58 protein-coding genes and 1 pseudogene (1 of these 59 running past the window's edge) are annotated in these 55,464 nt (G+C 73.0%); 29 read left to right on the top strand and 30 right to left on the bottom strand.

Annotation, left to right across the window (positions count from 1 at the left end; genetic code table 11):
• Positions 1-181: 181 nt before the first annotated feature.
• The 6 genes from HCJ94_RS09045 to HCJ94_RS09020 all read right to left on the bottom strand — a co-directional run bounded on the left by HCJ94_RS09045 (position 182) and on the right by HCJ94_RS09020 (position 4,603).
• Complete coding sequence (locus tag HCJ94_RS09045) at positions 182-1,147, bottom strand: PLP-dependent cysteine synthase family protein (RefSeq protein WP_168000509.1); 966 nt, start codon at positions 1,145-1,147, stop codon at positions 182-184.
• An 11-nt stretch (positions 1,148-1,158) separates the two neighbouring features.
• The gene (locus tag HCJ94_RS09040; RefSeq protein WP_168000508.1) at positions 1,159-1,527 is read right to left on the bottom strand and encodes a MoaD family protein; all 369 of its coding nucleotides are present in this window, start codon (positions 1,525-1,527) and stop codon (positions 1,159-1,161) included.
• Between the two features lie 71 nt (positions 1,528-1,598).
• Positions 1,599-2,087: a M67 family metallopeptidase gene (locus HCJ94_RS09035; protein ID WP_168000507.1), complete on the bottom strand. Its 489-nt coding sequence runs from the start codon at positions 2,085-2,087 to the stop codon at positions 1,599-1,601.
• A gap of 55 nt (positions 2,088-2,142) precedes the next feature.
• Positions 2,143-2,637, bottom strand: a complete 495-nt coding sequence (locus HCJ94_RS09030; protein WP_205800949.1) for a DUF2017 domain-containing protein — start codon at positions 2,635-2,637, stop codon at positions 2,143-2,145.
• A gap of 2 nt (positions 2,638-2,639) precedes the next feature.
• On the bottom strand, positions 2,640-2,930 hold the full coding sequence (gene clpS / locus HCJ94_RS09025; RefSeq protein ID WP_155333799.1) for an ATP-dependent Clp protease adapter ClpS: 291 nt from the start codon (positions 2,928-2,930) through the stop codon (positions 2,640-2,642).
• A 113-nt stretch (positions 2,931-3,043) separates the two neighbouring features.
• On the bottom strand, positions 3,044-4,603 hold the full coding sequence (locus HCJ94_RS09020) for a hypothetical protein (protein WP_240944064.1): 1,560 nt from the start codon (positions 4,601-4,603) through the stop codon (positions 3,044-3,046).
• A gap of 199 nt (positions 4,604-4,802) precedes the next feature.
• Between HCJ94_RS09020 and HCJ94_RS09015 the strand changes: the two genes are divergently transcribed.
• From HCJ94_RS09015 to HCJ94_RS09000, 4 genes are read left to right on the top strand one after another with little or no spacing between them, the layout of a single operon-like run.
• Entirely contained in the window at positions 4,803-7,493 is a 2,691-nt protein-coding gene (locus tag HCJ94_RS09015) for a LuxR C-terminal-related transcriptional regulator (RefSeq protein ID WP_168000504.1), read from the top strand.
• A 4-nt stretch (positions 7,494-7,497) separates the two neighbouring features.
• Positions 7,498-8,784 (top strand): nicotinate phosphoribosyltransferase, encoded by a 1,287-nt coding sequence (locus HCJ94_RS09010; RefSeq protein WP_168000503.1) that lies wholly within the window; start codon positions 7,498-7,500, stop codon positions 8,782-8,784.
• Between the two features lie 11 nt (positions 8,785-8,795).
• A complete protein-coding gene (locus HCJ94_RS09005) occupies positions 8,796-9,377 on the top strand; it encodes an isochorismatase family protein (protein ID WP_168000502.1) in 582 nt (193 codons plus the stop codon).
• Positions 9,378-9,417: 40 nt separating this feature from the next.
• Positions 9,418-10,659 (top strand): MFS transporter, encoded by a 1,242-nt coding sequence (locus HCJ94_RS09000; RefSeq protein ID WP_168000501.1) that lies wholly within the window; start codon positions 9,418-9,420, stop codon positions 10,657-10,659.
• A 453-nt stretch (positions 10,660-11,112) separates the two neighbouring features.
• On the opposite strand, the gene ctaD is transcribed toward HCJ94_RS09000, so the two are convergent.
• The gene (gene ctaD / locus HCJ94_RS08995) at positions 11,113-12,873 is read right to left on the bottom strand and encodes an aa3-type cytochrome oxidase subunit I (protein WP_168000500.1); all 1,761 of its coding nucleotides are present in this window, start codon (positions 12,871-12,873) and stop codon (positions 11,113-11,115) included.
• A 175-nt stretch (positions 12,874-13,048) separates the two neighbouring features.
• Positions 13,049-14,155, bottom strand: coding sequence for an FAD-dependent monooxygenase (locus HCJ94_RS08990; protein ID WP_168000499.1), 1,107 nt, complete (start codon positions 14,153-14,155; stop codon positions 13,049-13,051).
• Between the two features lie 312 nt (positions 14,156-14,467).
• On the opposite strand from HCJ94_RS08990, the gene HCJ94_RS08985 reads away from it, so the two are divergent.
• Positions 14,468-15,604, top strand: a complete 1,137-nt coding sequence (locus HCJ94_RS08985) for a glycoside hydrolase family 12 protein (protein ID WP_168000498.1) — start codon at positions 14,468-14,470, stop codon at positions 15,602-15,604.
• 52 nt (positions 15,605-15,656) lie between these two features.
• On the opposite strand, the gene HCJ94_RS08980 is transcribed toward HCJ94_RS08985, so the two are convergent.
• The 4 genes from HCJ94_RS08980 to HCJ94_RS08965 form a co-directional block, all read right to left on the bottom strand.
• Positions 15,657-16,244, bottom strand: coding sequence for a hypothetical protein (locus HCJ94_RS08980; RefSeq protein WP_168000497.1), 588 nt, complete (start codon positions 16,242-16,244; stop codon positions 15,657-15,659).
• Between the two features lie 113 nt (positions 16,245-16,357).
• Positions 16,358-17,320 (bottom strand): golvesin C-terminal-like domain-containing protein, encoded by a 963-nt coding sequence (locus tag HCJ94_RS08975; protein WP_168000496.1) that lies wholly within the window; start codon positions 17,318-17,320, stop codon positions 16,358-16,360.
• Positions 17,320-17,478: a hypothetical protein gene (locus tag HCJ94_RS08970; RefSeq protein ID WP_168000495.1), complete on the bottom strand. Its 159-nt coding sequence runs from the start codon at positions 17,476-17,478 to the stop codon at positions 17,320-17,322. The genes HCJ94_RS08975 and HCJ94_RS08970 overlap by 1 nt, the downstream gene beginning before the upstream one ends.
• Before the next feature lie 154 nt (positions 17,479-17,632).
• Positions 17,633-18,418 carry an aldo/keto reductase gene (locus tag HCJ94_RS08965; RefSeq protein ID WP_168000494.1) on the bottom strand — a complete coding sequence of 262 codons (786 nt, stop codon included), beginning with the start codon at positions 18,416-18,418 and terminating at the stop codon, positions 17,633-17,635.
• A gap of 108 nt (positions 18,419-18,526) precedes the next feature.
• On the opposite strand from HCJ94_RS08965, the gene HCJ94_RS08960 reads away from it, so the two are divergent.
• Together HCJ94_RS08960 and HCJ94_RS08955 are read left to right on the top strand one after the other, a co-directional pair.
• A complete protein-coding gene (locus HCJ94_RS08960; RefSeq protein ID WP_168000493.1) occupies positions 18,527-19,570 on the top strand; it encodes a DNA polymerase ligase N-terminal domain-containing protein in 1,044 nt (347 codons plus the stop codon).
• 27 nt (positions 19,571-19,597) lie between these two features.
• The gene (locus HCJ94_RS08955) at positions 19,598-20,803 is read left to right on the top strand and encodes a threonine synthase (protein ID WP_168000492.1); all 1,206 of its coding nucleotides are present in this window, start codon (positions 19,598-19,600) and stop codon (positions 20,801-20,803) included.
• Here HCJ94_RS08955 and HCJ94_RS08950 read toward each other — a convergent pair.
• Both HCJ94_RS08950 and HCJ94_RS08945 read right to left on the bottom strand, forming a co-directional pair.
• Positions 20,781-22,577 (bottom strand): glycoside hydrolase family 15 protein, encoded by a 1,797-nt coding sequence (locus tag HCJ94_RS08950; protein ID WP_168000491.1) that lies wholly within the window; start codon positions 22,575-22,577, stop codon positions 20,781-20,783. The genes HCJ94_RS08955 and HCJ94_RS08950 overlap by 23 nt on opposite strands.
• Before the next feature lie 63 nt (positions 22,578-22,640).
• Positions 22,641-23,045 carry a cupin domain-containing protein gene (locus HCJ94_RS08945; protein WP_205800915.1) on the bottom strand — a complete coding sequence of 135 codons (405 nt, stop codon included), beginning with the start codon at positions 23,043-23,045 and terminating at the stop codon, positions 22,641-22,643.
• A gap of 363 nt (positions 23,046-23,408) precedes the next feature.
• On the opposite strand from HCJ94_RS08945, the gene HCJ94_RS08940 reads away from it, so the two are divergent.
• On the top strand, positions 23,409-24,506 hold the full coding sequence (locus tag HCJ94_RS08940; protein WP_205800914.1) for a beta family protein: 1,098 nt from the start codon (positions 23,409-23,411) through the stop codon (positions 24,504-24,506).
• Positions 24,507-24,516: 10 nt separating this feature from the next.
• On the opposite strand, the gene HCJ94_RS08935 is transcribed toward HCJ94_RS08940, so the two are convergent.
• The gene (locus tag HCJ94_RS08935; protein ID WP_168000489.1) at positions 24,517-24,795 is read right to left on the bottom strand and encodes an adhesin; all 279 of its coding nucleotides are present in this window, start codon (positions 24,793-24,795) and stop codon (positions 24,517-24,519) included.
• Between the two features lie 278 nt (positions 24,796-25,073).
• Here HCJ94_RS08935 and dacB point away from each other — a divergent pair, with 278 nt between their 5' ends.
• Complete coding sequence (dacB, locus tag HCJ94_RS08930) at positions 25,074-26,645, top strand: D-alanyl-D-alanine carboxypeptidase/D-alanyl-D-alanine endopeptidase (RefSeq protein WP_168000488.1); 1,572 nt, start codon at positions 25,074-25,076, stop codon at positions 26,643-26,645.
• Positions 26,646-26,740: 95 nt separating this feature from the next.
• Here dacB and HCJ94_RS08925 read toward each other — a convergent pair whose 3' ends face one another.
• The 3 genes from HCJ94_RS08925 to HCJ94_RS08915 form a co-directional block, all read right to left on the bottom strand.
• Positions 26,741-27,088 carry a DUF1330 domain-containing protein gene (locus HCJ94_RS08925; protein WP_168000487.1) on the bottom strand — a complete coding sequence of 116 codons (348 nt, stop codon included), beginning with the start codon at positions 27,086-27,088 and terminating at the stop codon, positions 26,741-26,743.
• Between the two features lie 73 nt (positions 27,089-27,161).
• Complete coding sequence (locus tag HCJ94_RS08920) at positions 27,162-28,109, bottom strand: hypothetical protein (RefSeq protein WP_309227201.1); 948 nt, start codon at positions 28,107-28,109, stop codon at positions 27,162-27,164.
• Between the two features lie 207 nt (positions 28,110-28,316).
• Positions 28,317-28,910, bottom strand: coding sequence for a pentapeptide repeat-containing protein (locus HCJ94_RS08915; protein ID WP_168000485.1), 594 nt, complete (start codon positions 28,908-28,910; stop codon positions 28,317-28,319).
• A gap of 81 nt (positions 28,911-28,991) precedes the next feature.
• Between HCJ94_RS08915 and HCJ94_RS08910 the strand changes: the two genes are divergently transcribed.
• A complete protein-coding gene (locus tag HCJ94_RS08910) occupies positions 28,992-30,224 on the top strand; it encodes a serine hydrolase domain-containing protein (RefSeq protein ID WP_168000484.1) in 1,233 nt (410 codons plus the stop codon).
• A 55-nt stretch (positions 30,225-30,279) separates the two neighbouring features.
• A complete protein-coding gene (locus tag HCJ94_RS08905; RefSeq protein WP_168000483.1) occupies positions 30,280-30,921 on the top strand; it encodes an NAD(P)-dependent oxidoreductase in 642 nt (213 codons plus the stop codon).
• On the opposite strand, the gene HCJ94_RS08900 is transcribed toward HCJ94_RS08905, so the two are convergent.
• Positions 30,922-31,383, bottom strand: a complete 462-nt coding sequence (locus tag HCJ94_RS08900) for a PPOX class F420-dependent oxidoreductase (RefSeq protein ID WP_168000482.1) — start codon at positions 31,381-31,383, stop codon at positions 30,922-30,924.
• Between the two features lie 96 nt (positions 31,384-31,479).
• Positions 31,480-32,127, bottom strand: coding sequence for a DUF6642 family protein (locus tag HCJ94_RS08895; protein WP_168000481.1), 648 nt, complete (start codon positions 32,125-32,127; stop codon positions 31,480-31,482).
• A 297-nt stretch (positions 32,128-32,424) separates the two neighbouring features.
• Here HCJ94_RS08895 and HCJ94_RS08890 point away from each other — a divergent pair, with 297 nt between their 5' ends.
• A complete protein-coding gene (locus tag HCJ94_RS08890) occupies positions 32,425-33,201 on the top strand; it encodes a D-Ala-D-Ala carboxypeptidase family metallohydrolase (protein ID WP_168000480.1) in 777 nt (258 codons plus the stop codon).
• Positions 33,202-33,298: 97 nt separating this feature from the next.
• Here the strand turns inward: HCJ94_RS08890 and HCJ94_RS08885 are convergent, their stop codons facing one another.
• The 3 genes and pseudogenes from HCJ94_RS08885 to HCJ94_RS08875 all read right to left on the bottom strand — a co-directional run.
• The gene (locus HCJ94_RS08885; RefSeq protein ID WP_168000479.1) at positions 33,299-33,811 is read right to left on the bottom strand and encodes a hypothetical protein; all 513 of its coding nucleotides are present in this window, start codon (positions 33,809-33,811) and stop codon (positions 33,299-33,301) included.
• A gap of 88 nt (positions 33,812-33,899) precedes the next feature.
• Positions 33,900-35,324, bottom strand: coding sequence for an ATP-binding protein (locus HCJ94_RS08880; RefSeq protein ID WP_309227200.1), 1,425 nt, complete (start codon positions 35,322-35,324; stop codon positions 33,900-33,902).
• A 52-nt stretch (positions 35,325-35,376) separates the two neighbouring features.
• Positions 35,377-35,592 (bottom strand): annotated as a pseudogene (locus HCJ94_RS08875) (response regulator transcription factor); the annotation flags it as partial.
• Between the two features lie 126 nt (positions 35,593-35,718).
• Here HCJ94_RS08875 and HCJ94_RS08870 point away from each other — a divergent pair.
• The 5 genes from HCJ94_RS08870 to HCJ94_RS08850 all read left to right on the top strand — a co-directional run bounded on the left by HCJ94_RS08870 (position 35,719) and on the right by HCJ94_RS08850 (position 40,427).
• Positions 35,719-37,152: an amino acid permease gene (locus tag HCJ94_RS08870; protein WP_168000478.1), complete on the top strand. Its 1,434-nt coding sequence runs from the start codon at positions 35,719-35,721 to the stop codon at positions 37,150-37,152.
• A gap of 110 nt (positions 37,153-37,262) precedes the next feature.
• Positions 37,263-37,799 carry a DUF1697 domain-containing protein gene (locus HCJ94_RS08865; protein WP_168000477.1) on the top strand — a complete coding sequence of 179 codons (537 nt, stop codon included), beginning with the start codon at positions 37,263-37,265 and terminating at the stop codon, positions 37,797-37,799.
• A gap of 83 nt (positions 37,800-37,882) precedes the next feature.
• Complete coding sequence (locus HCJ94_RS08860; protein WP_168000476.1) at positions 37,883-38,719, top strand: DUF1349 domain-containing protein; 837 nt, start codon at positions 37,883-37,885, stop codon at positions 38,717-38,719.
• 64 nt (positions 38,720-38,783) lie between these two features.
• Complete coding sequence (locus HCJ94_RS08855) at positions 38,784-39,635, top strand: aldo/keto reductase (protein ID WP_168000475.1); 852 nt, start codon at positions 38,784-38,786, stop codon at positions 39,633-39,635.
• Between the two features lie 171 nt (positions 39,636-39,806).
• Positions 39,807-40,427, top strand: coding sequence for a hypothetical protein (locus HCJ94_RS08850; RefSeq protein WP_168000474.1), 621 nt, complete (start codon positions 39,807-39,809; stop codon positions 40,425-40,427).
• Here HCJ94_RS08850 and HCJ94_RS08845 read toward each other — a convergent pair.
• Entirely contained in the window at positions 40,424-40,912 is a 489-nt protein-coding gene (locus HCJ94_RS08845; RefSeq protein WP_168000555.1) for a GNAT family N-acetyltransferase, read from the bottom strand. The genes HCJ94_RS08850 and HCJ94_RS08845 overlap by 4 nt on opposite strands.
• Positions 40,913-41,015: 103 nt before the next feature.
• Between HCJ94_RS08845 and HCJ94_RS08840 the strand changes: the two genes are divergently transcribed.
• Genes HCJ94_RS08840 through HCJ94_RS08830 form a run of 3 tightly spaced genes read left to right on the top strand, consistent with a single transcriptional unit; the run spans position 41,016 to position 43,462 of the window.
• Positions 41,016-41,570: an NADPH-dependent FMN reductase gene (locus tag HCJ94_RS08840; RefSeq protein ID WP_168000473.1), complete on the top strand. Its 555-nt coding sequence runs from the start codon at positions 41,016-41,018 to the stop codon at positions 41,568-41,570.
• Between the two features lie 24 nt (positions 41,571-41,594).
• Complete coding sequence (locus HCJ94_RS08835; protein WP_168000472.1) at positions 41,595-42,608, top strand: ATP-binding cassette domain-containing protein; 1,014 nt, start codon at positions 41,595-41,597, stop codon at positions 42,606-42,608.
• Positions 42,605-43,462, top strand: coding sequence for an ABC transporter permease (locus HCJ94_RS08830; protein ID WP_168000471.1), 858 nt, complete (start codon positions 42,605-42,607; stop codon positions 43,460-43,462). The genes HCJ94_RS08835 and HCJ94_RS08830 overlap by 4 nt, the downstream gene beginning before the upstream one ends.
• A 61-nt stretch (positions 43,463-43,523) precedes the next feature.
• On the opposite strand, the gene HCJ94_RS08825 is transcribed toward HCJ94_RS08830, so the two are convergent.
• Positions 43,524-46,988 carry an ATP-binding protein gene (locus tag HCJ94_RS08825; protein WP_168000470.1) on the bottom strand — a complete coding sequence of 1,155 codons (3,465 nt, stop codon included), beginning with the start codon at positions 46,986-46,988 and terminating at the stop codon, positions 43,524-43,526.
• Between the two features lie 235 nt (positions 46,989-47,223).
• On the opposite strand from HCJ94_RS08825, the gene HCJ94_RS08820 reads away from it, so the two are divergent.
• The 7 genes from HCJ94_RS08820 to HCJ94_RS08790 all read left to right on the top strand — a co-directional run bounded on the left by HCJ94_RS08820 (position 47,224) and on the right by HCJ94_RS08790 (position 50,464).
• Positions 47,224-47,613 (top strand): YbaB/EbfC family nucleoid-associated protein, encoded by a 390-nt coding sequence (locus HCJ94_RS08820; protein WP_168000469.1) that lies wholly within the window; start codon positions 47,224-47,226, stop codon positions 47,611-47,613.
• Between the two features lie 6 nt (positions 47,614-47,619).
• The gene (locus HCJ94_RS08815) at positions 47,620-47,937 is read left to right on the top strand and encodes a hypothetical protein (RefSeq protein ID WP_168000468.1); all 318 of its coding nucleotides are present in this window, start codon (positions 47,620-47,622) and stop codon (positions 47,935-47,937) included.
• 4 nt (positions 47,938-47,941) lie between these two features.
• Positions 47,942-48,436 carry a WXG100-like domain-containing protein gene (locus HCJ94_RS08810; protein WP_168000467.1) on the top strand — a complete coding sequence of 165 codons (495 nt, stop codon included), beginning with the start codon at positions 47,942-47,944 and terminating at the stop codon, positions 48,434-48,436.
• Positions 48,429-48,947 (top strand): hypothetical protein, encoded by a 519-nt coding sequence (locus HCJ94_RS08805; RefSeq protein WP_168000466.1) that lies wholly within the window; start codon positions 48,429-48,431, stop codon positions 48,945-48,947. The genes HCJ94_RS08810 and HCJ94_RS08805 overlap by 8 nt, the downstream gene beginning before the upstream one ends.
• Positions 48,947-49,393, top strand: a complete 447-nt coding sequence (locus HCJ94_RS08800) for an SUKH-3 domain-containing protein (protein WP_168000465.1) — start codon at positions 48,947-48,949, stop codon at positions 49,391-49,393. The genes HCJ94_RS08805 and HCJ94_RS08800 overlap by 1 nt, the downstream gene beginning before the upstream one ends.
• 171 nt (positions 49,394-49,564) lie before the next feature.
• Positions 49,565-50,011 (top strand): helix-turn-helix domain-containing protein, encoded by a 447-nt coding sequence (locus tag HCJ94_RS08795; RefSeq protein ID WP_240944062.1) that lies wholly within the window; start codon positions 49,565-49,567, stop codon positions 50,009-50,011.
• Between the two features lie 84 nt (positions 50,012-50,095).
• Positions 50,096-50,464 (top strand): DUF4180 domain-containing protein, encoded by a 369-nt coding sequence (locus HCJ94_RS08790; RefSeq protein WP_168000464.1) that lies wholly within the window; start codon positions 50,096-50,098, stop codon positions 50,462-50,464.
• Positions 50,465-50,561: 97 nt separating this feature from the next.
• On the opposite strand, the gene HCJ94_RS08785 is transcribed toward HCJ94_RS08790, so the two are convergent.
• Positions 50,562-51,143: an 8-oxoguanine DNA glycosylase OGG fold protein gene (locus HCJ94_RS08785; protein ID WP_168000463.1), complete on the bottom strand. Its 582-nt coding sequence runs from the start codon at positions 51,141-51,143 to the stop codon at positions 50,562-50,564.
• A gap of 184 nt (positions 51,144-51,327) precedes the next feature.
• Here HCJ94_RS08785 and HCJ94_RS08780 point away from each other — a divergent pair, with 184 nt between their 5' ends.
• Both HCJ94_RS08780 and HCJ94_RS08775 read left to right on the top strand, forming a co-directional pair.
• Positions 51,328-51,549, top strand: coding sequence for a hypothetical protein (locus HCJ94_RS08780; protein ID WP_168000462.1), 222 nt, complete (start codon positions 51,328-51,330; stop codon positions 51,547-51,549).
• A 34-nt stretch (positions 51,550-51,583) separates the two neighbouring features.
• Positions 51,584-51,904: a GYD domain-containing protein gene (locus HCJ94_RS08775; protein WP_168000461.1), complete on the top strand. Its 321-nt coding sequence runs from the start codon at positions 51,584-51,586 to the stop codon at positions 51,902-51,904.
• Positions 51,905-51,926: 22 nt separating this feature from the next.
• On the opposite strand, the gene HCJ94_RS08770 is transcribed toward HCJ94_RS08775, so the two are convergent.
• The 4 genes from HCJ94_RS08770 to HCJ94_RS08755 all read right to left on the bottom strand — a co-directional run.
• Positions 51,927-52,337 carry a hypothetical protein gene (locus HCJ94_RS08770; RefSeq protein WP_309227199.1) on the bottom strand — a complete coding sequence of 137 codons (411 nt, stop codon included), beginning with the start codon at positions 52,335-52,337 and terminating at the stop codon, positions 51,927-51,929.
• Positions 52,334-52,594, bottom strand: a complete 261-nt coding sequence (locus HCJ94_RS08765) for a hypothetical protein (protein WP_168000460.1) — start codon at positions 52,592-52,594, stop codon at positions 52,334-52,336. The genes HCJ94_RS08770 and HCJ94_RS08765 overlap by 4 nt, the downstream gene beginning before the upstream one ends.
• Positions 52,595-52,612: 18 nt before the next feature.
• Positions 52,613-53,266, bottom strand: coding sequence for a hypothetical protein (locus HCJ94_RS08760; protein WP_168000459.1), 654 nt, complete (start codon positions 53,264-53,266; stop codon positions 52,613-52,615).
• A gap of 805 nt (positions 53,267-54,071) precedes the next feature.
• A protein-coding gene (locus HCJ94_RS08755) for a DHA2 family efflux MFS transporter permease subunit (RefSeq protein ID WP_168000458.1) crosses the window boundary here: on the bottom strand, positions 54,072-55,464 show its 3' portion. 215 nt of this gene lie beyond the right edge of the window; only the last 1,393 of its 1,608 coding nucleotides appear in the window; the start codon falls outside the window, past its right edge — the gene reads right to left on this strand; it ends in the stop codon at positions 54,072-54,074.

Genomic DNA, 55,464 nt, shown 5'->3' with positions numbered 1-55,464 from the left:
GCAGCCTACGCTCGCGTACGCGAACGCATGAATCATCCGCCGGAAGATGTCACGAACGTGACACCCGCTCCCGGTGCGCGCCCCGCCGAACCAACCGGTACGGCCACACCGGGTGCACACACCGCGATGCGACGGGGCGCCGGCACGGTCGTCCGGCGCCCCGTTCGCGGTGCTCGTCCGGTCAGGCCCAGAGCTGGCCCTCCAGGGCGTCCTCGGCGTCGGCGAGAGTGCCGCCGTACGCCCCGGTCGACAGGTACTTCCAGCCGCCGTCGCAGACCACGAAGGCCACGTCGGCGCGACGACCCTCGCGGACCGCCTCGTGCGCCACCGCCAGGGCGGCGTGCAGGATCGCGCCGGTGGAGAAACCGGCGAAAATGCCCTCCACCTCCACGAGCTGGCGCGTACGCAGCACCGCGTCCCGCGTCCCGACGGAGAAGCGCCGGGTCAGCACGGTGGCGTCGTACAGCTCCGGCACGTAGCCCTCGTCGATGTTGCGCAGCCCGTAGACCAGCTCGCCGTAACGCGGCTCGGCCGCGACGACCTGGATGCCCTCGACCTTGTCGCGCAGGTAGCGCCCGGTGCCCATGAGCGTGCCGGTGGTGCCGAGACCGGCCACGAAGTGGGTGATCGTGGGCAGGTCGTGCAGCAGCTCGGGACCGGTGGTCTCGTAGTGGGCGCGGGCGTTGGCCTCGTTGCCGTACTGGTAGAGCATCACCCAGTCGGGGTGCTCGGCGGCGATCTGCTTCGCCGTGGCGACCGCCTGGTTCGAGCCACCCGCCGCCGGCGAGAAGATGATCTCCGCCCCGTACATTCGCAGCAGCTGGACCCGCTCGGTGGAGACGTTCTCCGGCATCACGCAGACCAGTCGGTACCCGCGCAGCTTCGCCACCATGGCCAGCGAGATGCCGGTGTTGCCGCTGGTCGGCTCCAGGATGGTGTCACCCGGCCGGAGCCGGCCGGCCTCCTCGGCCGCCCGGACCATGAACAGGGCCGCCCGGTCCTTGATGCTGCCGGTCGGGTTCCGGTCCTCCAGCTTGGCCCACAGCCGCACCGGCGGCGCCCCGTCGGGCACCGTCGGCGAGAGCCGGGGCAGCCCGACCAGGGGCGTGCCGCCGCAGGCGTCGAGGAGGCTGTCGTACCGCGCCATGACGACCGCCCTCAGCGGGCGGCGACCGACGCGCCACGCGCGGAGCGCGTGGCGCCCGCCGCCGCACTGTGCTGCGCGATCGCGGCTGCCGCCGCGAAGCCGAACGCGCCGCCCGCGACGGCCGGCAGGATCGTCACGCTGTCGCCGTCGTTGAGCTTGGCGTCGAGCGCGCCGAGGAAGCGGACGTCCTCGTCGTTGACGTAGACGTTGACGAAGCGGTGCAGCGCGCCGGTCTCGGTGACCAGCCGGGCCTTCAGGCCGGCGTGCCGGGAGTCCAGGTCGGCGAGCAGGTCGCCCAGCGTGTCGCCGGCGCCCTCGACGACCTTCGCGCCGCCGGTGTAGCTGCGCAGGATGGTGGGGATGCGGACCTCGATGGCCATGATTGTCGTGCTCCTTGAGTCGGGTGTGCCGAAATGGTGACGGGACGTGACAGGGTGTTACGGCGCTGGATTCAGCGGCCGGAACACTCGTAGTCGACCGTCGCCGGGCTCTGCCCGAACATGTAGGACTGCACGGCGTGCGGGTCCACCCCCGGCTCCAGGATGCGGACCGGCTCCTCGGTGACCACGCCGTCGACGATCCGGAAGGAGCGGATCTCCTCGGTCTCGGGCTCGCGCGTGGAGACGAGCAGGTAGTGCGCGTTGGGCTCGCCGGCGAAGGAGATGTCGGTACGCGACGGGTACGCCTCGGTCGCGGTGTGCGAGTGGTAGATGACGACGGGCTCCTCGTCCCGGTCGTCCATCTCCCGCCACACCCGCAGCTGCTCCATCGAGTCGAACTCGTAGAACGTCATGGAGCGGGCGGCGTTGTCCATCGGGATGTGCCGGGCCGGGGTGTCGCTGCCGGCGGGGCCGGCGACCACGCCGCACGCCTCGTCGGGGTGGTCCCGACGCGCGTGGGCGACGATCGCGTCGACGATCGACCGGTCGATGCTCAGCACGCCGACCAGCCTAGCGCCTGCCCGCGCGGCCCTGCGAGGTGGCGGCGGTCACGAATCAGTCGATCAGGGCGTTGAGCAGGGATTCCTGGAGGTAACCCAGGTACGCGTAGACCGACAGCTGGAACACCCGGCTGGACGTCGGATCCTCGGCCACCGCGTCGTCCAGCTCGGCACCGAGGTCCGTGCCGTCCTTGATCTCCAACCGGACGCCCATCGCCAGGCGGGCGTCGTTGATCGCCCGCAGCCACGCCTCGGCCGCCTCGGCGTCGAGGCGCACCTCGCCGCCCGCCTCGTCGGGCAGCGCCGCGAGGATCGCGCCGGCCTGGTCGATCTTCGCCGTCTTCAGGTCGCCCTCGGTGTACCGGCGGAACTCGGCCGTGCCCGCGGCGTCCTCCGGGTAGACCTCCGGGAACAGCCGCCCGACCACCGGGTCGGAGTGGTCGAACCCGTCGGTCAGCAGGCCGACCACCTCGGAGGCCACCTTGCGCAACACCCGGACCTCGTCCACCGCGAAGGTGGCGACGTAGCGGTCGCCCTGGCGCCGGAACATGCTCACGCCCGATCCACCGTCGCCCAGAGACCGTACGCGTGCAGCTGCGACGCGTCGTGCTCCATGCGTTCGCGGGCGCCGCTCGAGACGACCGCCTTGCCCTTGTGGTGCACGTCAAGCATGAGCTGCTCGGCCTTCTCCCGGCTGTATCCGAAGAGCTTCTGGAAGACCCAGGTCACGTACGTCATCAGGTTGACCGGGTCGTCCCACACGATCGTCACCCACGGCCGGTCGGGCGCCGGCACCTCGTCGGTGTCCGGCGTCTCGACCGGTGCAACCTGCGGAGCCGCCATGCCCCCCATCGTGCCACCGGATCCGGGGAACCGAGGAACCGGAACGCCGGCCGGTCCCGGATCGGCGCCCCGACCGGGCGCGGAACCGGGGACGCCAGGCGGCGGCACCGGCATCAGGCGAGCAGGATGCCGTGGTCGACCGCATCGGAGAGCACCGCGTCCAGCGAGAGGCGGATCACCTCGAACCGCCGGGTCACCTCGCGGGTCAGCTCCAGCTCGACCTCCCGCAGCGCGCGCTGGGCCCACGCCCGCGCGGCGTTCGGGTCGTCGTTGCCGGGGCTGCGCCAGTGCTGCCAGCAGCCGCCGGAGAGGGCCACCGCCACCGGAGGAAGCACCTCGTCCCGCAAGCCCCCGGGATAGCCGGTCAGCGCGTCGATCGCGCCGGCGCCGGTCAGGCCGGCCACCCCACCGGTGCTGGTCACAAGGAGAACCCGGTCCAGTTCCTCGCCCGAGCGGTGGTCGGCCACGCCCCACCGCACCGCGTTGGCGATCCGCCGGCGGACACCCGGCGCCAGCGGCGCGCCGAACACCCGCCCGGCCGCCTCGTCGACCATGGTGCGGACGGCCTGGTCGCACTGCGCGGTGGCCAGCAGCGACAGGGCCTCCATCTCGCGGTCGAGCAGGTGCGGGAGGCCGGCGCAGCCGACCCCGAAGACGATCTCCTGCACCACCCGCAGGTGGATGTTCGCCAGCTCCAGGGCCAGATGCTGGCGGATGCGCCGCGCGGCCGAACGGGCCCGCCGGTCGAGCTGGTCGGACCACGGCCCCGGCTCCGGCAGCACCGGCACCCGACCGTGCGCCCCGGGCAGCACCGGCGGCGTGGCGCTAGCCCGCCGCAGCCCCTCGTCGGCGGCCCAGCCCACCAGCCCCCGCCGCAGGTCGTCGGCGTCGCCGGGGCTGACCGGGAACCACCGGGCACGGGCGAGGCCGGGCACCGCGGCGAGCAGTGCGGCCCGGTGCGCCGCCACGGTGACGGCGGCCGGGTCCACCGGGGCGACCGCCGACGGCCCGGTGGACCCGGCGTCGGCCGCACGGACGGACGCCCCCGTGTCCTCCGTCGTCGACCCGCCGTCGGGCGGGCACCAGCCACCCGCGCCCGGCGTCACGGCGAAGAAGACCTCGACCCGCGCGGCGGCGAGATCGGCGAGCAGGTGCAACTCGGCCGCGGTGAACGCCTGGTCGGCGGCGATCACGAAGAGCACCGCGCCGGCGCGGCCCGCCGCCTCCAGCAGCACCCGGCCGCCGGGGACACCGAGGCTGCCGGTGTCCGGGGTGTCCACCAGGGCGAAGTGCCGCAGCAGCGGCTCCGACACGCACAGCTCCACCCGGCGCGGCGGGCGGGCGAGCGCCGGCCCGGCGGCCAGCCGGTCGGCACCGTACGAGTGCGGCTGTCGGTAGCCGGGCACGTACGCGGCCCGGCTCGGTACCCGCGCGTGGCGGACGACCAGCCAACTGCCGGCGGGCACCGCGAGCATGGCGGGATCCAGCCGTAGCAGCGCGGCGAGCACCTCGGCCCGCCCCGCGCCGGCGGGGCCGGCGGCCACCACTGCCAGCGGCTCCTCGGCACCGGGCGCGGGCGCGCCCTGCCGGCTGGGCAGTGGCCGGCCGCGGGGCAGGTCGGCGGCGCCGTAAGGATCGCCCGACATGTCGACCGCGGGGAGCGGACCCGGCATCACAGGCGGCCTCCCAGTGCTGGTGACCGGCGGCGCCGGCCACGTGGAACTGTCCGGTTGTTGACCGGATGCCGGAAGAGTAAGGGCGACCCGGAACGGAGTCGGAACACCCGATCTACTCAGCGGTAACGACCAGGTTACTCAACTTCGCTGCGTGACGGAGTGCACGCATACGGAATTCCGTCGATATGCTGCGCGGATGAGTCGGTGGAGATTCGTCGGTCGTACACACGAGCTCAACCGTCTGTTGTCGGCGGTGAGGAGCGTCGACGGGCGGGGGTTGTTCTTCAGCGGCAGCGCCGGCATCGGCAAGAGCCGGCTGCTCCGCGAAGGCGTGGACGCCCTGCCGCGCGACCGGTACGCGGTCTGGTACGTCGCGGCGAGCGCCACCACCGCCGCGCTGCCGTTCGGCGGGCTGGTCCAGGTCCTCCCCGCCGACCAGCCGCAGGGACTGTCGCCGGCCGGCGTCCTGCGCTGGGCGGTGGACGTGCTGCAACAGCAGGCGGCCGGCCGCCGCATCGTGCTCGCCGTCGACGACGCGCACCTGCTCGACCCGCCGTCCGCCGCACTGGTGCACCTCGTCGCCCGGTCCGATAACGCGACCGTGATCGGCACCCTCCGCAACGGCGAGCAGATCCCGCTGCCGATCCGCGCACTGTGGACCGACGACCTGGTCGACCACGCCGAGCTGAGCCCGATGGAGCCGGCCGACACCGCCGGGCTCCTCGCCGCGATCCTGGACGGGCCGGTCGACGCCGGCTCCGCCGACCGGCTCTGGCGGCTCTCCGCCGGCAACCCGCTGCTGCTGCGCGAACTCGTCCACGCCGCCTCCGGGACCGGGGAGCTGACCAGCACGTACGGGGTGTGGACGTGGACCGGCCGGCTCGAGCTGGCGCCGAGCCTCACCGACCTGATCGACACCCGGATCGGTCAGCTCACCCCGGAGGTCCGGGGGGTGGTCGAGCTGGTCGCGTTCGGCGAACCGCTCGGCCTGCACCTGCTCGGGCAGGCCGTCGAACCGGCCGACGTGGAGACCGCCGAGGAACGGGGTCTCATCACCGTGGTCCGCGACGACCGGCGGCTCGACGTGCGCCTGGCTCACCCGCTGTACGGGGAGGTGATGCGTCGACAGTGCCCGGTCAGCCGCACCCGCCGTTTGCAGGCCCGCCTCGCGCAACTGCTGGAGGAGGTCGGCACGCGCCGCCGTGACGACCTGCTGCGGGTCGCCGTCTGGCGGCTGGAGTCGGGCACCGCACAGGACGAGCGGATGCTGCTCGGCGCCGCGGTGCAGGCGTTCACCCGCTACGACGTGCCGCTGGCGACGCGGCTCGCCCGCGCGGCGCTCGACGCCGGCGGCGGGTTCGACGCCGCGGAGCTGCTGGCCACCATCCTCATGTTCGCCGACCGGCCGGACGAGGCGATCGAGGTGCTCGACGCGGTCGCGGCCGACCTGGCCGACGACCAGCGGCGCAGCCGGTGGCTCACCGTACGCGGCATGGTCAGCTACTGGGGGCTCAGCCGGGAGTCCACGGTGGAGGAGGTCGCCGCCCGGGGCGCCGAGCTGGGGGACTCCGCCGCCCAGGCCCGCGTGCTGGCCTTCGAGGCCATCATGCGGTTGCACCGCATGGACACCGGCGCCGCGCTGCGGTTGGGGCAGACCGTGCTGGACCGGCCCGCCGCCAGCGTGGCCGCGCGGGAGCTGGCCCGGTGCACCATCGCCTACCTGCACACGGTGCAGGGGCAGCTGCGCCGCAGCGCCGTGGCCATCGAGCTGGTCCAGGCGGCGGCCGGCCACTGGCGGGCGGACATGCCGTACCTGCAACTGGCGCTGGAGCTGGCCCGGGGCACCCGGCTCGCGCTCGCCGGGGACCTCCCCGGCATCGACGCCATCGTGGCCGACGAGTTCGCCGACCTGGCCGGCGCGGGGGACTTCCGGCTCGGCACCGGCTACCTGGCGATCCTCCAGGCGTACGCGGCCCGGCTGCGCGGCGAGAGCGACACCGCGCTGCGGACCAGCCTGGGCGCGTGCGCCGTCCTGGCCACCAGCCGGGTCTACGCCGGTCTGGCGCAGGCCGAGCGGGCCCAGGCCGCGGCGCTGCGCGGCGACGCGGAGCAGGCCGCCGAGGCGATGGCCGAGGCCGACCGCACGCACGCGCGCGGCATGGCGGTGCTCTACCCGTGGCTGGAGCAGGCCCGCGGGGCGGTCCTGGCGGCCGGCGGGGACCTGCCCGGCGCGGTCAAGCACCTGGCGGACCTGGCCGAGCGACTGCGCACCGACGGCTTCGCCGGACACGAGGTCCACGTGCTCCACGACCTGGTCCGCCTGGACCAGGCCACCGCACCGCTCGGGCCGACCTGCTCCGACGGGAGCCGGCGGACCGTCGCGCAGCGCCTGGCCGAGCTGTCCGAGCAGGTCGACGGGATGCTGCCGCCGCTGCTGGCCCGGCACGCCCGGGCGGTGGCCGACGGCGCCGCGGAGGATCTGCTCGCGATCGCCGAGGCCTTCGCCGAGCTGGACCTGACCGTCTGGGCCGCCGAGGCCACGGCGACGGCGCTGCACCTCCTGCGGGACCGGCGGGCGCCCGGGGCCACCACCGCCCGGGAGCGGCTGGCCGCCCTGCTCGGGCGCTGCGGCCAGGTCAACACCCCCGCGCTGCGCGCCGGGACGCCGACGCTGAGCCACCGGGAGTGGCAGGTGGCCCGGCTCGCGGCCACCGGCGCCACCAGCCGCGTCATCGCCCAGCAGCTCTACCTCTCCGCGCGCACCGTGGAGAACCACCTCCAGCGCATCTACAGCAAGCTCGGTGTGACCGGGCGGGCCGAGCTGGGGGCGGCGCTGCGGGCGATCCCGGGCCACGACGGCGCTGATCCGGGCCAAACCCTAGGCTGAGGCGGTGACCGCCCTTCGCCCCGCACTGCTGACCGACCACTACGAGCTGACGATGGTCAGCGCCGCCCTCCGCGACGGCACCGCCGACCGCCACTGCGTGTTCGAGGTGTTCAGCCGCCGGTTGCCCACCGGCCGCCGGTACGGCGTGGTCGCCGGGACGGGGCGGCTGGTCGACATGATCCGCGACTTCCGCTTCGACGCCGACGAGGTCGACTTCCTGCGGCGCACCGGGGTCGTGGACGAGGCCGCCGCGGAGTGGCTCACCAACTACCGCTTCACCGGCGACGTCGACGGGTACGCCGAGGGTGAGCTGTTCTTCCCCGGTTCGCCGATCCTCACCGTGTCGGGCACCTTCGCCCAGTGCGTGGTGTTGGAGACGCTGGTGCTGTCGGTGCTCAACCACGACTGCGCCGTCGCCGCGGCGGCCGCGCGGATGGTCACCGCGGCCCGGGGGCGCACCCTCATCGAGATGGGCTCCCGGCGGGCCCACGAGGAGGCGGCGGTCGCGGCGGCGCGGGCGGCGTACCTGGCCGGATTCCGGTTCACCTCCAACCTGGCGGCCGGGCAGCGCTACGGGATCCCCACCGCGGGCACCGCCGCGCACGCGTTCACCCTGCTGCACGACGACGAGCGGGCCGCGTTCGCCTCGCAGGTCGCCACGCTGGGCAAGAACACCACGCTGCTGGTCGACACGTACGACATCAGCCAGGGCATCCGCAACGCCATCGCGGTGGCCGGGCCGGACCTGCGCGCCGTCCGGATCGACTCCGGCGACCTGGCCGTCATGGCCCAGCAGTCCCGCGAGCTGCTCGACTCGCTCGGCGCCACCGAGACGAAGATCATCGTGTCCGGCGACCTCGACGAGTACGCCATCGCCGCGCTCGCCGCGGAACCGGTGGACATGTACGGGGCCGGCACCGCCGTGGTCACCGGCTCCGGCGCCCCCACGGCCGGCCTTGTCTACAAGCTCGTCGAGGTCGACGGCCGCCCGGTCGTCAAGCGCTCCGAGCAGAAGGCCACCATCGGGGGGCGCAAGGTGGCGGTGCGCCGCCACAAGCCGACGGGCACCGCCACCGAGGAGGTGGTCGTGCCGCAGGGCGTGCCGGACCGGCGGCCGCACGACCGGCTGCTCCAGCGGTCGTACGTCGTCGGCGGGGAGCCGATCGCCCAGCCGACGCTGGACGAGTCCCGGGAGCACCTGCGGCAGTGCCTGATCTCGATCCCCTGGGAGGGGCTGAAGCTCTCCGCCGGTGACCCGGCCATCCCGGTCACCGTCTTGCCGGCCGATTGAAGGGACGTCACATGGGCAACGCGTTGATCATCGTGGACGTGCAGAACGACTTCTGCGAGGGCGGCTCGCTGGCCGTCGGAGGCGGGGCCGCCGTCGCGGCCGGCATCAGCCGGCTGCTCGCCACCGAGCCGAACCGCTGGGACCACGTGGTCGCCACGAAGGACTACCACGTCGACCCGGGCTCCCACTTCGGCGATCCACCGGACTTCGTCGACACGTGGCCCCGGCACTGCGTGGTGGGCACCCCCGGTTCGGAGTTCCACCCCGACCTCGCCACCGACCGGATCGAGGCGATCTTCCACAAGGGCGAGCACGCGGCCGCGTACTCCGGCTTCGAGGGGCACACCGACGGCGGCGAGTGCCTCGCCGACTGGCTGCGGCGGCACGACGTCGACCGGGTGGAGATCGTGGGGATCGCCACCGACCACTGCGTCCGCGCCACCGCCGTGGACGCCTTCGAGGAGGGGTTCGACACCACGGTGCTGCTGGACCTGACCGCCGGTGTCGCCCCGGACACGACCGACGTGGCGCTGCGCGCGTTCGAGGGCGCCGGGATCACCACCCGGGGAAAGCCTGTGATCAGGGCCGCATGACCCGGTAAATCTTTGGCGGTTGTCGTACCCCCGGCCGAGGATGTCCGCGGAGGTACGGACCGTCGTGAACATCAAGGCTTACCGGGAGGCGCTCGCCCTGCCCGGTCTCCGGTCGCTGCTGCTGGTGGCGGTCCTCGCCCGGGTCCCGCTCACCGCGACCGGGGTGACGCTGACCTTCTTCGTCGTCGAGGACCTCGGCCGGGGGTACGGCGCCGCCGGGCTGGTCGGCGCCGCGATCACCGTCGGCGCGGCCATCGGCGGCCCGCTGCTCGGGCGTCTGGTGGACCGGCGGGGCCTGCGCCCGGTGCTCGTGCTGACCGGCGTCGCCGAGGCGGTCTTCTGGTCCACCGCGCCGATGCTGTCGTACGCGCTGCTCCTGCCGGCCGCTTTCCTCGCCGGCTCGCTGGCGCTGCCGATCTTCTCGGTGATCCGGCAGTCCATCGCGGCCCTGGTCCCGCCGGACCGGCGCCGTCCCGCGTACGCGCTGGACTCGATGTCGGTGGAGCTGTCGTTCATGGTCGGCCCCGCGCTCGCCACGGTCGCGGTCACCGCCATCTCCGCCCGGACCACCCTCTACCTGGTGGGCGCCGGCATCGTCGCCGCCGGCGCCGGGCTCTGGCTGCTCAATCCCCCGGTACGCGGCGCCGGCGAGGCGGTCGGGCCGCAGCGGAAGGTGGCCCGGCGCGAATGGCTCACGCCGCGGATGCTCGCCGTACTCGCCGCGAGCACCGCCGCCACCCTCGTACTGGGCGGCACCGACGTGGCCGTGATCGCGGTGCTGCGGGACGGCGGCGAGGTCGGCTACACCGGGGTGGTGCTCGCCATGTGGGCGGTCGCCTCGCTGGTCGGCGGCTTCGCGTACGGCGCGGTCACCCGCTCCTGGTCCCCGCTCGCGCTGATGGCGGCGCTCAGCGTCGCCACCATCCCGGTGGGGCTGGGCGGCTCCCACTGGTGGTTGCTCTGCCTGGCGCTGATCCCGGCCGGGCTGCTGTGCGCGCCGACCATCGCCGCCACCTCGGACGAGGTCAGCCGGCTGGCACCCGCCGGGGCGCGCGGCGAGGCGATGGGCCTGCACGGTTCGGCCATCACGATCGGCATCGCGGTCGGCGCACCGCTGGCCGGGGCGGTCATCGACGCGTCCGCGCCCGCCTGGGGCTTCGCGGTCACCGGCGCCATCGGCGCGCTGGTCGCCCTGGCCGTGCTCCCGGTCGAGCTGCGCCGCCGGGCCGCCGAGGCCGCCGAGGCCACGCCCGAGCCGGAGCCCGAACTCGCCGCCGCCTGACCGGCGACCGCCCCCCTGGCCCCGCCCGGCGCGGATGCGAGCGGTCTGGTGCCAGGGGCGGGTGTGCAGGCGGCGGACCGCGCGACCGGGCTGGTTGTGCTCACGCCCGCCAGCGCAGGCGGGCATGCGGGCGGGTCGCCCGGCCCGGGGTGCCGGGCCCGGGTCGCCCGACATCGGGTCGTGATCCACCGGACGGCCGCATTGGTCAACTCGATGCCGCCGGCATCGCGGTTTCCCTGACCCCGGATCACCCCCATGCCGCCGTCACGGGGTGGACTGATCCACTCGATATCCTTGAAGTCGCGGTATCCAAGTGCGGACGATGGCCCGACTTCACGGAAGCCGAGTGGATCACTCCCGGCGGCCCCGTTCAGCCCGCACCGCCACGGGAACGGCGACGGGCGCCGCGCCCGGATCCCCGGGGGCGGCGCCCGTCGTGCGAGACGCGGACCGTCAGCGGCGGTCGATGTCGCTCGCGACGTCCTCCTGGTAGCTGGCGCCACCGTCGGACTCGCTGGTCAGCGGCTTGGCGCCGCCCTCCGGCGGGCCGGCCAGCGACTGGCCACCGGCGGCCAGCTCCGGGAACTTGTAGTCGAACGCCGGCCGCTCGGAGCGGATCCGCGGCATCCGGTCGAAGTTCCGCAGCGGAGGCGGCGAGGTGGTCGCCCACTCCAGCGAGTTGCCGTGGCCCCACGGGTCCTCGACCTCGACCACCGGGCCGGCCTTGTACGACTTCCAGCAGTTGTAGATGAACGGCAGGGTCGAGATACCGGTGATGAACGCGCCGATCGTGGAGATCATGTTCAGCGTGGTGAAGCCGTCGGTCGGCAGGTAGTCCGCGTACCGCCGCGGCATGCCCTCGTTGCCCAGCCAGTGCTGCACCAGGAACGTGGTGTGGAAGCCGATCATGGTGAGCCAGAAGTGCACCTTGGCGAGGCGCTCATCGAGCATCCGGCCGAACATCTTCGGGAACCAGAAGTAGATGCCGGCGAACACCGCGAACACGATCGTGCCGAAGAGCACGTAGTGGAAGTGGGCCACCACGAAGTACGAGTCGGACACGTGGAAGTCCAGCGGAGGGCTGGCCAGCAGCACGCCGGTGAGACCGCCGAAGAGGAACGTGACGAGGAAGCCGATCGAGAACAGCATCGGCGACTCGAAGCTGATCTGGCCCCGCCACATGGTGCCGATCCAGTTGAAGAACTTCATGCCAGTGGGGACGGCGATCAGGAAGCTCAGGAAGCTGAAGAACGGCAGCAGCACCTGGCCGGTGGCGAACATGTGGTGCGCCCACACGCTCATCGACAGGGCGGCGATGGCGATGGTCGCGGCGACCAGGCCCTTGTAGCCGAAGATCGGCTTGCGGGAGAAGACCGGGATGACCTCGGAGACGATGCCGAAGAACGGCAGCGCGACGATGTACACCTCGGGGTGGCCGAAGAACCAGAACAGGTGCTGCCACAGCATCGGCCCGCCGGTCGCCGGGTCGTACACGTGGGCGCCCATCAGGCGGTCGGCGGCGAGCGCGAACAGCGCGGCGGCCAGCAGCGGGAAGACCAGGATCGCCAGCAGGCTGGTGACCAGGATGTTCCAGGTGAAGATCGGCATCCGGAACATGGTCATGCCGGGCGCGCGCAGGGTCAGGATCGTCGTGATCATGTTGACCGCGCCGAGGATGGTGCCCAGACCGGAGATGGCCAGGCCGACGATCCACATGTTCGCGCCGACGCCCGGCGAGTGCTCGACGCTGCTCAGCGGCGTGTAGGCGAACCAGCCGAAGTCCGCGGCGCCACCCGGCGTGATGAAGCCCAGCGTCGCCATCGACCCACCGAACAGGTAGAGCCAGTAGGCGAAGCTGTTCAGTCGCGGGAAGGAGACGTCCGGCGCGCCGATCTGGATCGGCACGATGTAGTTCGCGAAGGCGAACACGATCGGCGTCGCGAAGAACAGCAGCATGATCGTGCCGTGCATGGTGAAGAGCTGGTTGTACTGCTCGGGCGACAGGAACTGCAGCCCGGGCCGGGCCAGCTCGGCCCGCATGATCAGGGCCATCAGGCCGCCGATCATGAAGAACGCGAACGCGGTGACCATGTACATGATCCCGATCTGCTTCGCGTCCGTGGTCCGCAGCAGCCGCGCGATGGCCGACCCCTTGACCGGTGCTCGGACCGGCCAGGGCCGGGTCACGACCGGCTTGGGTGCGACGGTGGTCACGAGTGGCCTCCGGTTCTGGGTTGTCCCGCTCGGCACGCGTTGTTGTCTGCGGGCCGTCATCCGCAAGGAGGATAGTCCCCGGCAGGTGGCAGCGCCGCGTGGGGTGGTCGGGTAACCTGCGCCACCCGGCACGCCGGACCGCGCCCGCGCCCACCGGGAACGGCCCCGGCTGCCGTCACAGGGGCCCCAGCAGCAGCCGGTAGTGCTCGCCGAAGATGCGTCCGCCGCGCCCGCGCAGCAGCGGATCGCGCAGCGCGGGCGGCACGTCGCGGGTCCGGTTGCGGTCCCGGGTCCGGTCCCGCACCCATCGGGTACGCGGACGACGACGACTCTCGTACGCCGTCAGCGCCGCCTCGACGCTGCCGGCCGCCTTCAGCGACTCGGCGAGCACGACGGCGTCCTCCAGCGCCATCGCCGCGCCCTGGGAGAGAGTCGGTGCGGTGGCGTGCGCGGCGTCACCGACCAGCAGCACCCGTCCCCGATGCCACCGGCCCAGCTCGACCTCGTCGGTGACGCCGACGTGCACGTGGTCCAGGCAGTCCAGCACCTCGGGCACGGGACCGCCGTAGTCGCCGAAGAGCTCCCGCAGCCGGGCCACCGCGTCGACCGGCGCCTCGGTGCCCGTCTCGTCCGCGTAGCAGTGCAGCCGCCCGGCCCCGATGGGGATGATCAGGAAACCGGCCCGCTGCCCGAGCAGCGCGGTCCACTCGCGGACGGGCGGCCCGTCCCGCACCACGCCGCGGTACACCACCTGCCCGGTGGGGCGCGGCGGGCCCCCGAGTGAGGCGAGCGTACGGATCGAGGAGCGGGGCCCGTCCGCGCCGATCACCAGGTCGTACTCGGTGGCGGTGCCGTCGACGAACGTGACGCCGACGCTCCGCGGCAGCAGGTCGATGCCGCGGATCTCGGCGCCGTGCCGCACAGCGCCCCCGGCGCCGGTGAGCAGCACCCGGTGCAGCTCGGCCCGGAGCAGCGCCCGGCACTCCCCGACGCCGGCCCACAGCGTGTCGAGGTCGACCTCGCAGAGCGGCGTGCCCGAGGCGTCGAGGAAGTACTGCCGGTGGATCACCTGCCCGAGGGGCCGGACCGGCCCGTCGAGGTCGAGCCGGCGCAGCGCCCGCGCGGCGTTGCCGGGCAGGTAGAGACCGGTGTCCGGGAGTTCGCCGGCGGGGAGCTTCTCGGTGACGTCGGGCCGGAAGCCTGCCATCCGCAGCGCCCGGGCCACGGCGAGGCCGGCGATGCCCGCGCCGACGACGAGGATGCGCAGGGGGGAGCCACCCATGGTGGTGTACGCCTCCGGAGGGGGTTCGGCACGCGTTGGAGGCAAGACACTACTCGGCGCAATCGACGCACACCAGAGTCGATCGGTCCCCTCGGGGCAACCCCTTTCCGCGCGCGCCGGTTGCCCGGACGATCCACCAGCGGGCCGCTCGTCGCTCACGTGACAAACCTCACTTTCCGTCTTAATACCCCCATCCTGTTGCGCAAGGGTTTCAGAGATGTAAATGTGTCGACTAGCGTGGGAGCGCTCCCGAACCCGCCCGTGACCCACCACCCGCCCGGCGCCACCCGGCGGCGACGACTGAGGAGCACCATGAAACGTCCACTCCGGGCCCTCGCGGCCGCGACCCTGCTGGCCGCCGGGTCGATCGTCGCCGTGGCCCTCGGCGGCACCGCCTCCGCCGACACCCAGATCTGCGAGCAGTACGGCTCGACCACCATCCAGGGCCGGTACGTGGTGCAGAACAACCGCTGGGGCACCAGCGCCCAGCAGTGCATCACCGTCACCGACACCGGCTTCGAGATCACCAGGCAGGACGGCAGCAACCCCACCAACGGCGCGCCGACGGCGTACCCGTCGATCTTCATCGGCTGCCACTACACGAACTGCTCCCCCGGCACCAACCTGCCCATCCAGGTCAGCCAGATCAGCAGCGCCAACAGCAGCATCACCTACCGCTACGTCAGCGGGGCGACCTACAACGCCTCGTACGACATCTGGCTCGACCCCTCGCCCAAGCGGGACGGGGTGAACCAGATGGAGATCATGATCTGGCTCAACCGCCAGGGTTCGATCCAGCCCATCGGGTCGCCGGTCGGCACCGCCAGCCTCGCCGGACGCACCTGGGAGGTCTGGCGGGGCAGCAACGGCTCCAACAACGTCGTCTCGTACGTGGCGCCGTCGGCGATCAGCAGTCTCAGCTTCAGCGTCCTGGACTTCATCAACGACGTCCGCAACCGGGGCGCGATCACCAACTCGTGGTACCTGACCAGCATCCAGGCCGGCTTCGAGCCCTGGCAGGGCGGTGTCGGGCTGGCCGTCACCAACTTCTCCGCCTCGGTCAACGGCGGCGGCAACCCGACCACACCCCCGCCGACGACCCCGCCGCCGACCACGCCGCCGCCGGGCGGCAGCGGGTGCGCGGTGACGTACACGCCGAACTCGTGGGGCAACGGCTTCACGGCCGACGTGCGGATCACCAACACCGGGTCGAGCGCGATCAACGGCTGGACGCTCGCGTACACGCTGCCCGCCGGGCAGACGGTGACCAACTCCTGGAACGCCACGGTGACCCAGAGCGGGTCGTCGGTGACCGCGCGGAACGTGAGCTGGAACGGCTCGATCGCGCCGGGCGGCACGGCCAGCTTCGGCTACCAGGGGACGCTGAGCGGGGCGTACTCCTCCCCGACCAGCTTCACCCTCAACGGAGCGGCCTGCACCCGGTCCTGAGGCCCACGGGCCGGGGTGCCGCATCGTCCCGACGCGGCACCCCGGCCCGTGGTCAGGCGGCCGGCGGGATGGTCCGGACCCGGCTCAGCACGCCGAAGGTGCCCGGCGGGTCGTCGTAGGTGCTGCCGAAGCCGCTGCCGGACACCGACGTGTCGCTCCTGGTGGAGATGTAGACGGTGCCGTCCTCGCCGGTCCACCGCTCGCGGTAGGGCTCGGCGATGGCCGTCCAGGTCACTTGCAGCGTGGTCGTGCCGGCGCCGGTCTCCTCGGTGCAGTTCTCGGTCTCGTCGACGAACTCGCAGTGCCGACGGGTCTCCTGGTACGGCACGGTCGCGGCCAGCTTCGCCTCCCTCAGCGAGAACGCGAAGCGGGTGACCGGGACGTCGTACGCGCGCCGGGAGACGCTGTCGCACACGTAGAGGTCGCCGACCGGGCCGCAGGTGCTGTCCTGCCACTCGACGTCCACGGTGGTGACGCCGGTGGCCGGACGGTGCACGTCGACGAACATGCTGCCGGCACCGTCGAAGTGCGCATGCGCGTACCGGTCGACGGTGTCGGCGGCGGCGGGGGTGGCCGGCAGCGCCGCCGTGGCCGCCACGGCGGCGCCGGCGACGGTCAGGATGCCGCGGAGTCGAATCACGATGCTCCTTCGTGGAGGGACCGGCCCGCCGACCCTAGGGCATGTCACCCGGCATCCGCCGCCCCACTCGCGGCCACCACCCGCTGGCCGCTCCCGGCGCGGCCCTCCCGGGGTCAGACCCGGGTCAGCCGAACGGCGTCGGCGATGACGTATCCGGCGGAACCGCTCCACCGGCTCACCGCCACCCGGTTGGCGTCGCCCGCCGGGAGGGTGAAGGTGCCGAGGTTGCGCCACTGCCCGCCGTTCACCCGCTGGTCGACGTAGACGGTCTGGTTGCCGGTCGTCGTCGCGATGATGTACGGCGTGCCGGCGTTGTAGCCGGACACCGCCGGCCACCAGGCCTCCACCCGGTAGCTCGCGGTCGCCGGGACGTTGAACTTGTACCAGGCCGCGTCGCTGGCGGCGACGGGGTCGGCGTAGCGGTAGTCGGCCCCGTAGCGCTGGGCGGAGTACGACGAGACGCCCCAGCTGGCGCTCGCGGTGAACCGGCCGGCGGTGCTGTTGTCGACGATGGCGCTCCACGCCGTGCCACCGGCCATCTTCGCCGCGACGTCGGAGCGCATCACGTTCAGGTCGACGAAGGACGGGTCGATCTTGCCGGTAGTGCTGGTCTCCCGGTGCCCGCGGGCGTAGCTGGCGTCCTTGCCCAGCTGCTTGAGCACGGCGGCGGTGGCGGCGACGGAGGCGTTGTACTGCGCCGCCGTCATCTCCTGGTTGACCCCGTTGTAGTCGATCTCCCAGCCGATCAACATGGTGTTGCCGTCGCCGGCGGGGATCGGTCCGCTCGCCCGGGCGGTGCCGGCGTGGTTGCAGCGGCCGGCGGAGATGACGTGGAAGACGCCGTGGTAGTCGACCAACGCCTGGCAGAGCGGGCCGGGCAGGTCGGACCGGCCGTTGATGCAGATGTTGAGCGCCGGGTGCGGGTTGGTGGCGCTGGAGGTCGCGGCCGTGTGGTGCCAGAGCACGCCGATCGGGCTGAAGCTTCCCGGCCGCATGCGGTTGAGCCAGTCGCCGTGGGTCACGACCTGGATTCCTGCGCCCCGCAGCACGTCCGCCAACCAGGGGATGGTCGCCATCAGGACTCCTGGAGCAGGTCGGCGAGGCACTCGAGCTTCTTCGGCGCGGCGACCGCGGGCGCCGGCCGGGCGGCGACGGCGACCGCGGCGGCGGCCACCAGCGCCGGCACGCCGAGCAGACCTCGGCGGCGCAGACGGACGGGACGGGCAGGGGCCATGGCGTCCTCCAGAAAACTACGAGGATCGATTAATGGCCGTGACGCTACCCTGCAACGTTCGTCGATGTCGATACCCTTCGGCACCCATGTTTGGGGTGAAAGTTTTCGCCATCGAGGGCACGCGCCGGCCCAGAACCCCGTGGGCCGAGGGAGGTCAGGAGCCGCCGAGCGCGTCGATGTCGCGCATCTCCTCGGCGGTGAGGGAGAAGTCGAAGACGTCGGCGTTGGTACGGATCCGCTCCGGCGTCACGCTCTTCGGGATCGCCACGATCTCGTGGTCGATGTGCCAACGGAGCACCACCTGGGCCGGTGAGACGCCGTGCGCGGCCGCGATCCGGACCAGAACCGGGTCGGTCAGGTCGCTGGTCTTGAACGGGCTGTAGCCCTCCAGCACGACGCCCCGGTCCCGGTGGTCCCGGTGGCGCTGCCGGTCGTACAGCGACGGGCTCCACCGGATCTGGTTGACCGCCGGGGTCTCCTCAGTGGCCTGGATCAGCTCGTCGATCTGGGCGGTGCTGAAGTTGCTGACCCCGACCGTGCGGACCAGGCCCTCGTCCCGGGCGGCGAGCATCTCCCGCCACACCGGGATGCTGTCCGCCGGGTTCGACGGCGGCCAGTGCAGCAGCCACAGGTCGACGTGGTCCGTGCCGAGCGCGCGCAGGCTCGCCTCGATCGTCTCCTGCTCCCGGCCGACCCGCGCCGGCGGCAGCTTCGTGGTGATGAAGACGTCCTCCCGGCGCAGGCCGCTCTCGGCGACCGCCCGACCGATCTCCTCCTCGTTGCCGTACATGGTGGCGGTGTCGATGTGCCGGTAACCGGCGTCGAGGGCGGCCAGCACCGCCTCGTACGCCGCCGGTCCGGTGATCTGCCACGTACCGAAGCCGAGCAGGGGTATCCGCACCTCGCCGGAGAGCAGGACGGTGGGCTGGTCGAGATCCATACCGACGGTTCTACCCGTGATCGCCCCCGGCACACCGGCCAACCGGACCCACACCCCCGACCGGGCCGACCCCGGGCGGAATCCGCCCCGGTGCCGGAGAATGCGGATGTGGCTGACCGGCTGGAGGAGTACCGGCGCAAACGGGACGCTGCGCGTACCCCCGAACCCGTGCCGGAGCGGGCCCCGGAGGCGGGTGGCCCGGACGGCGCCCGCTTCGTCATCCAGCAGCACCACGCCCGCAGCCTGCACTGGGACCTGCGGCTGGAGCACGACGGCGTCCTCGCCTCCTGGGCGGTGCCACGCGGCCTGCCGCGGGACACCGGCCGCAACCACCTCGCCGTGCACACCGAGGACCACCCGATGGAGTACCTCGACTTCTCCGGCGAGATCCCCGCCGGGGAGTACGGCGGCGGCCGGATGACGATCCACGACCGGGGAACCTACCGCTGCGAGAAGTGGCGGAACGACGAGGTCATCGTGACCCTCGACGGGGAGCGGACCAGCGGCCGGTACGTGCTCTTCGCCGCCGGTGGCCGGGACGGGCGGGACTGGATGGTCCGGCGCACCGACCCGCCGCCGGAGGGCTGGGAGAGCATGCCGGAGCTGGTCCGCCCGATGCACCCCACACCGGCGCGGAAGCTGCCCCGCGACGAGGAGGAGTGGGGGTACGAGCTGCGCTGGGACGGCGTCCGGGCGGTCGCGTACGTCTCGGGCGGCCGGCTGCGGCTGCTGTCGGAGACCGACGAGGAGATCACCGGGACGTACCCGTGGCTGCGGGACCTCGCCGAGACGCTGGCGCCGACGGAGGCCGTGCTCGACGGCGTCCTGGTGCGCATCGACAAGGCGGGTCGGGTACGCCCGGCCCGCGGTGGGCGGGCCACCGCCGACGCCCAGTTCCTGCTGTTCGACCTGCTGTGGCTGGAGGGCGTGACCAGCGTCGGGCTGCCGTACGCGCAGCGCCGGGAGCTGCTCGACGGGCTGGCGCTGGGCGGCACCCACTGGCAGACTCCGCCCTGGTTCCCCGGCACCGGCGCCGAGTCCCTGCGGACGGCCCGTCAGCAGGGGTTGCCGGGTGTGGTGGCCAAGCGCCTCGACTCGGCGTACGAGCCGGGCCGGCGCAGCCGCCACTGGCTGAGCATCGACACGAGCTGACCGACCGCGGACGACGCGAGGAGCACCGTGTACCTGACCCACCTGGAATGTCCACGCTGCGGCCGGGAGCACGACGCCGGCAAGCCGCAGAACCTGTGCGATTGCGGGTCCCCGCTGTTCGCCCGCTACGACCTGGCGGCGGTGGCCGAGGTGGTCACCCCGGAGCGGTTCGGGCTCCGGCCGGCCGACCTGTGGCGGTACCGGGAGCTGCTGCCGGTGGCCGACCCGGGGCACGTCACCACGCTGGGCGAGGGCTGGACGCCGCTGTGGCGCGCCCCGGCGTACGGCGCGGAGATCGGCATCCCGGACCTGCTGGTCAAGGACGAGGGGCTGACCCCGACCGGGTCGTTCAAGGCGCGTGGCGCCGCCGTCGGGGTGAGCCGCGCCCGCGAGCTGGGCGTCGAACGGATCGCCATGCCGACCAACGGCAACGCGGGTGCCGCCTGGGCCACCTACGCGACCCGGGCCGGGCTGGGTGCGACCATCGTCATGCCGCAGGACGCGCCCACCATCTGCCGCCGCGAGTGCGTCGCCGCCGGGGCCGACCTGCGGCTGGTCGACGGGCTGATCAGCGACGCCGGCCGGCACGTCGCACGGCTGGTCGCCGACGCCGGCGGCGCCCTCTTCGACGCGGGCACGCTGCGCGAGCCGTACCGGCTCGAGGGCAAGAAGACCATGGGGTACGAGATCGTCGAGCAGCTCGGGTGGCAGGTGCCCGACGTGATCGTCTACCCCGCCGGGGGCGGCGTCGGCCTGATCGGCATCCACAAGGCGCTGCACGAGCTGCGCGAGCTGGGCTGGATCACCGACCGGCTGCCCCGCCTGGTGGCCGTGCAGTCGACCGGCTGCGCGCCGATCGTCCGGGCCTTCGCCGCCGGCGCGGAGCGGGCCGAGCCGTGGGCCGACGCGCACACCGTGGCGTTCGGCATCACCGTGCCGGCCCCGCTCGGCGACGAGCTGATCCTGACCGCGTTGCGGGAGAGCGCGGGCACGGCCCTCGCCGTGGCGGACGAGGACCTCCTCGCCGACCTGCGGGGGTTCGCCGCGCGGGAGGGGCTGCTGCTCTGCCCGGAGGGGGCGGCCTGCCTGACGGCGGCGCGGCAGCTGCGGGCGGGTGGCTGGATCCGGGCCGGCGAGCGGGTCGTGGTGCTCAACACCGGCGCCGGCCTGAAGTACCCGGACTCGGTGGACGTGGGCGGGCTGCCGGTGCTCAGTCCGATGTCGGGTCGGTGAGCCGCCACGCGGCGTTGATCAGGCCGATGTGCGAGAGCGCCTGCGGTGTGTTGCCGAGTTGCGCGCCGGTGTGCAGGTCGATCTGCTCGCTGAGCAGGCCGACGTCGTTGGCGTGGCCCACCACCCGCTCGAACAGCGCCTCGGCGCGCTCCCGCTCCCCCGCCAGCACCAGGCACTCCACCAGCCAGAACGAACAGAGCAGGAATCCGGCGGGGTCGGTGTCCCAACGCCGGACCAACCCGCTGTCGGTGCCCAGGTCGCGCTCGATCACCTCGATGGTGGCGCGCATCCGCGGATCGGTGGCCGGGAGGAACCCCGCCACCGGCAGGAACAGCGCGGAGGCGTCTATCTCGCGGCACCCGAACGCACCGGTGTACGCCCCGACGGTCTCGTTCCACCCCTCGCGCAGCACGCTGGTCCGGATCTCGTCCCGGATCGCCGCCCACCGGCGGGCGTCGGCGCGTTCGCCCAGCCGGGGAGCCAGCGCGACGGCCTTGTCCATCGCCACCCAGCAGAGCACCTTCGACGACACGTAGTGCCGGTCGGCGTCCCGGGTCTCCCACATGCCCCGGTCCGGCAGGTGCCACGTGTCGGCGACCTCATCGGCCAGGCCGAGCACCATCTCGCGCAGCTCCTCGTCGAGGGGATCCCCGAGCAGGTGGTGCAACCGCCACACCGCCGAGATCATCTCGCCGGGCACGTCGAGCTGCCGCTGCCGCCAGGCGTCGTTGCCGAAGCGCACCGGCCGGCTGCCGGCGTATCCGCGCAGGTGCGTCGAGTCGTGCTCGGAGATGTCCCGCTCGCCCTCCAGGCCGAAGAGCACCGGCACCGGCTCCGGGCCGGGGCGGCCGATCGAGCGGGCCGCCCACGCGAAGAGCCGGGACGCCTCGGACGGGCAGGCGGCCACCCAGAGGGCGCGCAGTGTCATCGAGAAGTCGCGCAGCCAGGCGTACCGGTAGTCGTAGTTGCGGTCGCCGCCGATCCGTTCCGGCAGCGAGGTGGTGAGCGCCGCGGCGACCGCGCCGCTGCGGGTGTACGTGAGGCCGGTGAGGACGACCGCGCTGTGCCGCACCAGGTCGCGGTAGCGGCCCTCGTACTGGTGGGTCTCGCGGTACGCCTCCCACGCCTGCACCGTCTCGGCCATCATGGTCGACGGGTCGAGCCGGGCCGGCCGCTCACCGTACGTGCGCCCGTAGGCGACGGTGAAGCCGACGGTGTCACCGGCGGCGACGTCGAACTCGGTGCGGACCCGGTCCGGGCCGGCGCGCAGCGGCGGGCCGTCCGAGCGCAGCTCCAGCACCGTCGCCCCGGCCACCGCCAGCACCGCGCCGTCCGGCTGGTCGTGCAGATACGGGGTGAGCAGGCCGTGGTCGGGGCGCGGGGCGAAGTCCGACGCCATCCGTACCCGCCCGGACAGGCCCTCGACGGTACGCAGCAGCACCGCCGGCGAGCTCATGCCCAGCCGGTGGCCTCGGGCGCCCAGCTCAGCGGCGAGCGCGTCGGTGACCGCGACGCTGCCCTCCGGGGTGTGGTGCACGGTCCGCAGCACCAGCGTGTCCGGCCGGTACGCGCGCTCCACGCGGTGTCCGGGACGGCCGGCAGCGACCGGTGCCAGGCACCAGTGCCCCGCCTCGGGGTCGAGCAGTCGCCCGAACACCGCGGGACCGTCGAACCGGTCCGGGCACCACCAGTCGACCGAGCCGTCCCGGCCGACCAGCGCCCCGGAGCGGCAGTCGGAGAGGAACCCGTAGTCGGAGATCGCCGGTTGGTCCACCCGCTGCGGGTACCCCGATCCACCGGGGTCAGACAGGTGGGGCGGCCCCGACGGTCCGCCGGGTCAGGAGGTGGGGGGCTCGTCCTCGCCGGCCGCCTCGGCCGCGTCCGCCTCCTCCTTGGTGCGGTGCACCACCTGGTCGGCGTGCTCGGGCGGGCCGTAGACGGTGTAGAGCACCAGCGGGTTGGGGCCGGTGTTGACGAAGTTGTGCTTCGTGCCGGCCGGCACCACCACCAGGTCGCCCTGGGCGATCTCGCGCTTCTCCCCCGCCACCCGCGCCTCACCGGTGCCGCTGACGAAGGTGAGGATCTGGTCGACGTCCTCGTGGACCTCCTCGCCGATCTCACCGCCCGGCGGGATCGTCATGATGACCAGCTGGCTGTGCTGCCCGGTCCACAGCACCCGCCGGAAGTCCGGGCTCTTCTCGGCGACCGTCGCGATCGTGAAATGCTCCATGCCGCGCCCCATACCCGCTACGGCCGTGCGCCACGCCGGGACTCTCAGATGGTGGAATTCCCCACGCCGTCGAGGTTTGGATCCCGGTTGGACGGGGATCGACACAACGACCGGTCCACGTGTCCGGTCGAGCCAGGTCCCCGCTGGCGTACCGCCGTACGGCTGCGGTGGTGGGAGACGGCCAGAGCGCGGCGACGTTCCGACCAGGAGTCGGGCGGCGCCGTGCGCTCGTCTGCGGCCCTCGGCAAGGCAACCACGCTGGAAGTGTCCGATCATGGACAGTGAAGCCATCGAAAACTGCCCTGACCTGCGGCGGAGCGAACCGGGGGTCGGGGAATGCGGCGACGGTCGCGAATGCCGCGGCTAGGCTGAAGTATGGTGCCCGCCCACGGGGGCCGGGAGGCGGAACCGGTCTACCGCCCCATCCTTGCCAACCGGCGTGGTGAGCTGGAGGCACTCAGCCACCTCGACCCGAGCCTGGCGCCACTGCTCGCTCCGGTCATCGACGTGTCCCCCCTGGACTCCTTCACCGTGGACGTCCTCGGTCGACTGCCGGCGCAGCTGCTCCCCGCGGTCGACGTCTCCGCCCTGCCCGACGCGCCGGAGGCGGACCTGGCGCGTTGGGGCGTACCGCTGGTGCCGGTGATCGGGCTCACGGACAGCGAGCGGCGGCTCGTCGCGCACGGCGCCGCGGCCCGGGCCCACGCCCAGCGGGCACTGATCCGGTTGCGCATCGGCACGGACCGGGCCGGCCCGGACGCGGCCACCGCGGCGGTGGAGCGGATCTGGCGGTGGACCCGGTTGGACCCGGAGCAGTGCGACCTGCTGGTCGACACGGCGGACGTGTGCTGCCGGGCCGACGTGCGGATGGTCGAACCCCGCGTCCGCCGGCTGCTGGACTGGGCACGCCGGCACGCCTGGCGCTCGGTCACGGTGGCGGCGGGCGGGATGCCGCCCACCCTGTCCCGCCTGCCCACGGACGAGCCGGTCCGCGTCGACCGGTGGGACTGGCTGCTGTGGCAGGACCTGGCGGACCTCGGTGTCGGCTACGGCGACTACGGCGTCAGCCCGGCGGCACGGGGCGCCGAGCAGCCGGGCGACCGGCTGCCCACCATGCGGTACACGGCCGACCGGGCATGGTGGATCTACCGCTGGTCCCGTCGGGGCGGGCGCGGTGACGACCGCTTCGCGGACCTGTGCCGCACCCTCGTCGCGGCGCCGCACTGGCCCCCGGCGGGCGCCGCCTACTCCTGGGGCGACCACGAGATCCTGCGGCGGGCACGCCGGATCGGCGGCGCGGGCTCGACCACCACCTGGGCGGCGTGGTGCACCTCGCACCACCTGGCCCACGTGCTGTCGACGCTGCGCGGGCCGGTACGGGAGGCCCGGCCCGAGCCGTGGCGGCCCGGTCAGTCGCTCGCCGGCCGGCCCGCCCGGCCGAACCGCGGCGGAACCGCCCGACGGGCGGGCTGACCCGGGTTCACTACTTCTCGGTGAAGCCGAACTGCACGATTCCCTCGTCGTCGACGGTGGCGTCCACGGAGGCGTCCCCGAGCAGTTCGGCCGCGTCCTCGTCCAGGAAGATGCGCGCGCCCTGGTTGTCGACCACATGGTCGCCGTCGACGGGCCGCTCGACCAGCTCGACGGTGAGCGAGCCCGCCTCCGGGTCGGCGGCGATCCGGACGCCGCCGTCCTCCGCGACGTCCTCCTGGTTGGCGAGGTCTCGGATCACCAGAACGGCGTTGTCGGTCATGGTGAGCATGGCGGAACTCCTCGTGATTCCTGGGATACGCGACCGGCCGCCGACGGCGGGCCGGGGCGACAGGGACGTCGCCCGTCGCGGCTCGGGGCCCACGACAGGGCCCCTCAGGGCCTACGGTGCCCGCTACCCGCGCGTCCGTCAACCCGGCCGCCGGCCCGTACCCGATCGGGTGAAATCCGGCAAACGGGCCGGCCGCCGACCCGGACCGTGGTAAGCGGCGAAGATTTTCTTCGCTCTGCGCTCTTTCCTGGTAGATATCTCCGTGGCAGCATCACCGCATGCATCGTCGTCTCTTTCCCCGGACGCTCGCGCTGGTGGCCGTCGTCGCCGCCGCGGCCACCGCCGGCGCGCCCACCGCGACGGCCGAGTCGCCGACCCCCGCCGCGACCCGGCTCGACGCCACGATCGACGCGATCCTCGCCGACTCCCGCCTCGCCGGCGCCCAAGCCTCCGTCGTGGTCAAGGACGCCGCCAGCGGCGAGACCGTCTACCACCGCAACGGCGACCGCCGCCTCGTCCCGGCGTCCAACACCAAGCTGCTGACCTCGGCCGCCGCCCTGGAACTGCTGGGCCCCGACCACCGTTTCCACACCGGCGTGCTCGCGGGCGGACCGCGCCGCGGCACGGTCGTCGCCGGCGACCTCCACCTGCGCGGCGGGGGCGACCCGACGATGCTCGCGGCGGACTACGACGCGCTGGCCGCGAAGGTGGCCGCGTCCGGCATCCGGGTGGTGACCGGGAACCTGGTCGCCGACGACACCCGCTACGACGACACCCGGCTCGGTCCGGACTGGACGTGGGACGACGAGCCGTACTACTACGCGGCACAGGTGTCCGCGCTGACCGTCGCGCCGGACACCGACTACGACGCGGGCACCGTCATCGTCCACGCCGCCCCGGCCGCCACCCCCGGCGGCCGGCCGGTGGTCACCACGACGCCGGCCACCGGGTACCTCCGCATCGACAACCGGGCCACGACCGTCGCCGACGGCGACACGTCGATCTCCTTCGAGCGCGTACACGGCGGCAACACCGTCGTGGTCACCGGCCAGATCGCCGTCGGGGACGCGCCGGAAAGCGACTGGGTCACGGTCTGGGAGCCCACCGGGTACGCGGCCGACGTCTTCCGTTCGGCGCTGCGCGAGCACGGCGTACGGGTGCTGGGCCGCACGGTCCTCGGCCGGCCCACGCCCGTCGGGGCGGTCGAGGTGGCCCGGCACGAATCGATGACCCTGGCGGAGCTGATGGTGCCGTTCCTGAAGCTCTCCAACAACGGGCACGCCGAGGTCCTCACCAAGGAGATCGGCCGGGTGCTCGCCGGGTCCGGCACCTGGTCGGCCGGGATCGCCGCGATCAACGGGTACGTGGCCGGCGCCGGCATGGACCCGACGACCTTCCGCCAGCGGGACGGCTCCGGGCTCTCCCGGCGCAACCTGGTCCCGGCGACCGAGTTCGTCGACCTGCTCACCGCCGTCCGCGCCGAGACCTGGTTCCCCGCCTGGTACGCGGCCCTGCCGGTGGCCGGCGAGGCAGAGCGCTTCGTGGGCGGGACGCTGCGCAGCCGGATGCGGGGAACGCCGGCGGCGGGCAACGTGCACGCCAAGACCGGCAGCCTCACCGGCGTCTCCGGCCTGTCCGGCTACGTCACCGACGCCGACGGCCGGCTGCTGGCCTTCTCCATCCTGCTGAACAACTACCTCGCCTCGTCGGTGAAGGGGCTGGAGGACCAGATCGCCGTCGCGCTGGCGTCGTACACGGAGAGGGGCGCGACCGCCGCGCGGACCGTGACCGAACCGCCGGCCGCTCCGGAGGACCGCGAGTGCTCCTGGGTGAAACCCATCGCCTGCTGAGAACGGACGAGCGGGCGGGGGGCTCCGGCGGAGGCCCGTTCGTTCCGGGCCCCCGGTACGACGTCGGACGTCGTGCCGGGGGCCCCGCTGTCCACTCAGCTCGCCGCTTGGGCGCGGAGGTACGCGGCGGTGCGCGCCGGATCGTAGTCGGCCGGCACCCCGTCCACGATGATCGCGGACCCCTCGATGTGCCGGGTCCGCAGCGGCAGGATCTCCCGGTACGCCGGGGAGTCGTACCAGGAGCGGACCGATTCCCGGTCCGGGAATTCGATGATGACGATCGTGCCCGGCCACTCCCCCTCGATCACCTCGACCTGCGGGCCGTGCACCCGGAACCGCCCGCCGAACGGGTCCAGAGTGGCCTGGATCCGTTCCAGGTAGCGGTGGATGTCCTCATGGTCGAAGGTCGGGGTACGCAGGTGTGCGACGGCGAACGCGGTCATGGCCCTCCCCTGGGTGCGCGATGGTCGATCCGTTCCAGCACGGTCGGCGGAACCACGCTACTCCGGCCCGCGATCACCGCAGTGCCGCCGCCTGGAGGCTCACGCCGGCGCAGTCGTCGGTGAAGGCGTGCTCGGCGGTCCAGGTCACCACGAGCCGCGCTCCCTCCGGGGCCTGGAAGCGCACGACGAACTCGGCGGACCGGCTGGTGTGCGGGTCCTCCATGCGCAGCGTGCGGGTCGGGCCGCCGCTGGAGAGCCGGGCGTCGAGACGGCCCCGGGCCATCCAGGTCCCGGCGTACACGTGGAGCGTCCGCGGTTGGCCGCTCCCGGCCGCGGCGAGGGCGAAGCCGCGGCCGGCGCCGCAGGTGAAGACCCCGTGCGGAGTGCCGTCGGTCGACTCCACCGGCGCGCCGTCCCGCCACCGGAAGGTCTCCTGGTTGCCGTCCCAGGAACCCCGGCGGCCGCTGCCGCCGTCGTCGCGGATCTCGCCGGAGCCATCGCGCTTGCGCACCGTCGAGCCGTCGCCGAGCAGTCCCCAGTGGACCCAGTCCCGGGTGCCCACGGCCGTCAGGTCCACCTCCGCCGGCACGTCGTTCCGCGTGAGGGTGAGCACCGGTGGCGGCGCGGGTGGCGACGTCGTCGGTGTGGGCGACGGGCTCGGCGGCCGCTGCCGGGGGCGCAGGCCGGGCGACGCCGGACCGGCGCTCGGCTGCGCACCGGGGGGAGCGCTCGGCCGGCCGACCCCGGCCGGCACGCTGCCCGCGACCGGGGGCTCCTCGGGCGCCGGCGTGGAGCCCCAGTTCACGTAGGCCAGCAGGGCGGCCAGGCACGCGGGCGCGGTGACGACCGCGACCGCCCAGCGCCGGCGCTGCCGGGCCCGGGCCCGGGCCAGCCGGCGAAGGGCGCTGCGGGCCCGCTCCGCGGCGGTCGACGACCGGTGCCGGGCACGTGGCCGGTCGCCCGGATGCCGGCCGTGCCGGGGCCCACGGGTGCCCGGCGGCGTGAGGTCCTCCTCCGGCACCGACCCTCCACTCCCCACCGTTCCGCACGCAGCGCCCGAAGCGGCGTAAACGTTACGCCGCTTGAGCCGTTTCACGTTTGCATCAGATCGGACTTTCCGCCAGTCCGCGTCCGTTCGGTGTGCCCACTTCGTTACCCGCCGGTAGCGTTCCCAGCGCCGCCTACGCCCGATGGCCAGGGGGTAGTCACGGCCGTCTCTGGATCATGGTCAGCCGAGGTGGAAGCCGAGTGTCTGCACGATCACCACCGCCTGCTCGGCGTCGATGACGGCTCCCGCCCGCTCGACCTGCGTGGGGTCGAGCGCGGTCAGGTCGCTGCCGCGCAGGTCGGCGCGGGTCAGGCGGGTGCGGTGCAGGGTCGCGCCGGACAGGTCGACCCCGGTCACGGTCGCGCCGGTCAGGTCGGCCGCGGTCAGGTCGGCCTCCCGCATGCGTACGCCGGTGAACCGCACGCCGCGCAGGTCGGCGCCGGGGAGCGCGACGAACGACCAGTCCCCGCCGTCGACGGTCAGCGGTCGCAGGTCGCACTCGGCGAAGGTGCTGCCGACCAGCTTGCAGCCGGTGAACTCGGCCTCGAAGAGGTTGCAGCGGCGGAACACGCACCGGGTGAAGGCCGAGTCGACGTGCCGGGAGGCGTTGAAGCGGACGTTGCCGAACGTGCACCCGGTGAAGGCCGCGCCCCGGGTGAGCGCCTCGGTCAGGTCCACCCGGTGGAACTCGCAGCCGACGAAGTGCCGGTCGGTGATCTCCTCGCCGTACCAGTCCTCGTCGCGGAAGGTGGTCCCCTCGGTCAACTCCGGCATCGGCCCAGGCTACTGACCGGCTCCGACATGTGTGGCCGGCCGCTCTTCCGGCCGCGGCCTACCACCGGTAGTTTCGCCGGTGTGAGCGTGGCACGCAGCATCGACCCGGACCAGATCGGCTTCGACCCCGCCCGCCTGGCGCGGATCGACGAGCACTTCGGCAGGTACGTCGACGACGGGCGGCTCGCCGGCTTCCAGGTGGTGGTGACCCGCCGCGGCGAGGTGGCGCACTCCTCGGCGTACGGGCTGCGCGACGCCGAGGCACGGCTGCCGGTGGAGGCGGACACGCTCTGGCGCATCTACTCGATGACCAAGCCCGTCACCTCCGTCGCCGCGATGCTGCTCTGGGAGGAGGGCCGGTTCGAGCTGACCGACCCGATCAGCCGCTGGCTGCCGGAGTTCGCCGACGTCCGGGTCTACTCGAAGGGGTCGACCCTCAAGCCGTACACGGTGCCCGCCGTCGAGCCGATCCGGGTCTGGCACCTGCTCACCCACACCGCCGGCCTGACGTACGGCTTCATGCAGACCTCGGTGGTCGACGGTCTCTACCGGGCCGCCGGGTACGACCTGTACCCGCCGGCCGACGTCGACCTGGCCACCGCCTGCGCGGCCTTCGGCGAGCTGCCGCTGCTCTTCCAGCCCGGCACCGCGTGGGGCTACTCGGTCGCCACCGACGTGCTCGGCCGGCTGGTCGAGGTGATCTCCGGGCAGAGCCTGGACGCGTTCTTCGCCGACCGGATCTTCCGCCCGCTGGGCATGACCGACACGCACTGGTGGGTGGAGGGCGACCCGGCCCCGCGGCTGGCCGCGCTGTACGCGCCGGATCCGCGCACCGGCCGCGCGTTCCGCTACGACAAGCTCGGCGCCCTGGCGTACGAGAAGCCGACCCTGCTCTCCGGCGGCGGTGGGCTGATCTCCAGCGCGGCCGACTACCACCGCTTCACGCAGATGCTGCTGCGCGGCGGCGAGGTGGACGGCGTACGCCTGCTCGGGCCGCGCACGGTGCGGTTCATGACCCGTAACCACCTGCCCGGTGGGCAGGACCTGGAGACGCTGTCCACCGGAGGCTTCGCCGAGACCACGCTGGAGGGCGTCGGCTTCGGCCTCGGGTTCGCCGTCGTGAACGACCCGATCCCGTCCCGGGTGCCGAGCAGCGTCGGCGAGTACTACTGGGGCGGGGTGGCGAGCACGGCCTTCTGGGTCGACCCGGCCGAGGAGGTCACCGCGCTGTTCTTCACCCAGCTGCTCCCGTCGAGCACCTGGCCGATCCGGCCGCAGCTGCGCCAACTGGTCTACTCGGCCCTGATCGACTGAGCGCGGGATGGGCGTTCCCCGGGCGGCGGGGGCTCCCCGTCCATAGCCTGGTGGCGTGAGCAACATCGTCGTGTTCGGGGCGGGCGGGACCGCGGGCTCCCGGATCACCACCGAGGCGTTCAACCGGGGGCACCGGGTCACCGCCGCGGTACGCCGGCCGGAGGCCACGTCGTACCTGCCGGCGGGTGTGCAGGTCGTCACCGGGGACGCGACCAGCGAGCGCAGCGTACGGGAGCTGGCGCCGGAGGCGGACGCGCTGGTGGTCGCGATCGGCGGTGACCAGCGCGGGCTCTGGCTCAACGCGGCCCGGACCCTGGTCGGCACGCTGCGCGACATGCCGGCCACGCCCCGGATCATCCACCTGGGCGGCGGCGCCACCCTGCTCACCCCGAAGGGGACCCGGATCCTCGACGAGCCGGACTTCCCCGAGGAGTACCGCGACTCGGCGATCGGCCAGGCCGAGGCCCTGGACTTCTACCGTTCCTCAGCCGACGGGGTGAGCTGGACCTACGTCTCCCCGCCGCCGCTGGAGTTCCACCCGGGCGAGCGGACCGGGCGGTACCGCACCGGCGACGACCACCCGGTCACCGACCACGAGGGCCGCTCGGTGCTCAGCTACCAGGACATGGCGGTGGTGATCGTGGACGAGATCGAGAACCCGCGCCACGAGAACACCCGCTTCACCGCCGCATACTGATCAGTCGGCGAGGCGGGCGGGGAAGCCGCCGGTGGCGATCGGACCCCACGAGTCGATCGTGACCCGGATCAGCGACTTGCCCTGGCGCACCATCGCCGCCCGGTACTCGGCCCAGTCCGGGTGCTCACCGGAGATGCTGCGGTAGTACTCGACCAGCGGCTCCAGGGCCTCCGGCAGGTCCAGCACCTCGGCGGTGCCGTCGATCTGCACCCACGGACCGTTCCAGTCGTCGGAGAGCACGCACGCGGAGACCCGGGGGTCGCGGCGGATGTTGGTGACCTTGGCCCGCTCGGGGTAGGTCGAGACGACCAGGCGCCCCTCCGCGTCAACGCCGGCGGAGACCGGCGACGACTGGGGTCGCCCGTCGGCGCGGGTGGTCATGAGGACGACCCTGTGCCGGGGGCGGAGGAACTCGATCAGCTCGGCGCGGTCGACCCGGGTGTTCGTCGCGATGCTTGCCACCGCTCGTTTCTACCAGGGCTCGGTGCCCGACAAGGGAGGCGGGACGTGGGGGTGCCCGACATGGCCGACACCCCGACGTCCCGCGCCCCGCGTTGATCAAGCCTCGCGCGGGGCGGCGACGCGGGACGCGGCGGCGGGCTGGGCGGGGACCCGGGGCCGGACCGGCGGCCGCCACGCACGGCCGTTGGCGTAGATCACCCGGAAGCCGAGGTACGAGGCGAGCGGTGCCCAGTGGGCCGAGCCCATCCGCAGTTCGGCGGCGTTGTGCCGCTGCCCGTTGGCGAGTACGTCGAGGAGCACGGTTTCGAAGGCGGCCGATTCCACCCAGTCGACTTCCCGGGTGAAACCGCAGATCAGCGCCGCTCCGGTGGTTTCCAGGAAGTCGCGGAGCACGGCGTCGGAGGCGCGCAGCACCGAACAGCTGCCGAAATAGAGCCGCCGGCCCTCGCACCGGCCGGCCATCAAGTCGGCCACGTCGGCGAGAGCCACCGATTCCCAGTCGGTGAGGCAGAGCCGGCTCGGTTCGCCGTGCATGGCGAAGAACCCCACCCGGTAGTCGGCGTACTGCTTGAGCAGCCAGCGGTCGACGAAGTAGAACAGCTCGTCCCTCGTCGCCGCGTCCTTGTGGATGAACCGGATCTTCCCGAGGCGCTCCAGCAGCTCCAGGGTGGGGAGGACGGAGCCGCGCTCGTTGAGGTCGCGGTGCCACTGACCCTCGATGCAGAAGACCCCGCCACGCGCCACGGGTCCACCTCCCCTCACCCGGCGACGCTGACGTTACCGGCTCCCGGTACGGCGGAAACATCACCCAGGGTGTGGCGGGACATGACGTTCGGTGCCGTTCCCGCTCTTCTGTGCGGCTCGGTGCGGAATGGGCGATTCGCAAATCACCGCAATTCCCAGGGAAGACTCAGCAAGGCAGAATCCGAGGACAATTCTCGTTTATCCCCGCCTAACCGTCAGATCAGTGTCAGGGTGGAAATCACGGGACGTCCCGGTCGACTGTCCCACTCCATTCGCTCTCCTACCGGGAGGACTTCTGTGCGCATGAAGACCCTGAAACGGGCCGTGGTCGCCGTCGCCCTGGCGCTGCCCGGGGCCGCGATCGCCACCGTGGTCGCCGCACCAGCCGCCCACGCGGACGGCTGCTACACCTGGACACGCAACCTCTACCAGGGGCGTTCCGGCGACGACGTCCGCCAGCTGCAGCTCCGCGTCGCCGGCTGGGCCGGCAACCGCGACATCGTGGAACTCGACGGCCGGTACGGCCCGAAGACCGCCGCGGCGGTCCGGCGGTTCCAGTCCGCGTACGGGCTGCGGGCCGACGGTGTGGCCGGGCCGCAGACCTACGCCAAGCTCTACGAGCTGCAGGACAACGACTGCACGCCACGCCACTTCAGCTGGAGCGAGATGGACGACGGCTGCGGCCCGGGTGGCTGGACCGGCGGCCCGCTCTCCCCGGCGGAGACGCGGCAGAACGCGCTGCGGACGATGTGGAAGCTGGAGGCGATGCGCCACAGCCTCGGCGACAAGCCGCTCTACGTCACCAGTGGCTTCCGCAGCCGGGCGTGCAACGACCAGGTCGGCGGGGCGCGGGACAGCCAGCACCTCTACGGCAACGCCGCCGACGTGGTACCCAGCAGCGGGTCGCTGTGCGACGTGGCCCGCGACGCCCGCAACCGCGGCTTCAGCGGCATCATCGGCCCCGGCACGCCGGACCACGGTGACCACGTGCACGTGGACTCGCGGCGCGAGAACAACCGGGACGACACCGCCAACACCACCACCTGGTCGGCCCCGGACTGCGGGGTCCGCTGACGACCGCACCACGACGACGCCGGCCCGGTCAGGGGTGGGGAAATCCCCCCGACCGGGCCGACGTCGTGCGCCCCGAGCCTCGCGGGCGTACCTCCGCTCAGCTCGCCCGGGGCCAGCGCGGCGTGGCCGCCGGGGTCGTTCGGCCGTGGCCGGCAGGTCGGACCGCGGGCCGCGCGCCGGGCGTGACCACCCGGGCGGCCGCCTGGCCACGCACCGGGTACGCGGGAGGTGCCGGCGCGGCGGCCGGTGTCCGGGGTGGCGCGGCTCCGTGGCGCGCCGGCACCGACGTCGGCGTACGCGCCGGCGCGGGCCCGTTCACGGTGAACGGGAACGGCACGTGCACGAACGGGTTGCCGTGCCGCACCAGCGCGTCGACCTGCCGCTCGTTGAGGCCGTGTGTCAACAGCACCCGCCGGCCCCAGCGGTGCAACCGGCACGGATAGGTCGCGCCGTCGTTGCGGCACAGCGGCCCCGACGGCCACTCCTCCGCCGCGTGCACGACCACCGCCCGGACCGCGAGCCGGACGTCCTCGGGGGTCAGCGGCACCGGGACCGGCACCTCGCCCAGTACCTGATCGATGGGATCCGTCGACTGCTCACCAACTCGCACGGTAGGCCTCCCGCAGCTCCGGTAGCGGCGCGGCTGACCCGCCGCGCCACATCCTCGGCGGGGAGTACGTCGCGCGTCCCCGGAAGGTTCAATCCCGGTACGCGGCCAGCAGGTCCTCCGGTGACACCGGGTGCAGCCCGTCGACGGTCACCCCACTCCTGGACACCGCCACCATCGGCACCTCCTCGTCCGCCCCGGGCAGCCGGGACCGGTGCACGAGGAGGCGCCCCAGGTCGTGCACGTCGAACGGACGATTCTCCTGCCACTTGATCGAGCCGACGAAGGTGATCCGCCGAGCGACCGGCTCGCGGTCGGCGCCCACCAGGTCGATCTCCGGGTCGTTCGTCCGGGTCCAGTAGCCGCCGACGACGTCGGTGCCGTCCGGCAGGTGTCCGGCCGGCAGCCGGCGCAGCGCCTCCCGCACCACCGACTCCACCGCGCGCCCCCGCCAGGATGTCCACGACGCGGATATCCGGGCGAGGGTCAGGTCACCGCGCCCTCGTTCGATCTCCGGCAGGTACGGCCCGAGGAACGACAGCCAGTACCGCAGGTACGGATCCGCCACGCTGTACCGCGTCTCACGGGAGGGCCGCGTGGACAGAGGCACCGCCGCCTCCACGATGCGCTTGTCGGTGAGCAGGCGGATCGCCCGGGCGAGGGATGCCTGGGGAACACCTCCGGCGGCGCGGGCGATCAGCGAGAACGTGCGCTCGCCGGAGCCGATCGCCCGAAGCACCAGGCTGGGTTGGGACTGTGGCGGGAACTCCGCCGCCAGAGCCCGCTCCCCACTGACCAGGAGTGCGGACGTCGGGTCGGTCACGGCGTCGGCGAGATACTCCGACAACGACGCACCGGACGGCCACTCGTCCAGGATCAGCGGCAGGCCGCCGGTCACGAGGTAGGCGTCGATCGCCTCGGCGGCCGACAGCCCGAGCATCTCAGCCACGTCCGCCGGACTGAGCGGCGGTACGACCATCTCGGTCGCCCGTTGGTGGAAGGGCCGGCCGTAGTCGTTCAGCGCCTCCATCATCGCCAGGTCGGAGCCGACGCAGATCAACAGGACGGGACGCCGCGACAACTCCCGGTCGAAGACCTTCTGCAGGGTGCCCTCGAAGCCCGGGTCGGTGGCGATGAGGTACGGCATCTCATCGAGCACCACCACGCTCGGCCGGTCGTGGGGAAGGGCCGAGGCGAGCAGAGTGAGAGCGGCGTCCCACGTGCCGGGCCGCTGCCCGGGGAAGAGCTCCGCCCCGGGCAGTGAGGACGTGGCCGCCGCCTCGACGAAGAGCGCGATGTCGGCCGCCGCCGTCGGCTGGGCGGACGCGGTGAAGAAGAGGTGGGGGACATCGGCCCGCTCGACGAACTCCTCGACGAGTCGGGACTTCCCCACTCGCCGGCGACCCCGCATCAGGAGGGCCCGCCCGGGGCGTCCGGCCCGGCCGCCCTTGGCGACGCGACCCAGCATGCCGTCGAGGATCGCCAGTTCCCGCATCCGCCCGACGAAACCGTCCACGCTCCCACCTCCGACACTCTCAGGGATGAGAGTATCAGCGGTGAGAGACTTCCTAGACGAGGCCGGCGTCGTGGACCAGGAGGGCCACCTGGACCCGGTTGTTGAGGTCCAGCTTCACCAGCAGCCGCGACACGTACGCCTTGACCGTCGCCACGCTCATGAACAGCTCCGCCGCGATCTCGGCGTTGCTCCGGCCCCGGCCGAGGGCGACCGCGACCTCCCGCTCCCGCTCGCTGAGCGTGGCGAGCTGCCGCCGCGCCCGAACCCGGCCGGCGCCGGAGCAGGGACGCGACTTCTCCTGAGCCGAACCGTCCCGGACGGTAGCGTTGCGGTGACCCTGCGCCCGGATCACGCTATCTGGTACACGCCACGGGATCGGAGAAGGGGGACGACGATGACCTCCGCGGGACGCGTCACGGGCAGCGGCATCTTCCGTCGCAAGCCGGTCGAGGAGATCGCCGACACCAGCGAGGAGCAGCTCTCGCGGTCACTCGGCCTCTGGCAGCTCACCGCCATCGGCGTGGGCGGCATCATCGGCGCGGGCATCTTCGCCCTGGCCGGTGCGGTGGCGAGGGAGACCGCCGGCCCGGCCGTGCTGATCTCGTTCCTGATCGCCGGCCTGGCGAGCGCCGCGGCCGCCCTGTCGTACGCCGAGTTCGCCGGGATGATCCCGAAGGCCGGCTCGGCGTACACGTACGGGTACGCGGTGCTCGGCGAGGCGGTGGGCTGGTTCATCGGCTGGGACCTGCTGCTGGAGTACACGGCCATCGTCGCCGTGGTGGCGATCGGCATCTCCGGCTACTTCGCGTTCCTCGTCGGCGAGCTGGGTCTGGAACTGCCCGCCTGGATGCTCGGCGCGCCGGGCACCGGCGACGGTCACGTCATTGACCTGTTCGCGGTGATCCTCTGCCTGTTCATCGCGTTCCTGCTCAACCAGGGCATCAAGACCGCCGCCCGGTTCGAGACGTTCGTCGTCGGGCTCAAGGTCGCGGTCGTGCTGCTGGTCATCGTGGTCGGCTTCTTCTACGTCAAGACCGAGAACTACTCGCCGTTCTTCCCGTTCGGTGTCGGCGGGGCGATCACCGGCGCGGCCACCGTCTTCTTCGCCGTCTTCGGGTACGACGCGATGAGCACCGCCGCCGAGGAGTCGAGGGACGCGCGTCGCCACCTACCGAAGGCGATCATCTACTCGCTCGCCCTCTCGATGGTGCTCTACGTGCTGGCGACCCTGGTGCTGACCGGCATGCAGAACTACACCGAGATCGACTCGGAGAGCGGCTTCTCCTCCGCCTTCGCCTCGGTCGGTCTCTCCGGGCTCGCCAGCATCATCGCGGTCGGCGCGATCATCGGCATCCTGACGGTGATGTTCACCTTCATGCTCGGCGTCACCCGGGTGTGGTTCTCGATGAGCCGGGACGGCCTGCTGCCGGCCTGGTTCGCCAAGCTGCACCCGGTACGCCGGGTACCGAGCCGGGTCACCTGGATCGTCGGCGTCGGGTCGGCGCTGCTCGCCGGCTTCCTGCCGATCCGGGAGGCCGCCGAGCTGACCAACATCGGCATCCTGCTCGCCTTCGTGGTGGTCTGCATCGCGGTGATCGTGCTGCGCTACCGCCACCCGGAGGCCCCGCGCACCTTCCGCCTCCCGGGCATGCCGGTGGTCCCGGCGCTGGGTGCGATCTTCTCGGTCTGGCTGATCACCTTCCTGGCTCCGGAGACGTGGCTGCGGTTCGCGGTGTGGTTCGTGCTCGGCGCCCTGATCTACGCCTTCTACGGCTACCGCCGTTCGAAGCTCGCCGGCCGGGACGAGTCGTCCGGCCCGGGCAGGTAGGCGTCGGCGGCAGGGCACCCGGCACAGCCGCCGGCCGCGCCGTCAGCGGGCGGGGGTGGCTGTCGGGGGCCGGCGTTAGGCTGCCTCGCGAGCGGAGGGAGGCGGTGCCGATGACCCGTTGGGTGGGCCTGCTGCGCGGGGTCAACGTCGGCGGCGTCCGCCTCGCGATGGCGGATCTGCGCCGCCTCGTCACCGACCTCGGCCACGAGGACGTGAAGACCCACCTCCAGAGCGGCAACGTGGTCTTCGGCAGCAGCGTCCGCGACGCCGACGCCCTCGCTCGCGGCATCGAGCGGGCGCTCGCCGACGAGTTAAGGCTCACCGTGCCGGTGCTGGTCCGCAGTGGCCGGGAGATGGCGGCGGTGGCCGGTGGCAACCCGTACGCCGACCGGGAGGACGACCCGACCCGACTGCTGGTGTCCTTCTTCGCCACCGCGCCGGAGCCTTCGGCGGTGGCCGGGCTCACCGTGCCGGGCGGCGAGAACGTGGCGTTCACGGTCACCGGGCGGGAGGCGTTCCTGCACTTCCCGGACGGCGGCTACGGCCGGTCGAAGTTCACCAACACGTACCTGGAGAAGAAGCTCGGCGTCGTGGCGACCACCCGGAACTGGCGGTCGGTGCGCACGCTCGCGGAGCTGGCGGCGTAACGGTTCGGCCACGGGCGACGGCCGGCGGTGAACCACGCCGGCGGCCCAGGGCGTTCCCTTCTCGACCGACGAAGGGAGCCTCCGTGTCGCCACGACTCGCCACCGGTGCCGCCTGCGTGGCGCTGCTGCTCAGCGCCTGCGGGACGAGCACCGCCGCCGCGCCGCAGGCCGCCGCGCCACCCGCCGTCAGCGCACCGGCCAAACTGGACGGCACCGAGTTCGACGGTCCCGGTCTCGCCGGCTGGCGCTGGCTGCACGAGGTGGAGGGCGGCCGGAACGACCTGGTGACCCACGACGTCGGGCGTACGCAGGCCGGAGCGCTGCACGTCGAGCCGAAGGTCAGCGCGTGGTTCGAGCAGTTGCGCGCCCCGTACCTGTTCCAGGAGCGCGACGGGGACGTGCTGATGGTGACGCGGGTCCGTGCCGCCGGCCGCGGTTCCGACGTGCCGGGCAAGCCGTACTCGCTGGCGGGCCCGATGCTCCGGGTGCCCGGCGCGGACCGCAACGACTGGGTGTTCATCACCACCGGGACCGGCGTCGGCGGCCAGCCGCAGTTGGAGGTCAAGACGACGCGCAACGGCCAGTCCCGGTTGGGGCTGCTGCCGGGAGCGGCCGGCTGGGTGGACCTGGCGCTCGCCCGGATCGGCGGCGCGGTGGTGAGCCTCTACCGGCTGCCCGGCCAGAGCTGGCGGGTGGGCGCCCGCTACGACCGCGCCGACCTGCCCGCCCGTCTCCAGTGGGGCGTGAACGCCTACACCAGTTGGACGTCGTCCGAGCCCGCACCGAACCTGAAGGCGGATGTGGACTGGGTGCGCTTCTACAAGCCGGGCATCCCCGGCGAGTGGATCCACAGCGCGAGCGGCTACCGGCCCGACGAGGACCTCGTCCGGCACCTGGTGCCGGCCGACCTGACCGGCTGAATTGTTGCGCGGGTCTCCGACCCGGTCCGGTGAGCCGGGCACGTTCAGCGGGTATGCGGCGCGAATGGCCTACACGATCCCGAACATCAGCCTGAACGACGGCAACAGCATCCCGCAGCTCGGCTTCGGGGTTTTCCAGATCGCCCCGAAGGACACCGTGCAGGCGGTGCGCACCGCCCTGGATGTCGGCTACCGGCACATCGACACCGCCGAGATGTACGGCAACGAGGCCGAGGTGGGTCAGGCGGTCCGCGAGTCGGGGCTGGACCGCCGGGAGGTCTTCATCACGAGCAAGCTCAACAACGGCTTCCACCGGAGGGACGACGCCCGGCGGGCCTTCGACTCCACGCTCGACGCCCTGAAGATGGACTACATCGACCTCTTCCTCATCCACTGGCCGCTGCCCACCCTTTACGGCGGCGATTTCGTGTCGACGTGGAGGACGCTGGAGGAGTTCCGGCGCGACGGCCGGGCCCGCTCGATCGGGGTGTCGAACTTCCAGGTCGCACACCTGGAGCGGCTCGCCGCCGAGTCCGGCACGGTGCCGGCGGTGAACCAGGTCGAGGTGCACCCGTACTTCGGCAACGAGGAGGTGCGCGCGTACGACCACGGGCGCGACATCGTGACCGAGGCGTGGTCGCCGATCGCGCAGGGGAAGGTGCTCGACGACCCGACCGTGATCGACATCGCCGAGCAGGCGGGCCGTACGCCGGCGCAGGTCGTGCTGCGCTGGCACGTGCAGCGCGGCGACGTCGTCTTCCCGAAGTCGACCACACCCTCGCGGATCGAGGAGAACTTCCGGATCTTCGACTTCGAGCTGGACGACGCGACGATGGAGCGGCTCACCGCGCTCGACCAGGGCGAGGCGGGCCGGCAGGGCCCCAACCCGGACACGTTCGACTACGTGCCGGCCTGACCTGCCTTCCGGCGGCCGGCGCGACCGCTTACTTACCTCCCCTCATAGTGAGGCACGCTCACTATGAGGGGAGGTAAGTGTGTCGGACATCCGGACGGCCGGGCTCGACCACGTCCTCGGTCGGCTGCGCGAGCAGGGCCTCTCCCACGACATCCGCGAGGAGGACCACCGATGACCGCCACGCTGCGGCTGCTGCGCTTCGTCATCCGCTACGAGATCGGCGTGTGGCGCAGCCTCTACCGGTGGGTCTTCCGTCGGCCGGAGAAGCTGGGCGCCGGCGACCAGACGTTCAGCTACGTGGGCGCCGTGACGACCCTGATGTGGATCTTCATCATCCTCTCGGCGGTCGAGATCCCGATCTTCGAGCTGATGCTGCCCTGGGAGACCGTCCGGAAGGTCGCGCTCGGCCTGGGCATCTACGGCCTGCTCTGGATGTTCGGCCTGCTGGCCAGCAACAAGGTGCACCCGCACGTCGTCGGGGACGCCGGCCTGCGGGTGCGCCAGAGCGTCACGCTGGACCTCACGATCCCGTGGGCCTCGATCGAGACCGTCCGGGTCAACCGGCGCTCCATGCCGCCGGAGGGGCAGCCAGGTCGAGCGCGACGGCGACGACGTGACGGTGAGCCTCGGCATGGCCAGCCAGACGAGCGTCGACGTGCTGCTCCGCGAGCCGATCGAGGTGCCCGTGCGCGAGTCCCGCGGCCTCGCCGTCACCGAGCTCCGCTTCCACGCCGACGACCCGGAGGCGCTGATCGAGGCGGCGCGCGCCCGCCTCGACACCCACCGCACTAGCTCAGGTCGGCCCGCCAGTCGTTGACGCGCATGGTGTGGCCCGGCGGGTACTCGAAGTCCGTCGCCCCGAGCAGCACGAACCCGGCCCGCCGGCACACCGCGTTGGACGCCGGGTTGTCCACCGACGGGTAGGCGTGCGCGTGCCGCCGGGTCCGCCGGGCGCGGGCCACGTCGAGCACCGCGCGCACCGCGGCCGAGGCGAGCCCCCTCCCCCGGTACGCGGACAGCACCGCCCACCCCATCTCGTAGACCTGCTCGCCGCGCCATTCGCGTTCCCAGTACCCCACGCTGCCGACCTTCGTCCCGTCGGGCAGCGCGATCGTGTACATGCAGCCGCCGCCGGTGGCGCCGAACCCCGCGTACCGTGCGTTGCGGGCCACCACCTGCTCGTCGGTCTCCGGCCCGCCGGTGTGCCGGCGGATCTCCGGGGCGTTCAGCTGCCGCAGCAGGTCGAGGTCGTCCGTCTGCCAGGGGATGATGCGCATGTCGCTCACGCGTCCAGTGGACCACCCGCCACCGACGAATCCGGTCCGCCAGATCGGATCTGGCGGACCGTCTCGCGCCCTCCTGGTAAGAGGAGGTGAAGGCATGACGCCGCTGCGACTCACCGTGATCATCGGCAGCACCCGGGAGGGGCGGGCCGGCGAGGAGGTCGCGCGCTGGTTCGTCGCGCAGGCACGGCGGCGCGCCCAGCTCACGGTGTCCGTCCTCGACCTCGCCGACTACGACTTCCCGGCCACCTGGCCCGCCGAGGCGACACCGGCGATGCGGTCCTTCACCGGCGACGTGGGCCGCGCGGAGGCGTTCGCCGTGGTCACCCCCGAGTACAACCACAGCTTCCCGGCGTCGTTGAAACAGGCGATCGACTACGCGTACGACGAGTGGCAGGCGAAGGCCGTCGGTTTCGTGTCGTACGGGTGCGGTTCCCTGGGCCTGCACGCGGTCGACCAGCTCCGCACGGTCTTCACCGCGCTGCACGCCATGACCGTCCGGGACGTCGTCGGCGTCGACCTGCTCTGCGGCGGGCTCACCCCGCTCGCCGAGGACCGGCTGAGCCGGGACGTCGCGGTCCTGCTCGACCAGCTCGCCTGGTGGGGCCTCGCGCTGCGGGACGCCCGAGCGGCCCGCCCGTACGTCTCCTGAGTTCCCCGAAGAGAGGTAGAGATCATGAGTACGCGCACCACCGGCCCGGCCGTGGAGGCCGAGGGCCTCCGCAAGGCGTTCGGGTCGACCCGGGCGCTCGACGGCCTCGACCTGCGGGTCCCGGCGGGCACCGTCTACGGCCTGCTCGGCCCGAACGGCGCGGGCAAGACCACCGCCGTCAAGGTGCTGGCGACGCTGCTGCGTCCCGACGGTGGTCGGGCCCGTGTGTTCGGCCACGACGTGGTCACCGAGGCAGACGCCGTCCGCTCCCGGGTCAGCCTCACCGGCCAGTACGCCTCGGTCGACGAGGACCTGACCGGCATGGAGAACCTGGTGCTCCTGGGCCGCCTGCTCGGGCTGCGCAAGCCGGCCGCCCGCGAGCGGGCGGAGAGCCTGCTGGCCGCGTTCGGGCTGACCGACGCCGCGGGCCGGCAGGTGAAGAAGTACTCCGGCGGCATGCGCCGGCGCCTCGACATCGCGGCCAGCATCCTCAACACGCCGGACCTGCTCTTCCTCGACGAGCCGACGACCGGTCTCGACCCGCGCAGCCGCAACCAGGTGTGGGAGATCGTCCGGGCGGTCGTGGCGCACGGGACCACCGTGCTGCTGACGACCCAGTACCTGGACGAGGCCGACCAGCTCGCCGGCCGCATCGCGGTGGTCGACCACGGCCGGGTGATCGCGGAGGGCACCCCGGGCGAGCTGAAGTCGTCCGTCGGGTCCGGCACCGTCCACCTGCGCCTGCGCGACGCCGGGCAGCGGCCCGAGGCCGAGAAGGTGCTGCACGCCGCGCTCGGTGTCCCGGTCCAGCTCGAACCGGACCCGGTCGCGCTGACCGCCCGGGTCGGCGGCGAGGGCTCCGACCTGGCGGCGAGCGAGCAGGCCGCCCGCGCCCTGGCCGACCTGGCCCGCGCCGGCATCGTCGTCGACGACTTCTCCCTCGGCCAGCCGAGCCTGGACGAGGTCTTCCTGGCCCTGACCGACCATCCCGCGACCCCGACCGACGAGCGCGACGAGCAGCTGGAGGCAGCCCGATGAGCGACACCGCGACCACGACGACCGGGCGTGCCCCGTCCGTCTACGTCCCGTCGACCGAGGCGCTGGCCACGGTCCTCGCGCCCGGGGAACGACTGCCGAGGCCGAGCGCGCTGTCCGCGTCGCTCACGTTCGGGTGGCGAGCGCTGCTGAAGATCAAGCACGTCCCCGAGCAGCTGTTCGACGTGACCGCGTTCCCGATCATCATGGTGCTGATGTTCACGTACCTGTTCGGCGGTGCCCTCGCCGACAGCCCGCGTGCCTACCTGCAGTTCTTCCTGCCCGGCATCATGGTGACCAGCGTCGTCATGATCACCATGTACACGGGTCTCGGCCTCAACAACGACATCGAGAAGGGCGTCTTCGACCGCATCCGTACGCTCCCGGTGTGGCGTCCCGCCGCCCTGGTCGGAATGATCTTCGGCGACGTGCTGCGCTACGTCATCGCCGCCGTGGTGATCCTCGGCGTCGGTCTCGTCCTGGGCTTCCGCCCCGACGGCGGCCTGCTCGGCGTGCTCGCCGGAATCGGCCTGCTGGTGGTCTTCTCGTTCGCGTTCTCCTGGGTCTGGACCTTCTTCGGCCTGGTCCTGCGCAGCGAGAAGTCGGTGATGGGCGTCAGCATGATGGTGCTGTTCCCGCTGACCTTCCTCAGCAACGTCTTCGTCGAGCCGGCCACGATGCCCGGCTGGCTCCAGGCGTTCGTCAAGGTCAACCCGATCACGCACCTGGTGGCCGCGGTCCGCGGGGTGATGGCCGGCTCGCCGGACGCGACGAACACCATGTGGCTGGTGCTGTGGAGCGCCGGCTTCGTAGCCGTCTTCGGCACCCTGACCATGCACCGCTACAACCGCCGCTGACAGCAGGTCGGTGCGGGCGCCGCCGTGGCGGCGCCCGCACCGCCGTGCGAGCTGACGGGTGTTACAGGCGCCAGTGCGGGGGGTCGGGCGGGAGGTAGCGGCAGGAGCCGCCGGTGGAGACCGTCTCGCGGAGGTGGGCCGCGAGGGCCGGATGCCGGTCGTCGAGCCGGCGGAGCGTGTCGCGGATGCGGGCGGTCACCGCCTTGCGCGCACGTTCGGCCTGGTCGCCGAGCCGCCGGGTACGCCCCGCCAGACCGGCCGCCGCGCGCAACTCGTCGAGGAGGGCCGCCCGCTCCGCGTCGAGAGCGGCCACCTTCCGGTCGTCGCCACGGGCGGCGGCCCGGTCGATCTCGTCGTCGAGCCGCTCCAGGTGGCGCCGGTAGCGGGCCTTCGCCTCGTCGTCGAGGACCGGGTCGGCGCCGAGCCGGTGCGCGGCGACCAGGTCGGGACCGGCAGCCGGGTCGAGCAACTCGACCGCGGGGACGTCCACACCGGGACGGCTCAGCAGCAGGTGCAGGTCCTGGAGCCCCTTGGCGTCCGGCAGGTGCGCCACCACGCCGCCGTAGGCCAGCCGCCACACGTCGCCGTCGCGGCGGAACTCGTGGACCTCGGACGGCGGGCGGCGGTCCACCGGCACGGATGGCGTGGCGCCGGAGGGCGACCACGGCAGGGCCGCCATCCAGTCCGGCCCGGTCATCGCCGCCAGGGAGGAACACTCCGACGCGGCCGCCGACGAGCCGGGTCCGCGTGGCGCGGCGGAAGCGCCGGTCGGGCTGGGCGCGGCGGAGGTGCCGGAGCCCGCGGTGGCGGGTGACGGGACGGCCGGCTCGGTGGTCGACGGGCCGGACCCGGGTGTGGGTGCCGGTGACGCGCCGAGGCGGTGGAGCACCTGGGCCATGCCGAGCGCGGCGGCCTCGCGTACCGTCTCGGCGCGCAGGTCGGCGGCGGCCGCGTCGCCGGGCCGGTCACGGCCGGTCAGGGCGACCACCAGCCCGGCGCGGGCGAGCAGCGACCAGGGTCGGGCGCCCATGCGGTCGGCGGACGCGCGGGCGGCGGTGAAGCCCGCGACCGCGTCGTCCCACCGCTGCTCGGCGAGGTCGACGAGCGCGAGCCAGTGGTCGATGGGCCCGCTGACGTCGCAACCGAACAGGGCCGCGATCCACTGCCCCCGGTACGGTTCCAGCGCCTCCCGCGCCTCGGCGCAGCGCCGCGCGTCCCGGGTGAGGGCGGCGACCTGCGCGCGCAGGCGCAGCCAGAGCGGCGACACCGGCCGGGGGTACGGGGCACCGGCGGCCTCGATCCCGGTGACCAGGCGGACGGCGGTCGCCACGTCGCCGCGTTCGACTGCGGTGATGCCGTGGACCAGTTCCAGGTAGGTGTGGTCGGTCGGGTCCAGCCCGTGGAGCAGGGTGTCGATCTCGTCGTACCGGCCCTGGAGCAGCAGCAGCGACCAGCGCAGGTGGTGCACGAGGAACGCGTGGTCGGACTGCTCCCACTCGCCGAACCCGACCAGCTCGCCGAAAAGCGCGTCGGCGCGGGCGAAGTCGCCCCGGAAGGCGGCGATGATGCCGCCGTCGATGGCACTGGCCATCCGGTGCCGGTCGACGTCGGACGCGCGACCCGCGGAGACGAACGCGGCGTGTTCCTGCGCGTAGTGGGGGTCCCCCAGCTCCAGCAGCGCCACCCAGCGCAGGCTGGTCGCCCACATCTCGGTCTCGCGGTCGCCGGTGCGGCGGGCGACGTCGCGGATCTCCGCGGTGATCGTGGCGCGGTCGCCGGCGCTGCCGAGCCCCCAGGTGGTGTCGTGGCGGGCCCAGAGGCTGAAGGTGAGCGCCTCGTCGTCCCGGCCCCGGCGGGCGAGCGTCTCGGTGGCGGTGATCAGGTCGGTCACCACGGTGGCCGCCGGCAGGGCGTCGTCGGGCTCGCCGATGAGCCGCCGGTGCGCCTCGCGCAGCAGCCCGTCCGTCTCGACCGCGTGCCCGGCGGGGGTCCAGCCGTGCCGGTGGACGGTGAGCGCGGCGCGGGCGAGCAGCGCGGGGTCGTCGATCCCGAGGGCCAGCTCCGCCGCCTCGGCGAGGAGCCGCCGCGCCTCCTCCCTACCACCGGAGTGCGACAGCAGCTGCCCCAGCTCGGTCAGGATCCGGACCCGACGGGACGGGTCCTCGACGACCTCCAGGGCCCGGCGGAAGTGGACGCTCGACTCCTCCAGGGCCAGTCGCCCGCCGGCGTCCCGCGCGGCGGCGACGAGCAGGTCGGCGACCCGGGACGGGCCGAGCACCCCGACGCCGAGCCAGGCGTGGCGGGCCAGGTCGGCGGGGATGAGCCGCTCGGTGAGCGCCGGCTCGCGGTCGACGGCCCGGACCACCGCCGCGTGTCGGGCCCGGCGCTCGGCCTCGTCCAGCCCGTCGTAGAGCGTCTCCCGCACCAGGTCGTGGGCGAACGCGAACCGCCCGCCGCCGCGGGCGACCACGAGCCGGGCCGTCACGGCGCGGTCGAGGAGGCGGTCGACCTGGGCCGCCGGGGTGCCCGCGCAGGCGGCGAGGACGGACCGGTGGAACTGCCGCCCGAGTACGGCAGCGACGGTGAGCGCCTCGACCACCGCGTCGGGAAGCTGGGCGAGGCGGCGGCGCACGGCCTCACGGACCCCCGGCGCGATCAGGTCGACCGTGCCGTCGACCCGCCAGAGCCGGGCGGTCTGCTCGACGAAGAACGGGTTACCGCCGGTGCGCCGGTGCACCTCGTCGAGCAGGGCGGCGTCCGGCTCCCGGCCGGCCGTCCGCGTCATCAGCGCGCCCACCTCGTCCCGGCCGAGGCCGGTGAGCGTGACGGTGGTCGCCTTGGTCACCAGCGGCATCAGCAGTGGGCGCAGCGGATGGTCGGCCGCCTCGACCTCGGCGTCGCGGTACGTGCCGATGAGCAGCAGCCGCTCGAACCACGTGTGCTGGGCGGCGAAGGCCAGCAGCCGCATCGAGGCCGGGTCGGCCCAGTGCAGGTCGTCGAGGACGACCACGACCGGCCGGCGCTGCGAGACGGTGACCAGCGCGGTCGTCACCGCGTCGTAGAGGGCGAACGCCTCCTCGTCCCCGCCGTCGGTGCCCGGCATGGACGGCCCGGTCCCGCTCGCGTCATCTCCGCCCGGCATGCTGGGCGGACCGGAACCGCCCGGCGTGGGAGGCGCACCGGAACCGCCGGGCGGCTCGCCGAGCAGGGCGGCGAGACCGGGCTCGGCGGCGGCGCGGGCGACCGACCAGTCGTCGGGTGAGCGACGCAGACCGCGGACGACCTGGAGCCAGGGCCAGTAGCCGGGGGCGCTGTCGGAGTCCCAGCAGGCGGCGCCCAGCACCAGGGCACCGCGCTGGCGGGCCTCCTCGGCCAGCGCGGTGACCAGCGTGGTCTTTCCGATGCCCGGCTCCCCGGTGACCAGGACGAGACCGCCGTGGCTGGCGAGGGCCCGGTCGAGCTCGGCGCGCAGCAGGCCCGCGGGGTGCTCCCGCCCGATGATGGCCTCGACGCGCCGCGGCTCCATGACCTTCCGCACGGTAGTCGACCCCACCGACACGGCGCGCCGGACTTTCCGGGCGCTGCTGCTCGCGTACGCCCGCCGAGAGCCGGACCGGCGACCCGCCGGCGGCGGGATGCGGTGAGACCAATCGCTCACCGCGTCCACGCGTCTCGATGTGTTGGCAGACGTGGCCTAGGATCGCGGCGATGTGGTCACACAGGAATCGGGGGCCGAGGTGACGTCGACCGATCCGTCCGGAATGGACAAGGCACTGGCGGACACGATGCGCGCCTTGACGGCGTACCAGTCCGCGACGCAGGACGCGGACGCCTCCCCGCCCGAGGGGTACGGCGAGGCTGCCGACGGCCTGGTGAAGGCCCGCACCGGACCACCCGGCCGGGTGACCTCGCTTGAGGTCGACCCGCGGCTGCTGCGGCTCGACCTCGCGACGGTGACCGAGCACGTCGTCGAAGCGGTCAACGCCGCGTTGGCGGATCTCCAGCAGGCGGTGCCGGCGGCCGGGCCGGTCGACCTCGGTGACCTCGGCCGGCAGTTGACGGCGATCCAGCAGGACGCCGCCCGGCAGCTCACGATGTTCGTCAATGGGCTGGCCGCCGCGCAGGACCGGCTGGGCCGCCGGGACGGGTGACGGGCCGTGCAGATCGACCCGGAGGCCCTGGCCTCCGCCGCCGAATCGATGGGCTCGGCGGTGGCGGGCTTCGCCGACCGCCTGGCGGCCTTCCAGGCGCGGGTCGCCGCGATCGGGCCGGTGTTCGGTGAGGACGAGACGGGCTCCATCCTCGGGATCGCGTACGAGGAGGCGTCGAGCTTCGTCCTCGAGGTGCTCACCGAGGCGCTGGAGGAGATCGGCTTCGCCGGTGAGGACCTGACCGCGATGGCGCAGGCGCACGAGGCGAACGAGGCCGACAACGCCGACCTGTTCAGCGGGATCCTGGGACGACTCGGGGGGTGACGGCATGGGCATGCAGTTGCCGGGCGAGCTGATCACGCTGCTCGACATTCTCGGCTACACGTGGCCGGCCTCCGACGAGGAGAAGCTCTTCGAGCTGGGCCAGGCCTGGATCGACTTCAGCAGCGACATCGCCGGCTTCGTGGACGCGGCGGCCGCCTCCGCGGCCACCGTGCTGAGCGGCAACGAAGGCAAGGACATCGACGCGTTCCGGGACTGGTGGTCCGGCGAGGAGAGCCCCGTCGCCAGCCTGCTCAGCAACGTCGACGGGTCGGTGATCGGTGGTGCGGGGCTCATCGTGGCCGCCGCGATCGTCCTGGCGCTGAAGATCGCGGTGATCGTGCAGCTCACCATCCTGGCGATCCAGATCGCGCAGGCGATCGCGACCGCCGCCCCGACCTTCGGCGCCTCGCTGCTGGAGATTCCGGTCTTCCAGGCGATCTCCCGCACCATCGTGGGCAACCTCATGCAGGAGTGCGTCTGGCGGTTGATCAATGGTTAGGAACCGCACCGGCAAGCTCGCCGCGAAGTTCGCCCGCGAGTGGGTCCGCCCGGTCCGCAAGGTCAAGCGCCGGCGGCGTGGCGACCCGAACGCCCGCCCCACCCGCAACGCGTCCCCGGCCCGCCAGGCCTCCTACCGGGCCCGGCAGGAGGCCGACCGGCAGCAGGCCAACGGGCGGACGAACGGCACCGCCGAGGCCGTCACCACGGCGGACGGCCGGCACACCGCGGTCTCGGTGAGCGACAGCCCGGACAACATCTACCCGCACCACCGGGAGGTGGCCCGGGTGCTCGACAGCGTGCCGCAGAACCTCCGCGCGCCCTGGCATGGCAACTGCGCGTTGCCGCAGTCGTTGTCCCGGCTGATGGACCGGGGCATCGACCCGCGCGGCGGCGCGATCGGCTCGGCCCGCATCCGTCCGCCCGGCAACCCCGGCCACGGCGCACACAACCCGTGCTGCAACAGTTGTGTGTCGTTGCGGAACGAGTTCGACCTCAGGGAGGCGCTGTGATGCGGCCGGACGACCGGGACCTGCCACCGCGGGTCACCCAGGCGCTGAAGGCGGCGGGATGGTCGCCGCGCCGGCGGGTGGACGTCGCCGACTGGGAGGCGAAGCTTGCCCCCGAGGGGTTCACCATGCACACCCCCGCCCGCGCCTTCCTGACCGAGTTCGGCGGGCTGGCCGTGCCGGTGAGCGGCCCCGGTCGTGACTACGCCCGCATCGGCGTACGGCTCGACCCGGCGCTGTGCCTCGGCCAGAAGACGTGGTTCGACAGCCTGGACGCGGCCGGCCAGCTCTACCCGCTGGGCGAGGAGTACGACGGCCACGCCAGCCTGGCGATGGACGCCGAGGGCACCATCCACATGCTCTTCAACAGCCAGATCAAGCGGATCGGCCCCGGCGCGACCGGCCTGAGCCGGCTGCTGGAGGGCGAGGAGGCCCCGGCCCAGGAGTGACCGGCCGGGGTGCCCTCTCCGGGTGGCGCCGCCACCCCCGATGCGGCTCAGGCCGCTTGCACCAGGCCGGTCACCGTCGGCGCCCGGTGATCGATCCCCTTCGCGCAGCTGGACGCGAGGTGCGTACCTCATTCTCCCCTAACCTTCCCTATCGGCTACGCTTAGGGAACGATGGCGGAAGACATGTACTCGGTCGAGCAGGTGGCGGAGCGGCTCGGCCTGCACGTGCGGACCGTGCGCGGCTACATCCGCTCCGGGCGGCTGCGGGCGGTGCGGATCGGTAAGCAGTACCGGATCGCCGCGCGCGACCTGGCGGCACTGACCGGCGGCACCGCGCCGGTCACCGCCCCCGGTCCCGTCGGCCCGGTCGAGGTGTCGAGCATCGTCCGCATCGACGGCGTCGACCAGGTCGCCGCCGACCGGCTCGGCACCCTCGTCCAGGCGGGGGCGGCCACCCGCCACGACCCGGGCCCCCCGCTGCGCCTCCAGACCATGTACGACGACGAACGGAACCGGATGACCCTCGTGATCCTCGGCGACCCGACCGCCACCGCCGACCTGCTGCGCCTGGTCGATTCCGTGCTCGACGGAGTGCTCGACGACGGTGCGCGGCCGTGACCCGAGGGCTGACGAGCGGGACTGACGGGGCGACGCGTCGTGTGACTGAAGGGTTGACGAGCATGAGTGACGGGGTGATGGGCCGTGACTGACGACATCCAGGAGCGGGCCGGCGTACCCGTGCTGGTGCTCGACCCGGCCGGGCCGGTGATCGCCACCGAGCAGGACGCGCTCGACCTCATCGGGTCGGCGTTCCTCGGCGCGCAGGTGGTGGCCGTACCGGCGAGCCGGCTCGACGCGCGCTTCTTCGCGCTGGGCACCCGGTTCGCCGGCGAGATCATGCAGAAGTTCGTGAACTACCGGCTGCGGCTCGCGATCGTCGGCGACATCTCGGCGTACCTGGCGGAATCGTCGGCGTTGCGGGCCCTTGTCCACGAGTCGAACCAGGGCGGGCACGTCTGGTTCGTGCCCGACCTCGACGCGCTGGACGAGCGGCTGCGCGAGGCGGCCTGACCCGCGCGGCAGCGCTGGCCTACGGGGTGCCCGAGCCCGGCTCCCAGCGGTCGTGGAACAGCGCCAGCTCCACCTCCTCCGGCTCGACCCCTCGGCGCTACGCCTGGTCGGCGGCCCACCGCAGGTAGGCGAGCCACTCGGCGGACAGCCACGCCGACGGGCGGCTCACGCCCGACCCGGCCGGCAGCCGTCGCGCCACGACGCTGTCGAGGATGAGTGGTTGCAGGCCGCCCGCACCTCGCCGGTAGCCGGCGAAGTAGAGCAGCTTGGTGAAGAACGCCGGCCCGAGCCGGGGCAGCCGCGACTCCTTCGGATCCCGCAGTCGTCGGTAGGCGGTGCGCAGCACGTCCTCGTCGGGGATCGGCCCCCGCAGACCGTCGAGGGCGCGGGCCAGTCGCGTGCCGTCCGGGTCACCCTCCAGCGAGCGCGCGGTGCGCCAGGGGCCGTACCCGATCGGACCGTACCCCCACATCAGCACCGCGCTCAGCAACTGGCGCGGCGTCGCCTCGCCGGCCCGCCACGTGTCGGCGACCGCGAACACGTCCCGCCGCCACACGACGCCCGTCTCCAGAAAGCCGCCGGGCCAGGCGTCCGGCGGCAGCGCGGCGCGCCACCGGTCGATGTGGACGGTGATGGCGGCCAGCTCGCCGGGCAGCGCAGGGGTGGTCAGATCGGTCACCGCGTCCTCCTCGTCACCGGCGGCGGCGCGAGCCCCCTGCCCGCACATCCCGATCCGGCTGTCCCGGACGCTATCGGCGCCCCGGGCCGCTCCGCCGCCCGAGAACGGGATATCGCGGTATCCCCGCCCCGATCGGCTCATCGACGGGATGCGTAGTGGCCGCCGTACCGGGTACGCGCGGCGCATGGGTAGCCACAAGCCGAACAAGCATGATCCCGGCGGCGAGTCGGCGCGCGGGCGGCGCCATCCCGGCAGCGGGGCACGCGGACACCAGGGCTCACCGGTCGAGCATTCGCCGAAGGCCCGGCATCTGCGCACGGCGACCGGGAGCTCCGGCAGCGAGCGCGACCAGGGCCGCGCGAAGGTCGAAGGCCGCGACCGCGTCCAACGGCAGGGTACGGGCTGAGCCGCCTGCCGCAGCGTCTTGGGGAGGTGCCGAGATGGCGAAGTTCCTGCTGAGGTCGACCTACACGGTCGACGGGATGAAGGGCCTGAGCAAGGACGGTGGCACCAAGCGTGCCGATGTCGTCCGGAAGATGGTCGAGAACGCCGGCGGGACGATGGAGACCATGTACTTCGGGTTCGGCGCGGACGACACGTACGTGGTGTGTGACCTGCCGGATCACAAGACCGCCGCCGGACTGGCGATCGACATCCGGGCGGCGGGCGGCCTGGACACCCGGGTCACGCCGGTGCTGACGCCGCAGGAGGTCGACGACGCGACCCGGGAGAGGGTCGAGTACACACCTCCGGGCATCTGATCGCGTCAGCGACGGCGAACGGTCACTGGCCCGGTCGGGCGTCGGTGACCACGTGGGAGCAGGCGGCGCAGGCCGAGCGGCCCTGCTCGGCGTACCACCGGCAGGTGCGCCGGATCGCGCAGCGCGGCAGGTCGGTCTCGGCCGGCGCCGCCGTCTCCTGGTACGAGGCGACGAGGCGTTCACCCAGGCCACAGTGGTCGCCGGTCCAGAAGCCGCACTTCGCGGTGACGCACGGGCCGGCGAGCCGGTACTGCGACTCGACGGGCCGGTCCGCGTTGGCCGCCGCCAGGGCGACCTCGGCGGGCATCTGTGGCGTGACGTAGGCGACCCGACCCGCCGGAGTGATCATGCCGAGGAAGACCGTGGCGTTGGCCGCGGGCGTACTCGGGCACATCCGCTCCGGCGGGTCCGGCCGGTTGACCGGGTCGGTCACCGCTGCATCCAGAAGCCGATGTCGTTGATCTTCTGGCCGAGCTCGTCGGCGTACGGGCCGTCGAGGATCCACAGCCCGTACCACTCGGGGCGCAACTTGAGGTTGGCGTGCCCGACGGAGAGCGGGTTGGTCAGCTTCGTGTTGGTCAGCGCCAGGGCGTTCACGCCCGCCTTCTGGATCTCGCCGGCGATGAGGCTCTGCTGGTCAGGGGTCAGGTCGACGCCGTCGACCACGAACCGGAACTCGCTGCGTGCCACTGTCTACCTCCGATGGTCCTACGCTTCGGTCCGCAGCCCGCGCCGCAGACTCGCCCTGGTGAAGGCCGCCCACGCGTCGGCCCGCCGGCCGCCGACCTGGTCGCGCCAGGTGCCGGCGCCGGCCGTACGCACACCCCACAGCTCGCGGCACGCCGCGACCGCGAACGCCACCTGCTCGGCCGCGCCGGTGTAGCCGGCGGGCCCGTCGGTCACCCGCAGCCCGCCGCCGTGCGTGACGCGGACCAGCGGGAAGTGGTGGTACAGGCTGGCGAGGGTGGCCAGGTGCGCGGCGTCGGTGCGGCCGGCGGCGAACGCCTCCACCGGCCGGTCGTCGCGGACGACCCGGATGGTGCGCAGCGTGAACGCGTCGCCGTCGACGCCGACCTGGCTGTCCACCTCGACCGGGCTGCCCCACGCTCGCGGTGAGTTGGCCGACCAGAACGCCAGCCAGTCGTCGAGCCGGTCGGCGAAGTCCGCCTGGACGCGGACCGGCCCGCCGGTGAGCCGCGCGGTGGCGATGCGGTCCCGGGTGACCAGGGGCGGCGGCGCGCCGGCGCGGGGCCCGGCCGCCGGGGCGGCGCGTGCGTCGCTGGCGACCGTGACCGCCGCCGAGGCTGCGGCGGCGCCCACGAGTACGTGTCGCCGGGAGAGGGAAGGGATGGTGTCGTTCATCGTCCGCCTTTCGTGACGGCCTTTGCCGGCCACGCTATCGACGGACGTTGATCAAATGAACTGCGGTTCTATCGGGACGCCGACAGAAAATTCGTAGATCGACGGCGGCGTGAATCGACTCATTCTGCTGGCTGCCTTCATGAGCTGGCGGCCATCTCGCACCCCCTCCGGCCGGCGAGAATGCCGGAACGTGGCACTGAGCTGCGGGAACCGGCATTAGCGTGAGAGGCGGCAGGGGTGTTGCGGCCCCGTCCCGTACCCGACCATGTCGATCATGGGGGTGTCCCATGCGCGGGCCGAAACGTGGTCCGGTCTGGGTGAGTGAGCTGTGGCTACGCCAGCGCCGACGCAGGTGGCGCACCCGAGCTGACGCTGGCGCAGGGGTTCCGGCTGGCGGCCAACCGCCGTACCTACCCGCCGCACCGCAGCATCCTGATCGAGGAGGCCGAGAAGGCCCTGCGGCACTCCCGGTTCTGGTACTCGCACCTGGTGCTCATCCAGGCGCTCACCCTGCTCGCCCTGCCCCGCGACCCGGGCGAGACGCTGCGTGAGCGGGGGCACGGCTCCGACCCGCGCGGACTGGTGGGCTTCTGGACCTCCATCGCGGGCGGCGGCCACCGCGCCCCGCAGCCTGGCAGCGGTACGGCCCACCCGCTGGTCCTCCAGGTCGCGGACCTGTGCGTCCAGGCGCTCATGGACCGCCATCCCGAGCGACACTGCTGGCTGGACGAGCGGGAGATCGGTCGGACGGGTGGGGGCGTCCCGTCGGGGCCCCCGGGAGTGCCCGGCGGCCCCGACGGTCGGCTCAGTGAACGACGACGGGCGTCCTCGGCCGCTCCCCCGGGTCGCCGGGCTGGTCGTCCAGCAGGTGCGACCGCTCACGCCGGCGCGGCAGCAACGCGGCCGGGACGAACGTCAGCAGCACCAGCGCGAGCGCCACCCAGAAGGTCGTGCCGAAGGAGCTGGCGGCGTAGTCGAGCCCCCGCTCGATGAGCGACGGATCCGGGACCTGCTGGGCCAGCTCCGGGCGCTGCTGGGCGGCGATCGCCAGCCCCGCCTCGGTGACCGGCTCACCGTTCGGGTCGGTCACGCCGGGGATCACCCGGGAGCCGTTCAGTTCGTTGGTGAGGATCACCGACATCGCCGCGGCACCGACGGAACCGCCGATCTGCTGGAGGATGTTCACCAGGGTGGAGCCGCGGGCCACCTCGTGGCCGGTGAGCGTCTTCAGCGCGGAGGTCATGATCGGCATCATCGTGCCGCCCATGCCCAGGCCCATGACGAACAGCGAGCCGCAGAGCAGGACGTACGAGGTGTTCGGGTCGACCTGGGTGAAGGTGAAGAACCCGGCGAGGATCAGCAGCAGCGCGAACGGCACCGTACGCCCGACCGGCACCTTGTCGGCCAGCATGCCGGCGATCGGCATGGTGACCATCGCACCGAGGCCCTGCGGTGCCATCAGCAGACCGGCGTGCAGCGTCGACTCGCCGCGCACCTGGAGGAAGTAGCTCGGGAACAGCAGGCCGGCGCCCATGAACGCGATGATGAAGACGAACAGGGTCACCGCCGCGATCGTCAGGTTGCGGTTGCGGAACAGCGGCAGGTCGAGCAGCGGGTGCTGGGGCTTGAACGAGTACAGGACGAACGCCACCACCAGCGCGGCACCGACCAGCATGGGCCCCCACACCTCGGGGTCGGCGAACGTGCCGGCCTCGGGCAGCGTGGAGACGCCGTAGAGGAACAGGGCGAGACCCGGCGAGAGCATCAGCATGCCGAGCCAGTCGAACGACTCGGACGGCTCGGGGCTGTCCTTCGGAAGGGCCAGCTGCGCGTAGACGAGCGCGATGGCGCCGATCGGCAGGTTGATCAGGAAGATCCACTGCCAGCTCGCCACGTCGATCAGCCAGCCGCCGAGGATCGGGCCGCCGATCGGGCCGAGCAGCATCGGGATGCCGAGGACGGCCATCAGCCGGCCGATCCGGTTCGGGCCGGCCGCCCGGGTCATGATCGTCATGCCGATCGGCATGAGCATGCCCCCGCCCAGGCCCTGCAGCACCCGGTAGCCGATCAACTCGCCGATGGTGTCGGCGGTGGCGCACAGACCCGACCCGATCGTGAACAGCGCCAACGCGATCATGTAGAGGCGTTTGGTGCCGAACCGGTCGGCGGCCCACCCGCTGAGCGGGATCACCGTGGCC

It is taken from the genome of Micromonospora thermarum (genome assembly GCF_012034245.1).
GTDB classification, from domain to species: domain Bacteria; phylum Actinomycetota; class Actinomycetes; order Mycobacteriales; family Micromonosporaceae; genus Micromonospora; species Micromonospora thermarum.
The sequence above is the reverse complement of the archived record's forward strand: the minus strand, read 5'-3'. Positions and strand labels throughout refer to the sequence as shown.

Coding starts and splice junctions, on each gene's coding strand:
- dacB (WP_168000488.1), top strand. CDS start 25,074: ATGCATCGTCGTCTCTTTCCCCGGACGCTCGCGCTGGTGGCCGTCGTC.
- HCJ94_RS08800 (WP_168000465.1), top strand. CDS start 48,947: ATGCGGCCGGACGACCGGGACCTGCCACCGCGGGTCACCCAGGCGCTG.
- HCJ94_RS08865 (WP_168000477.1), top strand. CDS start 37,263: ATGACCCGTTGGGTGGGCCTGCTGCGCGGGGTCAACGTCGGCGGCGTC.
- HCJ94_RS08940 (WP_205800914.1), top strand. CDS start 23,409: ATGGTGCCCGCCCACGGGGGCCGGGAGGCGGAACCGGTCTACCGCCCC.
- HCJ94_RS08775 (WP_168000461.1), top strand. CDS start 51,584: ATGGCGAAGTTCCTGCTGAGGTCGACCTACACGGTCGACGGGATGAAG.
- HCJ94_RS08935 (WP_168000489.1), bottom strand. CDS start 24,795: ATGCTCACCATGACCGACAACGCCGTTCTGGTGATCCGAGACCTCGCC.
- HCJ94_RS08805 (WP_168000466.1), top strand. CDS start 48,429: ATGGTTAGGAACCGCACCGGCAAGCTCGCCGCGAAGTTCGCCCGCGAG.
- HCJ94_RS08825 (WP_168000470.1), bottom strand. CDS start 46,988: ATGGAGCCGCGGCGCGTCGAGGCCATCATCGGGCGGGAGCACCCCGCG.
- HCJ94_RS08965 (WP_168000494.1), bottom strand. CDS start 18,418: ATGGATCTCGACCAGCCCACCGTCCTGCTCTCCGGCGAGGTGCGGATA.
- HCJ94_RS08870 (WP_168000478.1), top strand. CDS start 35,719: ATGACCTCCGCGGGACGCGTCACGGGCAGCGGCATCTTCCGTCGCAAG.
- HCJ94_RS08820 (WP_168000469.1), top strand. CDS start 47,224: ATGGACAAGGCACTGGCGGACACGATGCGCGCCTTGACGGCGTACCAG.
- HCJ94_RS09040 (WP_168000508.1), bottom strand. CDS start 1,527: ATGGCCATCGAGGTCCGCATCCCCACCATCCTGCGCAGCTACACCGGC.
- HCJ94_RS08760 (WP_168000459.1), bottom strand. CDS start 53,266: ATGAACGACACCATCCCTTCCCTCTCCCGGCGACACGTACTCGTGGGC.
- HCJ94_RS08915 (WP_168000485.1), bottom strand. CDS start 28,910: ATGCCGGAGTTGACCGAGGGGACCACCTTCCGCGACGAGGACTGGTAC.
- HCJ94_RS08795 (WP_240944062.1), top strand. CDS start 49,565: ATGGCGGAAGACATGTACTCGGTCGAGCAGGTGGCGGAGCGGCTCGGC.
- HCJ94_RS09045 (WP_168000509.1), bottom strand. CDS start 1,147: ATGGCGCGGTACGACAGCCTCCTCGACGCCTGCGGCGGCACGCCCCTG.
- HCJ94_RS08845 (WP_168000555.1), bottom strand. CDS start 40,912: ATGCGCATCATCCCCTGGCAGACGGACGACCTCGACCTGCTGCGGCAG.
- HCJ94_RS08945 (WP_205800915.1), bottom strand. CDS start 23,045: ATGGGGCGCGGCATGGAGCATTTCACGATCGCGACGGTCGCCGAGAAG.
- HCJ94_RS08810 (WP_168000467.1), top strand. CDS start 47,942: ATGGGCATGCAGTTGCCGGGCGAGCTGATCACGCTGCTCGACATTCTC.
- HCJ94_RS09005 (WP_168000502.1), top strand. CDS start 8,796: ATGGGCAACGCGTTGATCATCGTGGACGTGCAGAACGACTTCTGCGAG.
- HCJ94_RS08780 (WP_168000462.1), top strand. CDS start 51,328: ATGGGTAGCCACAAGCCGAACAAGCATGATCCCGGCGGCGAGTCGGCG.
- HCJ94_RS08985 (WP_168000498.1), top strand. CDS start 14,468: ATGAAACGTCCACTCCGGGCCCTCGCGGCCGCGACCCTGCTGGCCGCC.
- HCJ94_RS09030 (WP_205800949.1), bottom strand. CDS start 2,637: ATGTTCCGGCGCCAGGGCGACCGCTACGTCGCCACCTTCGCGGTGGAC.
- clpS (WP_155333799.1), bottom strand. CDS start 2,930: ATGGCGGCTCCGCAGGTTGCACCGGTCGAGACGCCGGACACCGACGAG.
- HCJ94_RS08925 (WP_168000487.1), bottom strand. CDS start 27,088: ATGACCGCGTTCGCCGTCGCACACCTGCGTACCCCGACCTTCGACCAT.
- HCJ94_RS08975 (WP_168000496.1), bottom strand. CDS start 17,320: ATGGCGACCATCCCCTGGTTGGCGGACGTGCTGCGGGGCGCAGGAATC.
- HCJ94_RS08840 (WP_168000473.1), top strand. CDS start 41,016: ATGACGCCGCTGCGACTCACCGTGATCATCGGCAGCACCCGGGAGGGG.
- HCJ94_RS08835 (WP_168000472.1), top strand. CDS start 41,595: ATGAGTACGCGCACCACCGGCCCGGCCGTGGAGGCCGAGGGCCTCCGC.
- HCJ94_RS09015 (WP_168000504.1), top strand. CDS start 4,803: ATGAGTCGGTGGAGATTCGTCGGTCGTACACACGAGCTCAACCGTCTG.
- HCJ94_RS09000 (WP_168000501.1), top strand. CDS start 9,418: ATGTCCGCGGAGGTACGGACCGTCGTGAACATCAAGGCTTACCGGGAG.
- HCJ94_RS08990 (WP_168000499.1), bottom strand. CDS start 14,155: ATGGGTGGCTCCCCCCTGCGCATCCTCGTCGTCGGCGCGGGCATCGCC.
- HCJ94_RS08855 (WP_168000475.1), top strand. CDS start 38,784: ATGGCCTACACGATCCCGAACATCAGCCTGAACGACGGCAACAGCATC.
- HCJ94_RS09020 (WP_240944064.1), bottom strand. CDS start 4,603: ATGCCGGGTCCGCTCCCCGCGGTCGACATGTCGGGCGATCCTTACGGC.
- HCJ94_RS08970 (WP_168000495.1), bottom strand. CDS start 17,478: ATGGCCCCTGCCCGTCCCGTCCGTCTGCGCCGCCGAGGTCTGCTCGGC.
- HCJ94_RS08850 (WP_168000474.1), top strand. CDS start 39,807: ATGACCGCCACGCTGCGGCTGCTGCGCTTCGTCATCCGCTACGAGATC.
- HCJ94_RS08830 (WP_168000471.1), top strand. CDS start 42,605: ATGAGCGACACCGCGACCACGACGACCGGGCGTGCCCCGTCCGTCTAC.